49 protein-coding genes and 3 tRNA genes (1 of these 52 only partly in view) are annotated in these 50,171 nt (G+C 46.5%); 14 read left to right on the forward strand and 38 right to left on the reverse strand.

All coding sequences use genetic code 11. From position 1 onward, the window contains the following. The 5 genes from D8Y20_RS03995 to D8Y20_RS04015 all read right to left on the reverse strand — a co-directional run. Nucleotides 1–244 carry the 5' portion of a hypothetical protein gene (locus D8Y20_RS03995; protein ID WP_201265521.1) on the reverse strand. It extends 152 nt beyond the left edge of the window, so 244 of the gene's 396 nt are visible here — the first part of the coding sequence; it begins with the start codon at nucleotides 242–244; its stop codon lies beyond the left edge, outside the window. A 75-nt stretch (nucleotides 245–319) separates the two neighbouring features. Further along, the gene (locus D8Y20_RS04000; RefSeq protein WP_121541752.1) at nucleotides 320–3,052 is read right to left on the reverse strand and encodes a PAS domain S-box protein; all 2,733 of its coding nucleotides are present in this window, start codon (nucleotides 3,050–3,052) and stop codon (nucleotides 320–322) included. Beyond that, nucleotides 3,049–4,296 carry an urea ABC transporter substrate-binding protein gene (locus tag D8Y20_RS04005; RefSeq protein ID WP_161957575.1) on the reverse strand — a complete coding sequence of 416 codons (1,248 nt, stop codon included), beginning with the start codon at nucleotides 4,294–4,296 and terminating at the stop codon, nucleotides 3,049–3,051. Before D8Y20_RS04005 ends, D8Y20_RS04000 begins: the two co-directional genes overlap by 4 nt. Before the next feature lie 146 nt (nucleotides 4,297–4,442). After that, nucleotides 4,443–4,949 carry a DUF523 domain-containing protein gene (locus tag D8Y20_RS04010; RefSeq protein ID WP_121541754.1) on the reverse strand — a complete coding sequence of 169 codons (507 nt, stop codon included), beginning with the start codon at nucleotides 4,947–4,949 and terminating at the stop codon, nucleotides 4,443–4,445. Then, nucleotides 4,942–5,829, reverse strand: a complete 888-nt coding sequence (locus D8Y20_RS04015) for a carbohydrate kinase family protein (protein WP_121541755.1) — start codon at nucleotides 5,827–5,829, stop codon at nucleotides 4,942–4,944. The genes D8Y20_RS04010 and D8Y20_RS04015 overlap by 8 nt, the downstream gene beginning before the upstream one ends. Before the next feature lie 247 nt (nucleotides 5,830–6,076). Here D8Y20_RS04015 and apbC point away from each other — a divergent pair, with 247 nt between their 5' ends. Then, nucleotides 6,077–7,150 (forward strand): iron-sulfur cluster carrier protein ApbC, encoded by a 1,074-nt coding sequence (apbC, locus tag D8Y20_RS04020; RefSeq protein WP_121541756.1) that lies wholly within the window; start codon nucleotides 6,077–6,079, stop codon nucleotides 7,148–7,150. Nucleotides 7,151–7,166: 16 nt separating this feature from the next. After that, nucleotides 7,167–7,358, forward strand: coding sequence for a hypothetical protein (locus tag D8Y20_RS04025; RefSeq protein ID WP_121541757.1), 192 nt, complete (start codon nucleotides 7,167–7,169; stop codon nucleotides 7,356–7,358). 140 nt (nucleotides 7,359–7,498) lie between these two features. Here the strand turns inward: D8Y20_RS04025 and D8Y20_RS04030 are convergent, their stop codons facing one another. Both D8Y20_RS04030 and D8Y20_RS04035 read right to left on the reverse strand, forming a co-directional pair. Beyond that, nucleotides 7,499–7,801 (reverse strand): type II toxin-antitoxin system RelE/ParE family toxin, encoded by a 303-nt coding sequence (locus D8Y20_RS04030; RefSeq protein WP_121541758.1) that lies wholly within the window; start codon nucleotides 7,799–7,801, stop codon nucleotides 7,499–7,501. Beyond that, complete coding sequence (locus tag D8Y20_RS04035) at nucleotides 7,788–8,072, reverse strand: type II toxin-antitoxin system Phd/YefM family antitoxin (protein ID WP_121541759.1); 285 nt, start codon at nucleotides 8,070–8,072, stop codon at nucleotides 7,788–7,790. The genes D8Y20_RS04030 and D8Y20_RS04035 overlap by 14 nt, the downstream gene beginning before the upstream one ends. A 732-nt stretch (nucleotides 8,073–8,804) precedes the next feature. On the opposite strand from D8Y20_RS04035, the gene D8Y20_RS04040 reads away from it, so the two are divergent. The 4 genes from D8Y20_RS04040 to pgaD are packed head-to-tail and all read left to right on the forward strand — an operon-like array spanning nucleotide 8,805 to nucleotide 15,947. Beyond that, nucleotides 8,805–11,798 (forward strand): hypothetical protein, encoded by a 2,994-nt coding sequence (locus D8Y20_RS04040; protein WP_121541760.1) that lies wholly within the window; start codon nucleotides 8,805–8,807, stop codon nucleotides 11,796–11,798. Then, nucleotides 11,798–13,747 (forward strand): poly-beta-1,6-N-acetyl-D-glucosamine N-deacetylase PgaB, encoded by a 1,950-nt coding sequence (pgaB, locus tag D8Y20_RS04045; RefSeq protein ID WP_121541761.1) that lies wholly within the window; start codon nucleotides 11,798–11,800, stop codon nucleotides 13,745–13,747. Before D8Y20_RS04040 ends, pgaB begins: the two co-directional genes overlap by 1 nt. Before the next feature lie 3 nt (nucleotides 13,748–13,750). Further along, nucleotides 13,751–15,007: a poly-beta-1,6-N-acetyl-D-glucosamine synthase gene (pgaC, locus tag D8Y20_RS04050; protein ID WP_121541762.1), complete on the forward strand. Its 1,257-nt coding sequence runs from the start codon at nucleotides 13,751–13,753 to the stop codon at nucleotides 15,005–15,007. Between the two features lie 13 nt (nucleotides 15,008–15,020). Beyond that, nucleotides 15,021–15,947: a poly-beta-1,6-N-acetyl-D-glucosamine biosynthesis protein PgaD gene (gene pgaD / locus D8Y20_RS04055; protein WP_121541763.1), complete on the forward strand. Its 927-nt coding sequence runs from the start codon at nucleotides 15,021–15,023 to the stop codon at nucleotides 15,945–15,947. A 78-nt stretch (nucleotides 15,948–16,025) separates the two neighbouring features. On the opposite strand, the gene glmS is transcribed toward pgaD, so the two are convergent. From glmS to D8Y20_RS04185, 26 genes are all read right to left on the reverse strand, one after another. Then, nucleotides 16,026–17,852 carry a glutamine--fructose-6-phosphate transaminase (isomerizing) gene (gene glmS / locus D8Y20_RS04060; RefSeq protein WP_121541764.1) on the reverse strand — a complete coding sequence of 609 codons (1,827 nt, stop codon included), beginning with the start codon at nucleotides 17,850–17,852 and terminating at the stop codon, nucleotides 16,026–16,028. Next, the gene (glmU, locus tag D8Y20_RS04065) at nucleotides 17,852–19,249 is read right to left on the reverse strand and encodes a bifunctional UDP-N-acetylglucosamine diphosphorylase/glucosamine-1-phosphate N-acetyltransferase GlmU (RefSeq protein ID WP_121541765.1); all 1,398 of its coding nucleotides are present in this window, start codon (nucleotides 19,247–19,249) and stop codon (nucleotides 17,852–17,854) included. Before glmU ends, glmS begins: the two co-directional genes overlap by 1 nt. 123 nt (nucleotides 19,250–19,372) lie before the next feature. Then, nucleotides 19,373–19,783, reverse strand: a complete 411-nt coding sequence (locus D8Y20_RS04070; RefSeq protein WP_121541766.1) for a F0F1 ATP synthase subunit epsilon — start codon at nucleotides 19,781–19,783, stop codon at nucleotides 19,373–19,375. Then, nucleotides 19,783–21,174 carry a F0F1 ATP synthase subunit beta gene (atpD, locus tag D8Y20_RS04075; protein WP_121541767.1) on the reverse strand — a complete coding sequence of 464 codons (1,392 nt, stop codon included), beginning with the start codon at nucleotides 21,172–21,174 and terminating at the stop codon, nucleotides 19,783–19,785. The genes D8Y20_RS04070 and atpD overlap by 1 nt, the downstream gene beginning before the upstream one ends. 29 nt (nucleotides 21,175–21,203) lie before the next feature. Beyond that, a complete protein-coding gene (gene atpG / locus D8Y20_RS04080) occupies nucleotides 21,204–22,061 on the reverse strand; it encodes a F0F1 ATP synthase subunit gamma (RefSeq protein WP_121541768.1) in 858 nt (285 codons plus the stop codon). Between the two features lie 13 nt (nucleotides 22,062–22,074). Beyond that, nucleotides 22,075–23,616, reverse strand: a complete 1,542-nt coding sequence (gene atpA / locus D8Y20_RS04085) for a F0F1 ATP synthase subunit alpha (RefSeq protein ID WP_121541769.1) — start codon at nucleotides 23,614–23,616, stop codon at nucleotides 22,075–22,077. Nucleotides 23,617–23,647: 31 nt separating this feature from the next. Further along, nucleotides 23,648–24,172: a F0F1 ATP synthase subunit delta gene (locus D8Y20_RS04090; protein ID WP_121541770.1), complete on the reverse strand. Its 525-nt coding sequence runs from the start codon at nucleotides 24,170–24,172 to the stop codon at nucleotides 23,648–23,650. Beyond that, nucleotides 24,169–24,651, reverse strand: coding sequence for a F0F1 ATP synthase subunit B (locus tag D8Y20_RS04095; protein ID WP_121541771.1), 483 nt, complete (start codon nucleotides 24,649–24,651; stop codon nucleotides 24,169–24,171). Before D8Y20_RS04095 ends, D8Y20_RS04090 begins: the two co-directional genes overlap by 4 nt. Nucleotides 24,652–24,697: 46 nt before the next feature. After that, nucleotides 24,698–24,952 carry a F0F1 ATP synthase subunit C gene (atpE, locus tag D8Y20_RS04100; RefSeq protein WP_121541772.1) on the reverse strand — a complete coding sequence of 85 codons (255 nt, stop codon included), beginning with the start codon at nucleotides 24,950–24,952 and terminating at the stop codon, nucleotides 24,698–24,700. A 50-nt stretch (nucleotides 24,953–25,002) separates the two neighbouring features. After that, complete coding sequence (gene atpB, locus D8Y20_RS04105) at nucleotides 25,003–25,827, reverse strand: F0F1 ATP synthase subunit A (protein ID WP_121541773.1); 825 nt, start codon at nucleotides 25,825–25,827, stop codon at nucleotides 25,003–25,005. Between the two features lie 60 nt (nucleotides 25,828–25,887). After that, complete coding sequence (locus D8Y20_RS04110; protein WP_121541801.1) at nucleotides 25,888–26,220, reverse strand: ATP synthase subunit I; 333 nt, start codon at nucleotides 26,218–26,220, stop codon at nucleotides 25,888–25,890. Nucleotides 26,221–26,426: 206 nt separating this feature from the next. Further along, nucleotides 26,427–27,890: an NADH-quinone oxidoreductase subunit N gene (locus tag D8Y20_RS04115; RefSeq protein ID WP_121541774.1), complete on the reverse strand. Its 1,464-nt coding sequence runs from the start codon at nucleotides 27,888–27,890 to the stop codon at nucleotides 26,427–26,429. A 12-nt stretch (nucleotides 27,891–27,902) separates the two neighbouring features. Continuing rightward, a complete protein-coding gene (locus D8Y20_RS04120; protein ID WP_121541775.1) occupies nucleotides 27,903–29,471 on the reverse strand; it encodes an NADH-quinone oxidoreductase subunit M in 1,569 nt (522 codons plus the stop codon). Nucleotides 29,472–29,486: 15 nt separating this feature from the next. Further along, nucleotides 29,487–31,481 (reverse strand): NADH-quinone oxidoreductase subunit L, encoded by a 1,995-nt coding sequence (gene nuoL / locus D8Y20_RS04125; protein WP_121541776.1) that lies wholly within the window; start codon nucleotides 31,479–31,481, stop codon nucleotides 29,487–29,489. 11 nt (nucleotides 31,482–31,492) lie between these two features. After that, the gene (gene nuoK / locus D8Y20_RS04130; protein ID WP_121541777.1) at nucleotides 31,493–31,798 is read right to left on the reverse strand and encodes an NADH-quinone oxidoreductase subunit NuoK; all 306 of its coding nucleotides are present in this window, start codon (nucleotides 31,796–31,798) and stop codon (nucleotides 31,493–31,495) included. Beyond that, entirely contained in the window at nucleotides 31,798–32,382 is a 585-nt protein-coding gene (locus tag D8Y20_RS04135) for an NADH-quinone oxidoreductase subunit J (protein WP_121541778.1), read from the reverse strand. Before D8Y20_RS04135 ends, nuoK begins: the two co-directional genes overlap by 1 nt. A 50-nt stretch (nucleotides 32,383–32,432) precedes the next feature. Further along, nucleotides 32,433–32,915, reverse strand: a complete 483-nt coding sequence (gene nuoI / locus D8Y20_RS04140; protein ID WP_121541779.1) for an NADH-quinone oxidoreductase subunit NuoI — start codon at nucleotides 32,913–32,915, stop codon at nucleotides 32,433–32,435. A gap of 4 nt (nucleotides 32,916–32,919) precedes the next feature. Then, a complete protein-coding gene (gene nuoH / locus D8Y20_RS04145; RefSeq protein ID WP_121541780.1) occupies nucleotides 32,920–33,981 on the reverse strand; it encodes an NADH-quinone oxidoreductase subunit NuoH in 1,062 nt (353 codons plus the stop codon). Nucleotides 33,982–34,048: 67 nt separating this feature from the next. After that, nucleotides 34,049–36,406, reverse strand: a complete 2,358-nt coding sequence (gene nuoG, locus D8Y20_RS04150; protein WP_121541781.1) for an NADH-quinone oxidoreductase subunit NuoG — start codon at nucleotides 36,404–36,406, stop codon at nucleotides 34,049–34,051. Beyond that, nucleotides 36,406–37,683 carry an NADH-quinone oxidoreductase subunit NuoF gene (gene nuoF / locus D8Y20_RS04155; protein ID WP_121541782.1) on the reverse strand — a complete coding sequence of 426 codons (1,278 nt, stop codon included), beginning with the start codon at nucleotides 37,681–37,683 and terminating at the stop codon, nucleotides 36,406–36,408. The genes nuoG and nuoF overlap by 1 nt, the downstream gene beginning before the upstream one ends. 145 nt (nucleotides 37,684–37,828) lie before the next feature. Beyond that, nucleotides 37,829–38,341, reverse strand: a complete 513-nt coding sequence (gene nuoE, locus D8Y20_RS04160; RefSeq protein WP_121541783.1) for an NAD(P)H-dependent oxidoreductase subunit E — start codon at nucleotides 38,339–38,341, stop codon at nucleotides 37,829–37,831. Then, a complete protein-coding gene (locus D8Y20_RS04165; protein WP_121541784.1) occupies nucleotides 38,338–39,516 on the reverse strand; it encodes an NADH-quinone oxidoreductase subunit D in 1,179 nt (392 codons plus the stop codon). Before D8Y20_RS04165 ends, nuoE begins: the two co-directional genes overlap by 4 nt. Continuing rightward, a complete protein-coding gene (locus D8Y20_RS04170) occupies nucleotides 39,509–40,123 on the reverse strand; it encodes an NADH-quinone oxidoreductase subunit C (protein WP_121541785.1) in 615 nt (204 codons plus the stop codon). Before D8Y20_RS04170 ends, D8Y20_RS04165 begins: the two co-directional genes overlap by 8 nt. 6 nt (nucleotides 40,124–40,129) lie before the next feature. After that, complete coding sequence (locus D8Y20_RS04175) at nucleotides 40,130–40,606, reverse strand: NADH-quinone oxidoreductase subunit B family protein (RefSeq protein ID WP_121541786.1); 477 nt, start codon at nucleotides 40,604–40,606, stop codon at nucleotides 40,130–40,132. Next, the gene (gene ndhC / locus D8Y20_RS04180) at nucleotides 40,597–40,968 is read right to left on the reverse strand and encodes an NADH-quinone oxidoreductase subunit A (RefSeq protein WP_121541787.1); all 372 of its coding nucleotides are present in this window, start codon (nucleotides 40,966–40,968) and stop codon (nucleotides 40,597–40,599) included. The genes D8Y20_RS04175 and ndhC overlap by 10 nt, the downstream gene beginning before the upstream one ends. Before the next feature lie 241 nt (nucleotides 40,969–41,209). Continuing rightward, nucleotides 41,210–41,584 (reverse strand): Rieske 2Fe-2S domain-containing protein, encoded by a 375-nt coding sequence (locus tag D8Y20_RS04185; protein ID WP_121541788.1) that lies wholly within the window; start codon nucleotides 41,582–41,584, stop codon nucleotides 41,210–41,212. Between the two features lie 399 nt (nucleotides 41,585–41,983). Between D8Y20_RS04185 and D8Y20_RS04190 the strand changes: the two genes are divergently transcribed. Together D8Y20_RS04190 and D8Y20_RS04195 are read left to right on the forward strand one after the other, a co-directional pair. Continuing rightward, entirely contained in the window at nucleotides 41,984–42,331 is a 348-nt protein-coding gene (locus D8Y20_RS04190; protein ID WP_236075239.1) for a DUF190 domain-containing protein, read from the forward strand. Further along, complete coding sequence (locus D8Y20_RS04195; protein WP_236075240.1) at nucleotides 42,318–43,007, forward strand: Crp/Fnr family transcriptional regulator; 690 nt, start codon at nucleotides 42,318–42,320, stop codon at nucleotides 43,005–43,007. Before D8Y20_RS04190 ends, D8Y20_RS04195 begins: the two co-directional genes overlap by 14 nt. Before the next feature lie 18 nt (nucleotides 43,008–43,025). On the opposite strand, the gene D8Y20_RS04200 is transcribed toward D8Y20_RS04195, so the two are convergent. Beyond that, nucleotides 43,026–43,871, reverse strand: a complete 846-nt coding sequence (locus D8Y20_RS04200; RefSeq protein WP_121541789.1) for a radical SAM protein — start codon at nucleotides 43,869–43,871, stop codon at nucleotides 43,026–43,028. Next, entirely contained in the window at nucleotides 43,871–44,158 is a 288-nt protein-coding gene (locus D8Y20_RS04205) for a hypothetical protein (protein ID WP_147434014.1), read from the reverse strand. The genes D8Y20_RS04200 and D8Y20_RS04205 overlap by 1 nt, the downstream gene beginning before the upstream one ends. Nucleotides 44,159–44,629: 471 nt before the next feature. Between D8Y20_RS04205 and D8Y20_RS04210 the strand changes: the two genes are divergently transcribed. From D8Y20_RS04210 to D8Y20_RS04220, 3 genes are read left to right on the forward strand one after another with little or no spacing between them, the layout of a single operon-like run. Then, nucleotides 44,630–45,109 carry an ATP-dependent zinc protease gene (locus tag D8Y20_RS04210; protein WP_121541791.1) on the forward strand — a complete coding sequence of 160 codons (480 nt, stop codon included), beginning with the start codon at nucleotides 44,630–44,632 and terminating at the stop codon, nucleotides 45,107–45,109. After that, nucleotides 45,081–45,986 carry a 30S ribosomal protein S6--L-glutamate ligase gene (gene rimK / locus D8Y20_RS04215; RefSeq protein ID WP_121541792.1) on the forward strand — a complete coding sequence of 302 codons (906 nt, stop codon included), beginning with the start codon at nucleotides 45,081–45,083 and terminating at the stop codon, nucleotides 45,984–45,986. The genes D8Y20_RS04210 and rimK overlap by 29 nt, the downstream gene beginning before the upstream one ends. Next, nucleotides 45,983–47,035: a succinylglutamate desuccinylase/aspartoacylase family protein gene (locus tag D8Y20_RS04220; protein WP_121541793.1), complete on the forward strand. Its 1,053-nt coding sequence runs from the start codon at nucleotides 45,983–45,985 to the stop codon at nucleotides 47,033–47,035. Before rimK ends, D8Y20_RS04220 begins: the two co-directional genes overlap by 4 nt. A gap of 174 nt (nucleotides 47,036–47,209) precedes the next feature. Here the strand turns inward: D8Y20_RS04220 and D8Y20_RS04225 are convergent. The 3 genes from D8Y20_RS04225 to D8Y20_RS04235 all read right to left on the reverse strand — a co-directional run bounded on the left by D8Y20_RS04225 (nucleotide 47,210) and on the right by D8Y20_RS04235 (nucleotide 47,528). Next, a tRNA-Gly gene (locus D8Y20_RS04225) sits at nucleotides 47,210–47,285 on the reverse strand. Between the two features lie 45 nt (nucleotides 47,286–47,330). Then, nucleotides 47,331–47,405: transfer RNA gene (locus D8Y20_RS04230), tRNA-Cys, on the reverse strand. A gap of 47 nt (nucleotides 47,406–47,452) precedes the next feature. Further along, a tRNA-Gly gene (locus D8Y20_RS04235) sits at nucleotides 47,453–47,528 on the reverse strand. A 134-nt stretch (nucleotides 47,529–47,662) separates the two neighbouring features. On the opposite strand from D8Y20_RS04235, the gene D8Y20_RS04240 reads away from it, so the two are divergent. The 3 genes from D8Y20_RS04240 to D8Y20_RS04250 are packed head-to-tail and all read left to right on the forward strand — an operon-like array spanning nucleotide 47,663 to nucleotide 49,933. Next, a complete protein-coding gene (locus D8Y20_RS04240; RefSeq protein WP_236075242.1) occupies nucleotides 47,663–49,030 on the forward strand; it encodes a PhoH family protein in 1,368 nt (455 codons plus the stop codon). A 35-nt stretch (nucleotides 49,031–49,065) separates the two neighbouring features. Continuing rightward, entirely contained in the window at nucleotides 49,066–49,506 is a 441-nt protein-coding gene (locus D8Y20_RS04245) for a YcgN family cysteine cluster protein (RefSeq protein ID WP_121541794.1), read from the forward strand. Beyond that, a complete protein-coding gene (locus D8Y20_RS04250; RefSeq protein ID WP_121541795.1) occupies nucleotides 49,490–49,933 on the forward strand; it encodes a YchJ family protein in 444 nt (147 codons plus the stop codon). The genes D8Y20_RS04245 and D8Y20_RS04250 overlap by 17 nt, the downstream gene beginning before the upstream one ends. Nucleotides 49,934–50,171 lie beyond the last annotated feature (238 nt).

Genomic DNA, 50,171 nt, shown 5'->3' on the forward strand with positions numbered 1-50,171 from the left:
CTTTGCGCGCAGATCGCTCCACTTTTGTCATCACCTCTTCAAAGGTTATCTGCCCATCACCATTGGCATCAAAATCCTGCGATGTATTGGCTCCAGCCCATGCAGATGAGGCACAAAACAGGCCTATGATCAAAAGAACTGATAAGAGTAAAGGATTGCTTGTTCGTCTTGGTGTATTCATCATCATCACCTCCATATTCAAGCGCATATGCTTATCAATGTCGGCATAGGTGAATAGCCACACGTTTCACCCCATCCGGTGCATAAATTCCAGCAAGCAAGATTCTGATCTTTGTTATATCACCTGTTATAACAACGATTAGCCAACAAGTATTTCAAATAGTTTCTGGCGCAAGTGACCAAGTTGATATGGCTTCTGAATAAATCCGGCCAGACCTTTACCAGCAAAGTGGCTGGTGGCTTCCTGCTCATTGTAACCGCTGGAGAGAATGACTTTGGCTTCAGGGTCAATCTTACGCATCTCCTGGAAAGCGGTTTTTCCATCCATGTTCGGCATAGTCATATCCAGCAATACGGCATCGATTTGTGCATACTCACGTGCAAATAGTTCCACGCCATCTACACCATCGACCGCTGTCATCACATCAAAGCCGATATCCTCAAGCATCAGACGGGCTGTTTGTCTCAGACTAGCTTCATCATCAACAACCAGAATCCGGCCATAACCTTGCCACGCTTCCGTTTTACTGTTTTCTGATGATTCATTCTCACGTTGAGCCATATCGATGGCCGGGAACAGCACCTTGAATGTCGTTCCTTTATCGACTTCAGAATAGACTTTAATAGCGCCCTTATGGCCGCGAACAATGCCCAGAATAGCACTCATGCCCAACCCTCGACCAGTAAACTTGGTGGTGAAGAAGGGGTCGTACAGCTTATTCAGAGTGTCGCTGTCCATGCCGCATCCATCATCGGAAATTTCCATGAACACATACTGGCCGCCCGGCAGGGATTCATTAACATAAGTGGTCTGCAGATAATTCTCATCAACATCGATGATGCCGGTGTGCATCACAATATTGCCACTATCCTCGCCAATGGCTTCGGATGCATTGATGACCAGATTCATGATGATCTGTTGCATTTGCGCCTTGTCCGCTTCAATGGCGGGTATTTGCGTATCCAGATCAGTACGCAGACTGACATTTTTGTTGATTGAAATATTAAGCAGTCCGAGAATTTCATCAATCAGACTACTGAGATTAATCGGCACCACCACAAATTTACCCTTGCCCGAATAGGCCAGCATCTGTTTGCACAGATCAGCGGCACGTTCACTGGCATCTTCGATATGTTTCAGATTGATGGCGACAGGATTGTCATCAGGCATGCGGCGGCGGGCAATGCCTGCGTTGCCGAGAATCGCGGTCAGTAAATTATTGAAATCATGCGCGATACCTCCAGCCAGTACACCGAGTGATTCAAGCCGCTGGGTGTGTTCGAGTTGCTGTTGCTGTTGACGCTCTTGGGTAACATCACGCTGAACAGATACAAAGCCGGCAATGTTACCCTCCTCATTTTTGATAGGAGAAATTGCCTGCTCCACTTCATACAATTCGCCCGCCTTGTTCCGATTGATAAAATCGGCTTGCCAGTTGCCACCCGCCAAAATGGTGTTCCACATCTGTTCATAGAACTGCTTCGACATTTCACCGCTTTTTACCATATTGGCTCTGCGTCCGACCGCTTCTTTGGCTGTGTAACCGGAAATCTTCTCAAAGGCCGGGTTGACATACTGGATAATGGCATCCCGGTTAGTGATGAGTACTACTTCATGGGTCTGTTCAACAGCAGCCTGCAACCGCGATAATTCAGCGGTACGCGCTTTCACTTTATCCTCCAGTTCGCGCTGGTAACTGAGAATCTCATCTGACATATTATTAAATGAGGCGGAGAGCAGATTGATTTCGGCAATAGGGGTATCTGTGGGGGTATCGATATAGAAACGACGACCTTTAGCAATACTGGTAGCGGCCTGCGTCAGACGTGATAGTGGTTGAATGATATGATTTGCTCGCCAGGCAACAAAGCCGATCATCAGTAACAAAATCACAATCACGGAAAGGATCAGTTTGTCCCTGATCAATGCCAACCCTTCCAGGGCTTCATCCTGATCGATTTTCGCAACCAGTCCCCAGTTAAGGCTGGGTAGGTAGACCCAGGCTGCGATCACTTCGATGCCGCGCAGATCAGATAATATACCCTGACCGATAATGCCTTGCGTAGCTTCCCTGATGGGGCGGGCCAGGGCGCTGGTTCTTGGAATCGAATGTTTGAAGGCGGCATCGGGCTCATGACGCGTGGGCGCAGTAATAACCACACTGTCGCCGATATCGGTGCCAAGAATGATTTCTCCGCTGCTACCTAAGCCATCCAGATTACCGGCAATGGAATAAAAGGTGTCTGTATTCAATTGGAAAGCAAGCGCGCCCAGTAGTTTGCCTTCGTGGAATACCGGCGCAGCAATAAATGCAGCGGGTTCATCGGATGGTTCATAATAGGTAAAGCTGGAGTGATCAGGAGAGAGCATCCTTAGTGCATCTCTATAGACATGAGCAAGGCCTGAATCATGGTAGGGTCCGGTGCGCAAATTGGTAGCAAAATCATTTTCATGCGTCACGCTGAAGACAATGTCACCTTCCACATTGATGAGAAAAATATCGTAATAATCCCAGCGCTGAAGCATGGAGATAAACCATTGCCTATACTTTTCATCTGTCTGTTCATAGGCCTGCGAATCTGGCCCTTGCTGAAATACCAGCCCCAACTGCCCAAGTGCTGCTACCGTTTCAATGGATTGACTGCTTTGAATCAGATTCTGAATCTGGTTGTCCATGTACGCTTCAATCTGGCTGGCTCTCTGGTTTGCAATCGTATGCTGCGTTTGCAGCGTTTGCTGCTGTTGCTGCTCTTTTAATAATTGATAAGCAATAGTTCCAGTCAACGCTGCAACGATAAGGATTGAAAGTACGCAGATCAAAATAACTTCTGTGCGAATAGAACGCCCTTGTACTTGCTTGAGAGCGTTCATTCCGGACGACTCGTTGCTGCATTATTGGCTGGCGCGGTTGAAGCTGCAGGGACAGGAGCCGACCACTGGCGATTCCAATCGCTGTACAGTCGATTGAGCATCCACTCGGCTTCATGCTTGCTGACAAAGAGAGGGTATGGGAATGGTTTCAGCGCATGCTCAGATGACCAGATAACATCAAACTGATGTTGGCGATTCACCTGTCCAATATACGCTGTTTTCCATAGATGGTTGCTGCCCTGATCCACCGAAACGATGCCTTCAGGAGCCGCCAAGCTCTGCTGTAGAATATTATTGTGGATGGCTTTCGGGTCACTGGTACGCGCCCCACGCACCGCATTGGCCCACATCTGCACACCGACCCAGGCAGCCTCCATCGGATCACTGACAGGTTGCTCGCCAAAGTGTTGATACAGTGCGCTGATAAAGGCTTTGTTCTGCGCTGATGGCAAACTCTGGAAATAGTTCCAAACGGCATAATGGCCAGCGATTTCATCAATGGGCATCAGCCTGATTCCGGATTCAGCCAGACTGAATGATACAACAGGCATCTCTTTGGCACTGATGCCAGCCTCTCTCAGGGCATGAAAAAAGGCCACGTTAGAGTCGCCGTTGATACTATTGAAAATAACATCGGGCTGTTTGTCTTGAATATCATTGATTATGTCAGAGACATCATTCGAGCCTAGCAAAATATATTGCTCACCGACAACTTCAGCATTGATCAGCGGTAGCTGCCTGTTGATCAGCCAGTTAGCTACTCGCGGAAATATATAATTTGAACCTATCAGATAAACGCGCGGCCCGAATTTTTTCACAGCCCAGCTCACAGCCGGAACAATCTGCTGATTGGGAGCTGCACCGGTGTAAATAATATGGTCGGATGATTCCAGCCCCTCATATTGCACCGGATAAAAGAGCAGATGATCGAGTTTTTCCACCACGAGTTTGACAGCTTTACGGCTAGCTGAAGTCCAGCAGCCGAATAGTACATCGACATGCTCTTCTGTAATCAGGCGTTCGGCTTCAGCGGCAAATACGTTTTCATCTGATTTTCCATCGGCGATGACAGCCTCAACCCGCCTGCCGAGGAGTCCGCCGTTAGCATTGATCTGTTCGATGGCCAGCAGGGTTGCGTTGATGACAGGTTTCTCACTGCGGGCCATGGTGCCGGTTTGAGAGTGCAGAATGCCGACACGGATGGGACCGGAAGCAGGCTGGGAAAAAGATGCGGCAGGGAGCATGACCAAGCTCAGAAAAACCGTGGTCAGAAACGCAAAAAGTCGATTCGTCAGCCTATAGTTCAAGTTAAATCCACTATCATGATAGTAGTATAGATGCATAGAGTGAAAACAAGCAAGTTCAATGCCTTAAAAGCTGAATAGTTACGTCATTCTCCAAAATGGTAGCGTGTTAACTGATCTAATCGTGTTTCGGCTTCCTCTGTCTGGAACTCGCTGAACACGGATATGCCATGCTGTGCCAGCAAACACGCCGTCACACCCTGCCCACTGATTTTTATGCCTGAAAAACTACCATCATTGAGTCTGTTTACGCCACAGGATGGGCTGCCTTCTTTCAGGATTGCAATACGGATATCGTGCTGCATACATAGAGCCAAAGCCATTTCAGCACCAGCCATAAAAGCTTCTGTAACATCGCTGCCATCTTTGCGGCGAATAGCCCCCTCACCTTTAATGACAGCTTTAGCGTCCCCTGCTTCGATTTCCGCAGGCGGTCTTGGAATAGGCAGGCCACCTGCCACTTCCGGACATAACGGGATCAAACGGCCCTGTTGTTCCCACGCTTGTAAAACGTCTGAATGAATTGAACTGTGTTTGCCATCATAACGGACGCGCTCTCCCAGCAGACAGGCACTGATAAGTATTTTATGCATGCACGGCCTCCAAAAAGTCATACATCGCACCATGGCATGGCAAACCACAGCGCGCTCCCAGCCTTGTACAGGTCAATGCCCCGGCAGCCGAAGCAAAACGAAGTAGCTCAGACCAGACCATATCACGCGCCAAAGCCAGAGCGAACGCACCGTGGAAGGCATCACCTGCACCTGTGGAATCGACTACATCGACGTTGAATGCATTCATCTCACCTGACTCCCCATTACTGCTCCAAATCAATCCTGCGTCGCCCTGAGTAATCACTACATGTTCGCAATGCTTGGACAAACGGTGCAAAGCAATAGTGAGATCATGCGTTTCACAGTAGTGTCGGGCAAACGTTTCAGATGCCACCAGGTAATCTACTTCTGTGGTTAATTCACGTGTACCCTGATGCAGGGAGCCCGCATCAAGCACAGTGATGATACCCTGCTCTTTTGCCCATCTACATAAAGACAGTGATAACAGTGGTTCATGACCATCAAACAGCATCACTTTTGGATATTGAGAAATACTTACTGCATCAGGCCCAAGAAAAGGAGTATCCCCTTTATAATTCACCACAGACCTGCGGCCATCCGGTTTGGCCAGAATTTGCGAAACGGGAGTGGCATCGGCCCCTCGCACCAGATTAGAAATATCCACCCCTTCGGCCCGAAACTCCCGCACATGCGCCTCACCAAACAGATCATTGCCCAAATAACCACAGAAACCCGCCACTCCACCTAAACGCGACACGCACACCGCCGCATTGGCAGCGGGGCCACCACCAGCCAACTGCATCGCATCAGCGAAACTCTTCTCATCCGGATCAGGGTGATGAGAGAGAGCCATCGAAATATCGTATGAAGCGTGTCCCACGCATAATACATCTAACATAAGCAGAGCGTATCAGTAATACCATGACATTGACAAATTCAAATTTATCCACTATTTACTTAACATCACACATGTTTGCCGCACCACAGTCTCCCCTGTCTTTGGTGCAGCGGTGGCCCGACACTTGTCGGGGCATTTTTTATACCCCTGTTCTTATAATCTTGACAGTTTTACTCGGGTTTATGACGATGCTGACCCAACACGGCATGCATCATTGCTTGGCATGATGCTGCATAAGGAGTTTCTCATGGTTTCCCAGGCTGATATTCTTAAAGCACTCTCTGTCATCATCGACCCCGATTTCAAAAAGGACATTGTCTCACTTGGTTTTGTGAAAGACATTGTTATCGGCAATGCGTCCGTTGCACTCACCATCGAATTAACCACCCCTGCCTGTCCGGTCAAAGAAGAGTTCAAACGTCAGGCCGATGCAGCACTGTTAGCACTGCCGGGTATTGACCAAGTCAATGTCACCATGAGCTCCAATGTTGTAGCAGCTAAGACTAAAGAGGGCATTCCCGGTGTAGCCAATATTATTGCCGTAGCATCCGGTAAAGGTGGTGTTGGTAAATCTACCACCACGGTAAATCTGGCTGTGGCGATGGCGCAAACCGGAGCTCGTGTAGGCCTACTTGATGCCGATATTTATGGCCCATCCATTCCGCGCATGATGGGCTTAAGTGGTAAAAAACCCCAAATTGACAGAGATACTGAAACCATTATTCCATTAGAAAATTATGGCGTAAAAACCATGTCGATTGGTTATCTGGTAGAAGACAATCAGGCCATGATCTGGCGCGGTGCGATGGTGGCTGGGGCACTGAAACAGCTATTGGGTGATGTCGAATGGGGCGAGCTGGATTATCTGTTTATTGATATGCCACCGGGTACGGGTGATGCGCAACTCACACTCACACAAACCGTGCCTGTCACCGGCGCTGTCATGGTTACCACACCACAGGACATCGCCCTCATTGATTGCAGCAAGGGCATCAACATGTTCGAGAAAGTGCATGTGCCCAATCTTGGTATTGTGGAAAACATGAGTCAGTTCATCTGCCCGCACTGTGGTGAATCCACAGCCATCTTTGCAGAGGGTGGTGCTGAACGCTTAAGTCAGCAACACGCCACCGAAGTGCTTGCGCATATCCCGCTTGATCTTCAGATACGCATCAATGCCGATGAAGGCACTCCTATCGTCGCAGCCATGCCTGATAGTGATCAGGCCAAAGCCTATCAAACGCTGGCTGGTGAAGTGGCTAGAAAAATTAGTATTCTGAATCGTCGCCAGGTGAATATCCCTATTATCATGCAGAGCTAGCTGTTAGATTCAAACGATGGCCACCGATCATAAAATCATTATTGATATGGATATTCTTATGGGAAATCCAGAAAGTCTGGAAAGGTTCCATGAGTGCGCCAATCTGATGATTATCGCGTCCACCCCAGAGCAAGTGCAACTGGGTTATAATATGCTCGAAATCGTTGATGATTGTATGTCCCAACTGAACAAGGTAGCAGACACCTGATAAGCCCTGATCCACCGCTATCTATCTGATTCGGAATATGGTGACGCTTCGCTCTCGGCTTTGGCACATGCAACGCTTAGCTGTGGGGATTCCTTAAATCCATAGGCGTCAAAAACATTACCAAAAAATGCGCCATGCTATCATGAGCTGAGTTGCTGAGTAACATCCATTGATTCATGCAATATTCGTGCAACCTCTAACAGGGAACCGTTCAGACGGTAAAAGACTATATGATGGCCTTCGGGAAAGCTGAACAATCCATACTCAATATCCTCCCTGGATCTGCCCAACTGCACATGCCCCGCAAGCCAGTTAATTCGCTGCTCCAACTGAGCCAGATATTTATCAGCCTGCGCTTCGCCCCATGTTTTAGCTGTATAATTTTCAATATTTACCAAATCTGCCACAGCAAGATCGGATAGCTTAACCTTACACGCCGGCATTTCTATGTGCCCGACCGCGCACCTTGATTCCCTCAAACAGATCCTTCAATTCGGTCTGATCAAACAACGTGGATGCGCCCGTATCGAGCTGATCCAGCCCTGCATGGACTTCAGCATGCAATCGTTCCATCTTGATTTTTCTGTACTCTTCAACCGACATCATCACAGCCACAGCTCGCCCGTGCTTTTCAATGGCAACAGGTTCTCGTTGTGCCGTATCCATCAAAACACCAAATCGGTTTTTTGCTTCCCGTGCCGCAATTGATTTCATAGCACCTCCAAAAAAGGACATAATAGCTATTTTAGCCATTTATGCCAATAATAACCATCAAACCGTTACTGCCAAGGAACCTGGAGCAGAACAGATGACTGCAATACCGAAACATTGCACCGTTAGGTACCGATATTCCAAACGGGTACACTCCATGCTTGAATCTGACCCGGCATCTCCTTGGAAAATATCAAAAGATGAAAGCCTAGCACCTATTTTCCTATTTTGCCTATTCCTCTGAAAGCCTGGCACCTATTCCTCTAATCCAGCGTCTCATTGGCCAGTTACATGAATGATTTGCAGACCTTCTTACAGCCCAAACAGTCATAATCTGAGAAGTGATTATCCAGTAAAGTATTAATATCACGCAAACTTTTCGGCCACCAACATGGTCTGACTCTCCTTTTGTTCTGGTTTCCATCTCATCCATCAGTATTAGCCCTCCCTATGCTAAATTAACCTGTGTGATTATTCAGACCCATTTTATATTGGAATAGGCTAACATGAGGAATACTGCCTCTTGACATAAGTGATAATTTACTGTTACATATCACTATAAAGTCATAATAATTATATGTTTTTAAAGGTAGTGTAGTTGAATATACACAGGGGATATGCTATAAAGTTCATGTACCATAGTTGAATTTGCTTGAAAAACTACGCTCTTCTACTATATGATGGATTACTAAATAGCATTGTTATAATTAGCACGTTCTCTAAGGGAGGGGCCTAGTGAACAAAGAAATAAATAATTTGGCACATCTGTATTTGACCTACAGGAATATATTTTTTTCTCCGCCAAGTATGGCATTAACACCGATTGTGGTGATGACCTGTGTCACTCTGCTGTTTCTACACCCAACACCCACTTTAGCTCAGGATATAGCAACGAATCAAAACACTGGCAACCAAGCACTGGTTAGCTCTCCAGCCCAACAAGATCATGCGCATGCGCTGAAGCTGGCCCGTAGCGGAGAGCTCAATAAAGCTGCAGATATTCTCTCACCCTATGCAAAAAAACCGATGGCAAATGTGCTAATGACCGGCGATTATCTGGTTTTTCTCTCCTGGGCAGGAAAAAATCAACTGGCTACCAGATCTTTTGAAGCACTGCCGGCTGCTTTTCCGAAAAATGCTTACCTGCTAAGAAACATGGCTAGTGCCTACTATGGTCAGCGCAGTTACGCTCAGGCCGCTTTATTGTATGCGTCTACGCTTCAGCAAAAACCCACAGATAAAGAGGCCCAGATAGGTCATGTACGTAGCCTTTATTATGCTGGCAAGGTAAAGGAATCCGACAACAGGCTGAATGCTTATCTAAAGACTAGCCCCGACTCCTTGCCACTACTATCTATCAGGCCACAAGTACTCATTGCCCATGGCGCATATGCTAAAGCCTGGGCTGCCCAAGCTGATCTACTACGAAAAAATCAGGTCTCATCAACGGCACAGCATAGCACATGGGAGGCACTGGTCACTTCAGTTCCGACTGACAAGCGTAAAGCCATGCTCGCAGCATTAAAACACAGTGCAGCTTCCAAAAAAGAGACAGATACTGAAAACTATATATTGGCCTTGGCACTACATCGGGAATTCAACGAACTTATTACCAGCTATGAGTCTGCCGGCATCAAAAGCGAACGTTTCTCAACATATACAGCATATTGGATCGGCTGGGCATACTTCAAAACCGACAAATTAAAACAGTCCGAAGTGATCTATCGAAATGCACTTAAGATAGAGCCAAAAGACCTCTATCTCACCACAGGACTTGCATATGTACTGGGCAAAGAAAAACAGCCCAAGCTGGCATTCAATCTATTCAAACAACTGCCGGCAGAACAAGCCAGCATGGCAGAAGTGCGTTTTGCCAAAGCCTATATTTATGAGCAACAGAGCGACTATTGGGCCGCCATCAAAGAGTATGATGGCATTCTTGCCATCCACCCTGAGTACAGAATTGCCAGGAAACTTAAACTGATGGCCATGTCCGCGCTGGGTGCAAGTAGCCAGGCATTGAGCCAGGCCGGTGATAACAGTGAATTACAGGCCTATATTCAGGGTAACATGGTGATCGACCGCATGCAGTGGGGAGAGTTCAAGCAGTCACTGGCTCAACTTGAGCCCCTACTACAAAGAAGAAACCCAACAGGCTCAAGATTTGATCACATCGTCGTACTGGTTGAAGACTTGCAAATGAAAGAAGCCATCGCCGAATACGATCAGCTAAAGGCTGAAGGGGTTACCCCGCCCTCCTGGGTTATGAATAGCGTAGGTAGTGCCTACATCTATCTTGAGGAGTGGGAAAAGTCCCTGGCTGTTTATAATCAACAATTGAAAACAGATCCAAACATGTTCAATGCACGCGTAGGTAAATTTTATTCCCTCTCAGAACTTAGAAGATGGGATGAAGCAGAAGAACTTCTGATTAAGCTTGAGGAAGATGTCATTCCTGTAAAACTCCGCAGCCGCTATACACAAGGTCAACAGATGGAAGTTGTGGTCGCTCACGGCTGGTTCCTGCTCGATCAAAACATGATGCGTGAAGCCGATGCCTATTTCACCGAGTTTTACAGCAAAGCACCCGCTAATACTGGAATCCGTTCCGGACTAGCGCATACACACTACTTCCGTGGCTGGCCTCGCAAGGCCCTTCGAGAATTCCAGACTATCACATCGTTGGAGTCCCGGGATCTCAATCCTGGCCCCAGAGTTGGCCATGCCCTTGTGCTCAACGCGTTGGCACACAAGGAAGAGGCCCGTGAGATGATCAACAAACATCGGGCACAGAAACCGAAAGACAAACACGGTATTCGTGCTGCCAGAGAACTGGCAATAGATGACATGCGGGAACTGGACGTAGGTATCGTCTTCAACCACTCCAACGATGGCTTTAACGACCTCTACACCTTTGCAAACTACATTCACCCAGTCACCCTCTACACCAATATCCTAGCCATGGTAAATTACCGAAGAAGCTCTCAGAGTGGTTTAAAATCAACATTTCATCGCGTAGGAGTTGGTTTTGATCACACATTCAACAGCGACTGGTACATGCGGGAGATGCTCTCCCTGGATGTGAAGGCAGGGCATGAATATGGGACTCGAACCAATATAAGGTACACCCCGACCGACCATTGGATTGTTGAAGCCATGTTCGACTCTTTCACCACAGATGTGCCACTGCGTGCCCGTGTGGCAGCCATCACCTCCAAACAGGCTGCTCTAAACCTCACCTACAGAGAAAGTGAATGGCGCGAATATGGCATCGGAGGCAGTTACGATTTCTATTCCGATGGTAATCGTCGCACAGCCGTAACAGCCCGTTTCGAGCAAGGACTGTATGCAAAGAAAGACTGGCGTCTGCGCCTGATCGTAGATGGATCTTTAGGTGATAACTCCAAGAATAATGCCCTCTATTTCAACCCGGCTCGTGACTGGAGTGCGGCAGGTACACTGATGATTGAGCAGACTGTCTGGCACGCCTACGAAAGCATGAAAGGCTATTATGACCGCGGCTTTATTCACCGCCTCTACCTGACTGCCGGTGCATACGGACAAACCGGATTTAGCGGTTCTTTTCTGGGTTCGGCTCGTTATGAGCAGGAAATCGACTTCAGCGATACACACCACTTGCTATGGGGCATTTCTGCAGGGCGCCACTCCTACGATGGCACTGGTGTCATGAATTATTCAATTGATGCATTGTATAGGTGGTATTTCTGATGTGTAATCTTCACAAACTACTATTAATAGCACTTCTAGCCCTGGCTCCTGCACTGGCAACGGCAACGGCCGCAACAACTAAAGTAGTTCCGACTCCATTCAAGGATGGGCAATTTCTTGTTCTCGCCTATCATTCCATAGCTCTCAGAGCCATTCCAGGTGATAAATATACTATTACCCAGGGGCAATTTGCAGAACAGGTGGACTATCTGAATACACACGGCTATCACCCGGTATCTGTTCAAGACATTCTGGATGCCCAAGCCGGCAAAAAGAAGCTACCAAACAAAGCTGTACTGCTGACCTTCGATGATGCTTATTTATCATACTATGATTTTGTTGTCCCCTTCCTGAAACAGTATGGATTTCCATCAATGCTGGCAGTAGTCGGAGACTTCATCGAAAACCCTCCATCCAAAGGCCTGCCGGAAAAGCTGATGAATTGGAAACAGATCAAAGAAGTTGCAAAGAGCCCTCTCGTTGAAGTGGCCTCACATACGTATAACATGCATAAAGGCATCCAATACAACAGCATTGGCAATACAGGACCGGCAGTCAATGTACGCTTGTATTCCCCCCAAGATAAGCACTATGAAACCGAACAAGAATACCGGCAACGATTGCAAGAGGACTTTTCACATCAGAACAAAATCTTTGAAAGTCATGTTGGTTTCAAGCCACGAATCATTGTTTGGCCATTTGGAAACCATACAGGCATCTCCTGGGATATTGCTAAAAATAAAGGTTTTCGTATGGGGTTCACACTCGTATGGGGTCTCGGGAATATAACAAACCTTGCGGAAACCCCACGCCTGATGGTTGAAAGCGTTCCAATTAAAGATTTTATCGACAACGTCCTGTATCCAAACCACAAACCGACCATTGTTCGCGCAGTGCAAGTCGACCTTGATCTTATTTATGATAAATCCATTGAACAAATGGATAAGAACCTGGGTAAACTGATTGATCGCTTATACGCCATGAAGGTTAACACTGTTTATTTGCAGGCATTTGCGGATCCTGATGGAGACGGCTCTGTCGATAGTGTTTACTTTCACAATCGCCAACTACCTGTCAGGAGCGATTTCTTCAGCCATGCAGCTCATCAAATAAGAATTCGAGGCATAGAGGTCTATGCATGGATACCCAGCCTCAGTTTTATTTTTCCAGATAAAGCATTTAACAAAATGTACCGCATTCAGGAAAAGTCGAATGGGAAAAATCGCCCCAGCCAGTCATGGTACAAGCGATTAACCCCGTTCAGTAAAGATGTTCAGGAAAAAGTCGGCATGTTATATGAGGATTTGGCTGCTTACTCGCAGATTGACGGTATCTTATTCCAGGATGATGCTTATCTGACCGACCATGAAGATTTTCACCCGGATGCTATTCAAGCATATCAAGCTGCACTCGGAAAATCGTTCCCTCTTAAGAGTGATGCTGAAGACAGTGCGGCAGCGCTCAAATGGGGGAAATACAAAACACAGGCATTGATTGATTATACCAAAGGACTAATGCGAATAGTGAAACATATCCGACCGGAAATAAAATTCGCCCGTAATATCTATGCCAATATGCTGATCAACCCCCAGGCAGAAGCATGGTTCGCCCAGAATTATAAGGAATTCCTTAACAACTATGATGAAGTGGTCGTGATGGCCTATCCACGCATGGAGAAAGCCCACAAACCGGCACAATGGCTCACCAAAATGGTTGAAAATGTAAAAGCACACAATGGCTTGGAAAAAACCATATTTAAATTACAAGCCTATGACTGGAAGAAAAAAAGATGGGTGGGCAATGAGGCTCTGCTTGAAGAAATGCGTGATGTACTTGTCGCAGGAGGCGTTCATCTCGCCTATTACCCCGACAATGCATTAGAAAACAAACCGGACATTTCCACCATAAAGTTGGAAATGTCCAGACAGACCGACCCGTTTGCGAGGTGATTTATGGTTAATATTCTACAGTTTCTAAGTGATTTTATTTTTCTCTTTCCTCTTTTCATGAGTTTTATATGGATTATCGGAGCACTGATCTTTTACTGGAAAGAAGAAAGGAATATCACAACCGTGCCTGAACTGGATCATTTCCCCATGTTTTCCATTCTGGTTCCAGCACACAATGAAAAAGAGCAAATCGTCAATACACTCGAGCAGTTAATGGATCTGGATTATCCGAACTATGAGGTTATTGCCATTGATGATTGCAGCACCGATGGCACAGACCTTCTGATGAATGAACTCACGGAAAAGCACGAACGCATTCGCGCCGTCTATCTTCGCAGCAATAAGGGCAAGGCTGCGGCAATGAATGCAGGTAGTGCAGCCACAAAAGGTGAATATATCCTCACACTGGATTCGGATACCCTGCTTGATTCAAAAGCACTGAAATGGATCGCCTGGCATTTCAACAAGTTCCCTCGTGTCGGAGCTGTCACAGGTAACCCCCGTGTGCTCAACAGAACCACACTGCTGGCAAAAATCCAGACTGGTGAATACTCCACTATTGTTGGTCTAATTAAACGCGCCCAGCGCATTTTGGGTAAAGTCCTTACCGTATCCGGTGTAATCGCGGCATTTAGAAAACAGGCATTGGAAGATGTCAACTTCTGGGATACACATACCATCACAGATGATATCGATATTACCTGGAAGCTGGAACGCCATTTCTGGGATGTTCGCTATGAACCCCGTGCGCTGGTATGGATATTGGTGCCTGAATCTATTGAGGGACTGTGGAGACAGCGATTGCGCTGGGCACAGGGCGGCATTGAAGTACTCGTCAAAAACATAGACATCTGGAGCGACTGGAGGCAACGCCGCTTATGGCCTGTCTATATTGAATATGTAATAAGCACACTCTGGGCTTACTGCTTCTGGTTAGTTATCGCATTGTGGATGATTCAGGGTGCCATCAATGTATATGAACCGATTATATTCCTTGCTCCGGCGCCACCCTTATGGGCCGGATCCCTCCTGGCTATGGTCTGCCTGATGATGTTCACCGTAAGCCTGGCCATGGAGAGCCGCTATGATAAAACATTACTGAAAAATCTGGTCTGGATCATCTGGTATCCCTTCATCTACTGGCTTATAAGCGCCACAACTATCGTTGTCGCTGTGCCCAAAGTCTTATTGAGAAAGAAGGGGTATAAGGGCCATGGTACATGGCAGAGCCCTGACCGTGGCCTACACCTAGAAGAATGATAGGGAGATAACGATGGCTAAAATCCACATCATCACCAAACCGGAACTTAAATCGGATACCCGTTCACTCACCGAACTTGGCATCACTGGCATCGTGTGGGGACTCTGGCTTTACCTGTTCCTGCCAATAGCAAACGTACTGCTATGGGTAGTAGGTATCTCCACCTTCCAACAGGAGTTCATCACAGAAGGCGGTATTTTTGTCTTTATCGAACTGATTCAACAAATGGGCTGGGTCATTCTGGCTGCATTTATTATTATGCGACTGTGGGGAGTATATAATTACTATCACTTCGGACGCCATGATAAACGCACCCATGAAATGCCTGATTCAACAGAAAAACTCTGCCATTTTTATCAACTGAAACCTGATGAACTTGTTGCAATTGAAAATCGCAAAGAGACCATCTGGCCCACTCATAGAACCCCCGAAAACGTTAAAGAATGGCTAAGGAAAAAAGCCGCCCACCTCTCCCCTGAACAGATTCATGAAGATGATGGGAACATTTTTATGCAGTTCCATGAAGTGCATGATGAACACAAAGAGCTCTCTATTACCAGTGCAACGACTATATCAATTTTATCGGTTTTCACGCTGGCAGTCCTGCTACTTTATGCTGCAGGTGGCCTTGGCCTTTCTGAAAAATCAGATTCCACCACCACTGTTTCATCCACCATGCAACAATCACCTGCAGATAGTGCAAATCCAAGCCTGCAAACAGAAGCGTTGATGCCCCAAGCTTCCGCACCGGTTCCATCAACCCCGATAGAAGCAGCAAGCCCGCAAGTTTCCACGACTACGGCACAGTTAGAATCTAAAGCTGCCACTATAGAGGCTCAGACTCCCGGCTCAGCTCCCGCTTCACCTACCGAACCAGCTACGGGCAACACGCCCGCTACAGATAGCAGTACATCCGTTCAACTCCCGACAGCGCCATAGCTCAACAAGAGCGCCCTTTGCTTTATCATTTATTGCTATAATAGAGCAATAATAACTCTACATAATCAGATCAAATTACTATTCTACTGTAACCGACTTGGCGAGATTGCGTGGTTGATCGACATCCGTACCTTTGATCAGCGCAACATGGTAGGCCAACAGCTGCAATGGAATGCTATACACGATAGGAGCAGTACCAGGATAAATATCTGAAAGTGTCAGGCTCTGATAACGATCAAGTCCAATATCGACTTTCTGGTCACTGAACAGGAACAGTTCGCCACCTCGTGCGCGCACTTCCTGTAAATTGGACAGCACCTTCTCAAGCAACGGATCATCAGGCAGCGCACAAACCACTGGCATCGATTCATCCACAAGCGCCAGAGGACCGTGTTTCAATTCACCGGCTGGATATGCCTCTGCATGGATATAGGAGATCTCCTTAAGCTTTAACGCTCCTTCCATAGCAACCGGATAAAACGGCCCTCGACCGAGAAACAGTGCATTATGTTTATCAGAGAAATCAGCAGCCATAATCTGAATTTCATCGGCCAGCTGCAACACCACTTCCACCTGGCGCGGCAAAGCGTGCAGTTCATCTACCAACTCTTTTTCCTGCTCGGCAGTCAGCCCTGTGCGTCGCGCCAGAGCGATCATCAGCAGACGCAAAGCCACCAATTGCGTGGTAAAGGCTTTGGTGGAAGCCACACCAATTTCTGTACCGGCACGGGTCATCAATGACACGTCCGACTCTCTGACCAATGAACTTTCAGCCACATTACAGACACACAAACTACCAATATAACCCTGTGATCGACTGCCTTTCAAAGCGGCCAGTGTATCAGCCGTTTCACCTGATTGAGATATAGTGATCAATAGAGAACCATCAGGCACAACAGCCTTGCGATAGCGGTATTCAGAAGCCACTTCTACACTGCAGGAAATACCCGCTTCCTCGAACCAGTATTTCGCAACAAGGCCTGCGTGATAGCTGGTGCCACAGGCAATAATTTGAACATGTTTAGTCTTATCCAGCAGCGCTGTGGTTTCATGACCAAAACTAGCTTCCAGCAGACGCCCATGATGAATACGGCCTTCAAGTGTTTCAGAAATAACACTCGGCTGTTCATAGATCTCCTTAAGCATGTAATGCGCATAAGGCCCTTTATCAACACTCGTATTGGAAAGAGCAGACTCTTTGACCGGACGCTCAACCACATCCCCATTCGCATTATAAATAGTCACACCATCACGGCGCACTTCAGCAACATCACCCTCTTCAAGAAAAATGAATCGCCGTGTCACCGAAAGCAGCGCAGCCACATCTGAGGCAATAAAGTTTTCACCCTTACCAATGCCGATAACCAGCGGGCTACCCTCACGCGTCACAACAATCCTGTCTGCGTCCTCGGGACTGGATGCCGCTAGCGCATATGCACCATCCAGTTCAGCGGCCACCTCAACAACGGCGGCTAATAATGACAGTCCTGATTCAAGTTTATGCGCCATCAGATGTGCAATCACTTCGGTATCGGTTTCAGACGTAAAACTATACCCCAGAGCAATCAGACGATCCCGCAATACATTGTGGTTCTCAATAATGCCATTATGAACCACGGCCACCCTGACCCCGCTCATATGCGGATGTGCATTGCGTGTCGCAGGAGCGCCATGGGTTGCCCAGCGTGTATGTGCGATACCCAGATTTCCGGTGACGTGCGACTGCTCTACCAATGCTTTGAGCTCCGCCACTTTACCCAGTGCTCTGAACCGTTTCAGTTCACCCTTATTATTTCTGATCGCAACACCTGCCGAATCATATCCACGGTATTCAAGCCGCTGCAACCCTTCAAGCAGCAGAGGGAGTATATTATTCTCAGAAATAGCTCCAACGATACCGCACATTAGCGTTTATCTTTTTGTGGGCGTTTCCAGTCAGAGAAATACTGCGTAGCAGTGCGTTCTGAAAGGGTAAGGCCTCCAGCATCAACATTGCGGGTAATGGTACTGCCAGCTCCGATGGTCGCATCGTCACCCACAGAAACCGGAGCCACCAGCTGGGTATCAGAGCCAACAAAGACATTGTCGCCAATGACAGTTTCGAACTTGTTAGCACCATCATAATTACAGGTAATCGTGCCTGCACCAATATTACAATTTGAGCCAATCGTACTATCACCAATATAACTCAGATGATTGACCTTGCTACCTTCACCGATAACGGCTTGTTTAATTTCTACAAAGTTACCTATATGTACATGTTCATCCAAAGCAGCCCCTGGACGCAAGCGTGCATATGGACCAACCACAGTATCAGAACCGACACCTGCACCATGAATATGGCTGAATGCATATACATTCACACGATCATCCAGACGTGCATCTACGAGCACAGCGTTTGGACCAACTTTGCATTCATCTCCAATTTGCGTCGCGCCAATCAGGTAACAACCCGCTTGAATGGTAGTATCCAAACCAATACTCACACTTGCTTCAATCCGTACTGTGTCAGGTTTTTCAATCGTAACACCACGACGTTGCCAATCCTGAATAATACGTTTTTGCATCAAATCTTCGACATGCGCAAGATCAACACGATCATTTACTCCGACCATTTCATCGGAATCATCCATAGCAACCGCAGCAACACTTTGCCCGGCGTTTAGCGCCAAAGGTACAATATCAGGTAAATAATATTCTTCCTGCGCATTACTATTGTCGATGGCATGCAGCAGATCAAACAACACATCATGACGTACACAATAGATACCGCTGCTCACTTCACCAATTAATCGCTGATCGTCCGTAGCATCTTTCTGCTCAACAATACTGGTAACATTACCCTTCTCATCACGGACAATGCGCCCATATCCAAAAGAGTTAAGGGGTTTAGCAGTAAGTACCGTGACATCGGTAGCTGATGCTCTGTGTTCGTCCACTAAGCGCGCAAGTGTCTCCGCCGACAACATCGGTGTATCACCACAGACGATTAACACATCACGCACATCACGGATGACCTTTTCACACTGTTGAACCGCATGGCCAGTCCCCAACTGCTTATCTTGAATAACCCAATCCAGGTTAACTGGCTGACCGACATGCTCGCGTACTTTTTCAGAAGCATGGCCAGTGACAACAGCAATAGATTTGGGCCGTAAGGCCTCTACAGTGTGAAGCACATGATCAATCATGGCTCTACCAAGCACTTTGTGCAGCACCTTTGGTAGATTGGAACGCATACGCTTACCTTTACCGGCAGCTAGTACGCACACCTGCAAATCAGGGTAATGAAATTGAGTCATTGGTTCTCCCTTTATAACTTATAAATGATTTGTAGCGATTATAGTGGAAAGTATCAAGTTTGCAGTTTTTTTATTAAAAAAAAGGGTCGCACAATGGCGACCCTTTGAATAGATAAGAAAAGCTTATCTCTTTTTCTTTTTAATCCAAGCCAGCCGTGCAGTTGTCATGGCCAATTCAGCTTCAGCTTTAGCGTAATCAACATCACCTTGATGTGTCTCAACAGCGTCTTTGGCAATACGTTCTGCTTCTATTGCTGCTGCTTCATCAATATCACCAGCACGTTCGGCGGCATCAGACAGCACCGTAATCATATCAGGTTGAACTTCAATAAAGCCACCTGAAACAAATACTTCATCCACCTGTCCATCTACAGTGATTCTCAGCTCACCAGTAGTTAAGGCTGCTAATAACGGGCTATGCTTTGGGAAGATACCAAGTTCACCAGCAGCTCCGGGAGCAACCAGAAACTCAGCATCACCGCGATACACTTCGCGTTCAGCCGTAGCTACCAATACTTGCATAGTGGAAGCCATTAGCCTTTCGCTGCCATTTTCTCAGCTTTAGCAACAGCTTCAGAGATGTCACCAACCATGTAGAACGCTTGTTCAGGCATGTGATCATATTCGCCAGCCAGAAGACCTTTGAAGCCTTTGATGGTCTCTTCTTTCTTGGCGTAAACACCTGGAGAACCAGTAAATACTTCAGCAACATGGAACGGCTGAGACAAGAAACGCTGCATCTTACGTGCACGTTGTACAATCAGCTTATCTTCATCTGAAAGCTCATCCATACCCAGGATTGCAATGATATCCTGCAATTCTTTGTAGCGCTGTAGTGTCTGCTGAACACCCTGTGCAACTTCATAATGTTCAATACCAATAATTTTTGGATCAAGCTGACGAGAAGTAGAGTCAAGTGGATCAACCGCAGGGTAGATACCTAGCTCAGCAATCTGACGGCTCAATACAATAGTAGAATCCAGATGCGCAAACGTGGTTGCAGGAGCCGGATCGGTCAAGTCATCCGCAGGTACGTAAACAGCCTGTACAGATGTGATTGAACCAGTCTTAGTAGAAGCAATACGCTCCTGCAAGCGACCCATTTCTTCAGCCAGGTTAGGCTGGTAACCCACAGCGGATGGCATACGACCCAACAGTGCAGATACTTCAACACCAGCTAGAGAGTAACGGTAGATGTTATCAATGAAGATCAGAACGTCACGACCTTCATCACGGAAATACTCAGCCATAGTCAAACCGGTCAATGCAACACGCAGACGGTTACCTGGAGGTTCATTCATCTGACCATAAACAAGTGCAACTTTGTCCAGTACGTTAGACTCTTTCATTTCATAATAGAAATCGTTGCCTTCACGTGTACGTTCACCAACACCAGCAAACACAGACAAACCACCATGTGCTTTAGCGATGTTATTGATGAATTCCATCATGTTTACAGTTTTACCAACACCAGCACCACCGAACAGGCCTACTTTACCACCCTTGGCGATTGGAGCGATCAGATCGATCACCTTGATACCTGTTTCCAGAATATCAGAGGCTGGAGATAATTCATCAAAACTTGGTGCTGTGCGATGGATACTCCAGCGTGTTTCAGAAGCAACCTCTTCGCCTTCAAAGTCGATGCCTTCGCCCAGCACGTTCATGATACGGCCTAGCGTTGCTTCACCAACAGGAACCTGAATAGGAGCGCCTGTGTCAGACACTTCCATGCCGCGAATCAATCCATCAGTACTGCCCATTGCAATAGCACGTACTGTGTTATTACCAACATGCTGTTGAACTTCGAGCGTCAACTTTGGATCAGTCATTTTCAATGCATTGTAGATGCCTGGCAACTCACCTGCATTGAAACGAATGTCCACAACCGGACCGATCACTTGAATAATGTTACCTGTACTCATGTTATGACCTCACTTAATCTTTAAACTTATTAACCAGCCGCAGCTGCACCGGCACAAATTTCAGCCAGCTCCTGCGTAATGGCGGCCTGACGGGCCTTGTTATATGTGATGCTAAGATCTTTAACGATATCCTTAGCATTATCAGTAGCAGCTTTCATCGCAACCATACGAGCCGATTGTTCACATGCTTTGTTTTCCAACATTGCCTGATAAATCAACGATTCAACATAACGACGTAGAATGCCTTCAAGCACAATCTTCGCTTCAGGTTCGTACAGATAATCCCAGTAACCTGATTCATCTTTTTCTTCAGGAACAGGACAAGGAATCAACTGCATAGTAGTTGGTTTCTGAGTCATGGTATTTACAAATTCAGAATAGACCAGATGCAGTTCGTCGATGCCACCATCTTTGAATTTTTCAATGGCCAGTGTAATAACACCTAAAATATCAGCCAATTCCGGAGAATCAGGAATATTTTCTGCTACGCCTTCAACTTCTGCACCAATGCGGCGCATGAATGAACCCGCACGACGTCCAATGGTAAATACTTCAACATCGGCAGTCTGTTCTTTCATTAAACCCAGAGCAGCTTTCAGAGCGTTGGTATTCAATCCACCACACAATCCCTTATCGGTTGTGATTACAATGACGCCAACTTTCTTCACCACATCGCGTTCAACCAAAAAAGAGTGTTGAAATTCAGGGTGTGCACCCATCAAATTTCCAACCACACGTTTGATGCCTTCAGCGTAGGCGCGCGCTTCAACCACACGAGCCTGTGCTTTACGCATCTTAGATGCGGCAACCATTTCCATCGCCTTGGTAATTTTACCAGTGTTCTGGATAGCCTTGATTTGAGTGCGTATTTCCTTAGCAGATGCCATGACTAGATCCTAATCAGTACGTGCCAGTCGATTTAAAGTCTGCAATCGCATTCTGCAAACCCTCTTCGACTTTCTCGTTCAATGCCGGAGCAGCGTTCAAGCCGTCCATCAATGAAGCGTGTGATGATTTCAGATATGCAAGGTATGCCTTCTCAAATGCAACAATCTTCTTGGAATCGACATCATCCAGATCACCATTATTCAGTGCATAAAGAACTGCAGTCATTTCAGCAACAGACTGTGGAGCATTTTCATCCTGCTTCAACACTTCAACGCCACGTTTACCACGTTCAATCTGTTGACGAGTAGCAGCATCCAAATCTGATGCAAACTGTGCAAATGCAGCCAATTCACGATACTGAGCCAGATCAAGACGTAAGCCACCACCGACTTTCTTCATCGCTTTAGTCTGAGCAGCACCACCAACACGGGATACAGATAAACCAGCATTAATGGCCGGACGCTGACCTGCATTGAACATTGCAGTTTCAAGGAAAATCTGACCATCAGTAATAGAAATTACGTTGGTAGGTACGAATGCAGATACATCGCCTTCCTGTGTTTCAATGATTGGCAATGCAGTCAATGAACCAGTTTTACCTGTCACTTCACCGTTGGTGAATTTTTCTACATATGTTTCATCAACACGAGATGCACGTTCAAGCAAACGGGAGTGTAAATAGAACACGTCACCAGGATATGCTTCACGGCCCGGAGGACGACGCAAAATCAATGAAACCTGACGATAAGCCCAAGCCTGTTTAGTCAGATCATCATATACAATCAGTGCATCTTCACCACGATCACGGAAGTACTCACCCATCGTGCAACCAGCATATGGCGCAAGATATTGCAGTGCCGCAGATTCAGACGCTGATGCAGAAACGATAATTGTATTATCCAATGCGCCATGTTCACTCAGTGTACGTACTACAGTTGCAACGGTAGAAGCCTTCTGACCCACTGCCACATACACACAGGTAACACCTGTATCTTTCTGGCTGATGATGGAGTCGATTGCAATTGCTGTTTTACCAGTCTGTCTGTCACCAATGATCAACTCACGCTGACCACGACCAACAGGGACCATTGCATCAATAGATTTGATACCAGTCTGTAAAGGCTGATCAACTGATTTACGTTCAATTACACCAGGTGCGATTTTCTCAACAGCATCAGTTTGTGTAGTTTTAATCGGGCCCTTGCCATCAATAGGCTGTCCCAATGCATTCACTACACGACCTTTAAGTTCAGGGCCAACCGGCACTTCAAAAATCTTACCAGTACATTTGACTTCATCACCTTCAGACAAGGTAGTGAATTCACCGAAGATCACAGCACCGACGCTGTCTTCTTCAAGGTTAAGCACCATAGCCATGATGCCGCCGGGCATCTCAAGCATTTCACCAGCCATTGCGCCGGAAAGACCGTGAATCAAGGCAACGCCATCACCAACGGATACAATACGACCAACGTTGGCATCAGCTGCACTGACTTCAAAGCCTTTGATCTTGTCTTTAATAATTGAACTAATTTCTGTGGTATCGAGCTTCATGTCTGTTTTCCTCTAATACTCAGTCTGTTACTTAAGAAGCAAGAACGCGGTGTAAACCGGCCAACTTCGAACGCAACGAATAATCTATTTTACGGTCACCAATCCGGACAACCATGCCACCAAGGATAGCTTTATCCTGAGTTACGCTTACACGCACTTTTTTGCCTGTTGTATCTTCTAAAGCTTTGGTCAACTTATCTGCTATAGCTTTATTAAGCTTAGCAGCAACAGTGACTTCCGCATCAATTTCACTTTCAGCCAAACGAATCATCTCTTCAACGAGAGCTGAAATCTCAGGCAACAGAGAAAGCTTTTCACGCTCGGCCAGCACTGCCAGTAAGCGTTCAACTTCCGGTGCTATCTTTTCACCAACAGCGGTAACGACAACGTCCTGTTTCAGTGAAGCAGGGTATTCTGGTGAAGCGACCACTTCAGACACTTCATCCAGAGCAACTATAGTAGCTGCCTTAGCAAGGTCTTCCCGCAAATTGACACCTTCGCCAATCAATTCAAACAGGGCGACCGCGTAACGACGGGATATTTGTGTGGTACTCATGCGTTACCAAAACCCTTATTGACAATACCTTCTATCAACTTGGTATGGCGTGATGCATCAAGCTCTGCCTCTACAACCTGTTCAGCAGCAAGCATGGCAATATCAGCAACTTCGGCGCGCAGTGTCTGTCTGGCACGATTAAGTTCAGCGCCTACTTCTTCACGAGCAGAGTCAATAATTGCTTCAGCTTCAGTACGTGCTCTGGTGACTGATTCTTCACCTAGTTCTGCAGCACGCTTTTCAGCAGCAGCGATAATCTCTACAGCTTTTGCACGCGCCTCATTCAATTGCTCAGCAATTTCAGCTTGTGCTTTTGCAAAGGCTTCTTTACCAGCATCTGCAGCAGCCAAACCTTCAGCAATTTTGTTAGAACGCGCTTCCATCAATTCGGCCATTGGACCGTACAGGTACTTCCTCATCAGGAAAACCAATGTCAGGAAAACAACAATCTGACCAATAAATGTCAGGTCTAAACTCATATGACCTCCTCTTTAATCATTAATTCTTTCAGCAGTTCTTTTACAATCAGCCCAAGAACGGGTTAGCGAACAAGAACCACAGAGCGAATGCCATGATGATGAAAGGGAAAGACTCCATCAGACCAGCGAAGATAAACATGTTGAACATCAACTGAGGGCGCATTTCTGGCTGACGAGAAATACCTTCTAGTGCTTTTGAACAGATGAGGCCCCAACCGATTGCAGAACCCAGTCCTGCGGCAGCGAGAATAACACCAACCGAAATTGCAGTTGCAGCTGTAATAATAATATTTGCGTCCATTTTATGTACTCCTTTCCTTTATATTTTAATATAGTGCTTTGAAAAACTTATCAGTGTTCTACTGGTTGATGTGCTATGGATAGATACACCACCGTCAGAATCATGAAGATGAATGCCTGCAAGAGACCAATGAACAGATGGAACGCAGTCCAGGCAAGACCAACAAAGAAACCTGCCGCCATACCCACTGCACCACCACCCAATAGCAGGAATGCAATCAACAGGAAGATAACCTCACCGGCAAACATGTTACCGAACAGACGGAAGGAAAGACTCAACGGCTTAGCCACTTCCTCAACCACTTTCAAAATCAAGTTGATCGGCATAACAAACGGCTTAAGATAGATCGGAACTAAACTTGTAAAAGGCTCCATCACCAACTCTTTCATAAAATGAACCGGCTTGAGCTTGAACTCATAATAAAGCACCAACACAAATACCGAGACAGCCATTGCTGCTGGTAAATTAAGATCATTAGTAGGTACAGGACGGAAGTGCTCTACACCAAACAGGTGGGCCACATTACCAAGCAAGAAGGCTGGCAAAATATCGATCGTATTCACAAGTGCGATAAAAACAAATACAGTAAACGCAAGTGGTGCAATCAATGGATTATGTACAGGAAAGTTATCTTTAACTGTCTGATCAATAAACCCAACCACAGATTCCATGAAGTTCTGCGCGCCAGTCGGCACACCCTCAACCAAACGATTTTTCAACCACAAAGCAAAGATAAACAGCCCTGCAGCCACAATAATTGAAACCAACATTGTATCGAGATGGATTTGCATAAATGGATTGGACTCATCAATTTTCAGCGTCCAATATTGAAGATGTCCAGCAATGCCGCCTTCACCATGACTTGTTTCAGCCAAACCGGTCTCCCTTAAACTCTTTTTCAACGACCAGACTACCTCTGATCGAATTCATCTTTCTCAAATCGATTCTTTTCGCAAATCAATCAAGGCAATCATATAAACCAACACTTGCGCCACAAACATTCCAGCCGCAATCACCATGAGATGCAAGGCAATCAAATGACCCAATAACAAGCCTGCTATCAGAATCACGAAGCGCATTGCAGCTCCGGCATATATGGAACGCTGAATCGCTTCCACACTCAATTCACTAGCCTGATTCAGCCTGCGAGCCAGTAGCCACGCATTCATAATCATCAGCAACACACCATAAACAAAAGCAGCTGCAAATGCGGCATAACCTAACACTAGCAAAACCAAACAACCGAGGATTCCCGCCATAACCTGCATGCGAATAATTCGCGACAGTGCAGTTAAATTTTCCAGAGCTTTAACTCCCCAGTAAACTGATAAGATGCTGTACAACGAATGCTGTAAGCCCCCTACCCCTCAATTTTCGAAGCGGATTTTAGCGTCACCCCAGCCTCGTGACAAGTATATATTTTCTATTCACCATCTTTGCCAATCTTTTCTTGCATACAAATATTAAAACTTCTTTAAATTAATCCTACGACAGCCGCCTTACATGCATCCATCAAAGGATCCGGATATAGACCCAGCGCAACAATCGCAACGGCTGTAATAGCAACAGTGGCCTGCATTACACGACTCTCTGTAAATTCAAATGTCACACGTGCTTCGTCAAAGTAGATGTATTTAACCACGCGAATATAATAAAAGGCACCAACAGCTGAAAACAGCAGTGCGTACAGCACTAAATAAACATGACCTGCTTCGATCGCTGCAATAAATACTGCATATTTTGCCCAGAAACCGGCCAGGAATGGAATACCGCCCAATGAAAAGAGGAACAATCCCATAGCAAGTGCATAACCGGGGCGTACTTTTGAGAGGCCTGCAAAATCATCCAGCAGTTCTCCTTGAATACCTTCTCGGCGCATCAATATAATAATGGCGAATATACCAAGCGTCATCACCATATAGATGGACAGATAAACCAGGATACCAGCATAACCATCAGCGTTACCAGCAATCACACCCAGAACTACAAAGCCAACATGACCAACTGTTGAATAGGCCAGCATACGTTTGATATTGCGTTGCGCAATCGCAGCCAGATTACCTATAGCCATAGTCAATATCGCCATACCAGTCAGGATTGTCATATATTCAGTCTGCATCGCTGGAAGAGCATCAACCGCAACACGAACAATCACAACAAATCCAGCCACTTTAGGGGCAACAGACATAAACGCAGTGATTGGCGTTGGCGCACCTTCATAAGCATCCGGTGTCCACATGTGGAATGGCGCCATGGACACTTTAAAGGCAAGACCAGCCAGTAAAAACACCAAACCGAGTAACACAGCCGGATCAGAAGCATTGCCTGTCGCATGGAGTGCTGCACCAACGTCAGAATAATCGAAACTGCCACTTACTCCATACAGGAAGGTGATACCGTACAACAACATACCAGATGACAATGCACCAAGAATGAAATATTTCAGTGCCGCTTCGTTTGAGCGCAAGACTTCACGCTGGTAACCCACCAGCACATAAGTACATAGAGCCATAAGCTCCATACCAAGATAGAGAATAATGAAGTTGGTTGCTGAAATCATCAGCATCATGCCCAACATAGCAAACAACATCAGCACATAATATTCACCGACATGATTTTCATCCTTCATATAATCAATGGAGATGAGTATCGAGATTGCTGTTGCTGCAAAAAGGAGCAACTTGGAGAATGCAGCAAACGGATCAAACACGAAGAAACCGTAAAATGCTTCGATACTACCGACCGGATACAATTGAATGGTTGCAATAGCCGCGACAACAATCGTTATCACTGCCATATATGCAGTCCAAATTTTATTCTCTTTCGAGATAAACAGATCCACCAGCAGCAAGGTCATCGCCAGCACAGCTACAATCATTTCAGGCAGCAGCGTGATCAGATGATCAGGGAACGGGAAAGGGAATGTCACATTAGCCATGATTTACTTCCTTCAATGATGCGCTGCTTCGGCAGCAGGCATAGCCTGAAGCAGAGCCGCAGCGGCATCTAACTTAGATGTTGATACCTGATCAATCAGATGTGAAACGGATACGTGTAAGAGATCCAATACAGGAAGCGGATAAAATCCAATCCAGAGTGTCAGAATCATTAACGGTACAAAGTAGCCAAATTCACGGAAACTCATATCCTTCATGGTTTTAACACTGTCTTTCACCAGATCACCCATCACCACACGTTTATACATCCACAGCGTATAACAGGCCGATAAAATGACGCTGGTTGCAGCAGCCACTGCTATCCACATGGCGGAAACACCAAGATGAGCCGGAGCCGCCTCAAACGTACCAATCAACACCATGATTTCACCAACAAAGGCCGACGCGCCAGGCAGAGCAATGTTGGCCATACAGAAGAACAACATCACTGCGGCGAATACCGGCATCACATTGACAACACCACCATAATCCCCGATCTCTCGTGTATGCAATCTATCATACATCACCCCGACACAGAGGAAGAGTGCAGCGGCAACAAAACCGTGTGAGATCATACCAATCACCGCACCTTCAAGCGCGGCCTGGGTGAACATGAACGTACCCAGTGTTACAAACCCCATATGAGCGATCGATGAATACGCAATCAAGCGCTTCATATCTGTCTGCATCATTGCCACCAATGAGATGTAAACTATGGCGACAAGCGACAAGCCAACCATCAACGGAACAAAATATTGCGATGCATCAGGCAACATCGGCAGTGAGAAACGCAAGAAACCATACGCACCCATCTTCAACAGGATACCAGCCAGTATCACTGAACCCGCAGTCGGTGCTTCTGTATGTGCATCAGGCAACCATGTATGTACTGGCCACATCGGCACCTTCACTGCAAACGCAATAAAGAACGCAATCCAAATCCAGAACTGCCATGTGAAGTCAAACGGATAATCCATGAAAGCCAATAGACTGAATGTGTGACCAGCCTTGAAATACATCGCCAGCACAGCAATCAACATCAACAAAGAACCAGCCAGCGTGTACAGGAAGAACTTGATTGTAGCATAGACACGGTTCTTACCGCCCCAGATACCAATAATAAGATACATTGGAATCAGCATCGCTTCCCAGAAGAAATAGAACAGAATGGCATCAAGCGCACTAAATACACCAATCAGCGTTGTTTCCAACACAAGAAATGCAATCATATACTCTTTTACACGGCTCTGAATACATGACCAGGCAGAGATGATACAAATAACAGTTAACAGACTGGTTAGTACAATGAACGGCATGGAAATGCCATCAACACCCAGTTGATAGTTAACATTAAAAGCAGGTATCCAATGGTGGAACTCCTCAAACTGCATATGCGAAGTCGTCGAATCAAATTGCAGCACAAGAGGCAATGTCACTAAGAATGTCGCAACAGCAACAATCAAAGAGGCCCAGCGTACAGCGTTATCACCGCGTACAAATAACCAGATAATTAACGCACCCAAGGTTGGCAAAAAGATGCTCAGCGACAGGATCGGAAAGTCCAGAACGTTATGTAGCTCCATCGTCGTTCTCTCCCCTTAACCGTTTAGCAACAGATAGGTAAGGAATCCGAAGACACCTATAACCATCGCAAATGCATAATGAAATACCATACCAGTTTGCAACGCACGCATGCGCGCTGCACCGTCTTTAATCGAATCCACAATACCACGGTGAATGACACCCTTATCAATCATCGCAAGATCTCCGGATTTCCATAAGAAATTACCCAGACAACGAACCGGAGCAACGACATATTTATCGTAGAACTCATCCCAGTACCATTTATTCAGCAAGAATGTATAAACCGGCCCTGCTGCTTTAGCGAATTTGGCAGGCATGGCTGATTCACGGAAATACATCACATAAGCCAGACTAATGCCACCAACGGCCAACCAGAACGGCATACCCAACAGGAAGTGGAACATGCCATGTTCACCGTGCTCAGCCAACTCCATCAACGGGTTATGGGCATCCAATACAAACAGACTGGTACCGAAGAAGCCTTTAGCAATCTCAGGGTTAGCAATATCTAGGTACATCACACCCCACATACCCGAGAACACAGCGCCGAGAGCCAACACAATCAACGGAATCGTAATCACTTTTGGTGATTCGTGCAGATGCGCCTTGGTTTCCGGTTCTACACGATCTGAGTTATGGAAAGTCAGGAAGAACATGCGGAAGGTATAGAAGGCAGTCATAAACACACCGGTCAACAATGCGAAGCTCGCAAATGAACCCACCCAACCATATTCGGTAAACTCACGCATCATGGTTGCTTCGATAATGAGATCCTTGGAGAAGAAACCTGCAAATGGCGGAATTCCGGAAAGCGCCAGAGCAGCCAGTAACATTGTAATATAGGTAATCGGCATATATTTACGCAGCTGACCCATTTTACGAATATCTTGTTGCGCCAGAACAGCATGAATCACAGAACCGGCAGCCAAAAACAGCAGCGCTTTAAAATACGCATGCGTCATCAGATGAAAGATGCCGGCTGAATACGCAGATACACCACAGGCAACAAACATGTAACCCAATTGCGAACAGGTTGAATAAGCAATGACCCGTTTGATATCATTCTGTACAAGGCCAATCGTTGCACACATCCAAGCAGTGACCGCTCCTACCACCACTACCGTAGCCAGAGCCACTTCTGAAAACTCAAACATTGGAGAGAGGCGAGCCACCATGAATACACCGGCAGTTACCATGGTTGCAGCATGAATCAGTGCGGAGATAGGTGTTGGACCTTCCATGGAATCAGGCAACCAGACATGTAGAGGTACCTGGCCGGATTTACCCATTGCTCCAATAAACAGTGCCAGACAGATAAATGTAATGGCTGAAAACTCCCAGCCCATAAAGCTGAGTGAAGCATGTTGCGCAAACAGTTCAGGCACCTTGGCAAAGACTACTGAATATTCCACGCTGCCAAAGAAATACCACACACCTAACACACCGACGAGAAAGCCGAAATCACCAATACGATTCACAATAAAGGCCTTCAATGCTGCATAGTTGGCCGACTCACGCTTGTACCAGAAACCAATCAACAGATATGAGAACAGTCCCACTGCTTCCCAGCCGAAGAACAGCGTGAAAAAGTTATTACCCATAACCAGCACCAGCATGGAGAAGGTAAAGGCTGAAATATATGAAAAGAAACGTGAATACCCCGGATCTCCATGCATATAACCAATGGTATAAATATGCACACATGCTGAAACGATCGTCACTGTGATCATCATAATGACGGTCAAGCGGTCAATCATCATACCTACAGGTACGACAAAATCACCAGCCAGCATCCAGGTCCAGAAATTGCCTTCAAATGAGGCCCCGGCCAATACCTGCGTGAAGATATGAATCGATAACAGCGCTGATAAAATCACTGATCCTGATGTTATTATATGTGACAGTTTCTCTTTTAAAGCCCAACCGAACAGACCAACCAGTAATGCCGCCAATAGCGGTAAAGCAGGTATCGCGAGTAGTTCAGTAGTATTCAATGCCGTTACTTCCACTTTACTCCCCCTTAACCCTGCAACGTGTTGATGTCTTCAATTTCAATCGAACGACGTAGTCGATAGAAGCTCACCAGAATCGCCAAACCGATTGCCACTTCACATGCAGCTACAGTTAACACGAAAAATACAAAAATCTGCCCCGATATGTCGTTCAAGAAGTGTGAAAAAGCCACCAGATTAATATTCACAGCCAACAACATTAATTCGATACACATCAAAATTGCGATCACGTTTTTACGGTTTAGAAACAAGCCTATCACGCCGAGAGAGAACAACGCTGCGGCTACAATGAGATATTCAGATAATCCGACCATTACATACTCACCTTGCGCACACGATCTTCTCTGCGCACATTAACCTGCTTCGATATATTCTGATATTTCGCATCTTTACGACCACGAATCGTTAATACAATCGCGCCGACCAATGCTACCAACAAAATAATCGCAGCAATTTCAAATCCCAATAGATACTTCGTATAAAGAATCTGTCCGATTTCCTTGGTGTTATTCACATCCATCGCCAGATGCTCTGCAGTGGCTTTCGCACCCTCAGTAAACACCCCTGTCGTTGAAGCTGCGACAAATTCAATCATCAGGATAACAGCAATCATGCCACCCAACGGTAAATACTGAAGAAAGTTATCGCGCATCTTGGATACATTGACTTCCAACATCATGATGGCAAACATGAACAGTACCATCACTGCCCCGACATAAATCAATATCAGAATAATGCCCAGAAACTCAGCATCCAGCAGAAAGAACAGGCCGGCCGCATTAAAGAAACAAAAAATCAGGAACATGACTGCATGCATGGTATTGCGAGACAACACCACACCAAGGCCAGCAAATATCGACAACCCGGCAAACAGATTAAAAAATGCGGTTTCGAGCATTACGCCTCCCTAACGACTATAGAGCTTGTTGTTTTCATATCAGCCCCTGATCAACTGTAACGTGCATCGGCAGCAAGATTCGCAGCGATCTGTTTTTCATAACGATCTCCCACAGCCAATAACATTTTTTTATCATAATACAGTTCAGCACGCGTCTCAGTCGCATACTCAAATTCTTGCGTTTCCACAATAGCATCAACCGGACACGCTTCCTGACAGAATCCGCAATAGATACATTTACTGAAATCGATGTCATAACGTGTCGTACGTCGAGATCCATCATCACGCTCTTCAGATTCAATTGTAATGGCCAAGGCAGGACAAACCACTTCACACAACTTACAGGCAATACAACGCTCTTCGCCGGATTCATAACGACGTAGTGCATGCAGGCCACGAAAGCGCGGTGATAGCGGTGTTTTTTCTTCCGGATATTCAACCGTAATCTTCTTTTTGAACATGTATCGACCTGTCACAGACAGACCAATCAACAGCTCCCAAAGAAACCACGTTTTAAATGCACGCTTCAGCATATCGTTACCTCCACGCTAGCCAGAAATCGATAATGCCGTCCAGACCAGGTGTGTAAATAAACATACCAACGACAAAGATCCAACCCAATGTCCAAGGCAGGAATATTTTCCAACCCAGACGCATCATCTGGTCATAACGATAACGCGGGAATGTTGCACGGAACCAGATAAATACAAAGATCAGGAACGCAGTCTTACCCAACAACCAGACGGTGCCCGGAATAATATCCAGAGCCGGAATCGGTGCATACCAACCACCCAGAAACAGAATGGATGTCAGCAAGCTGATCATAATCATGGCACCATATTCAGCCAGGGAGAATGTTGCGAACCACATACCTGAATACTCAGTATAATAACCTGAAACCAGCTCTTCCGTTTCAGTCAGGTCGAATGGTGTACGGCCGGTTTCAGCACATCCGGAGATAAAGAACACGATCAACATCGGAAACAGTGGAATCATGTACCAGTGAAGAATACCGCCAGCCTGAGCATGTACGATGTCACTCAGGTTCAGAGAACCAGCCAGCATCATCACCGTTACCAGACCAAACCCCATAGATATTTCATATGAAATCATCTGACAAGTAGAACGAATCGAACCCATAATTGGATATTTGGAGTTGGATGCCCAACCAGCCATTAATACACCGTAAACAGATAAGGATGAAATCGCCATCACATAAAGCAGACCAACATTCAGGTTCGAAATCGCCATAATATGTGGTGTTTCCCACACACCAAACAACGATGTTTCACCAAACGGCACGACAGCAAAAGCCACCAGAGCTGGCATCAGAGACAATAAAGGCGCTCCAATAAACAACATTTTATTCGCTCGAGCCGGAATAATTGTCTCTTTCAACACCAGTTTCAGTCCATCTGCCAAAGGCTGCAATAGACCAGCAGGACCTACACGGTTACAGCCCTTACGTACCTGAATCCAGCCGATAATACGACGTTCGAAGTAGGTAATGTAAGCAACAGACAGTGCAATAGGTACTGCAATAGCAAGAATTTCCAGCGCCCAGATACCACCCTGAATCGCCATATCAAGACCACTCATACAGCACCTCCATGTGCTGTCCCTTGCAGGCGTGCTAAAGCACGTTCAACAACTATCATGTATAGTGTCATACAGCCCCTCCTGAAATCGAAGCTTCAGTCACATCAGACAGATCACCCGCGACACCACGTTTGGAAACAAACAATACTCCCGGACTGACATCTTCTCGAACAGCGATTTGATACAGCGATTCACCGAGGAAAGAGCTTACTTTGTTCTCACCCTCAGACAATCCATTAGCAATCAATGTGTCAGGATGCACAATCACATCACCCAAGGCATGAATCTTGCCAGCTTCTGTCAACGCTTCAGATGCTCTTACCCACGCACCTTCACGGTACATTGAATAACGACTCACAACGTCCAGGTTAAATTTACTTTTTTGGGCGCGCGGATAGGTAACCAAGCCTTTGTTGCGAGCCGGAGCAACCATAACAGCATCACGATCAGCACCAACGCAAACGTCTGCCAATATAGGAACACTTTGACACGCTAATGCTCGCAGCTCTTCCAAATTCACTGCAGGCACTTCACCACCCATGACCTGAATCATGCGCATCATCACTTTCCATAGCGGACGCTCCTGACCAAGTGACTTAATCGGATTTGTTGCAACGCGAACACGACCTTCCATATTCACAAACGTACCTTCAATTTCTGCATAGGAAGCTGCAGGCAATTGCACTGCCGCGTACTTACTAACCTGCCCTGACACCGCCGCAACCTGAATCAAAGGCACTTTCTCCAGAGCCGCCTTGGCAGCCGCTGGAAACAAGCCATCACCAAGCGGATCACTACCAACCAGAATCAATGCATCCAACTCACCCGCCGAAGCTGAAGCGAATAGATCACCAGCACTAACACGCACATCACCGTAAATTGTACTGAGCACCTGCGTATTCATGCCTTCCGGTATCAAATTGCGACCATCATTGTCTTTTTCAGCATGGCCACATGCACGCATCAACAGATCGAGACCATTGATCAAGGCCGCCGCATCATCATGCGAACGAATTTCTTCACCTACCAACAGAGCACAGCTATCCGCCATCAACGCGTCAGCCAGAATTTTACCGGCTTCATGGCGGTCAGCTACAGCAGCAATCCACGCATCAAAACCGGCAGCTGTTTTACCCAGAGCGCTGACCTGTTCCATAGCAAAAGCAATGACAGCCGGCCAGTCACGGGGGCGAATCAATGCATCATTGGTAACATCCATATTGGTGCGGTAATTCATCGCACCGATTCTTGAGACCGGCTTGCCAGCCAGACCGCGCTTACGCAAACGCTGCATCAACAATGGCAGGCGCTGCCTAAGGTCAGAACCCAGCACTACTACCTGATCGCTATCAGCAATCTGAGCAGTAGTCATAGAGAAACCTTCTTCGAAGGCAAATGGACGCATATCACGACGGTGTAGATCATACGCAACGTGTGCATCAGGAAATAGCGCATCACGCATCAGACGAATAGATGCCTGACCTTCCACACTCCAATCAGGAGAAAACAGAATGCCAACACGTTTACCTTTCAATAATTCAGATGTTTTTGTAAACGCATCATCCCAGTCAACACTAACCAACGCACCATTTTCACGTACTTTTGGTGCCAGGATGCGATGTTCAGAGCGGAAAGCATCATAAACATAACGGCCGCGGTCACAAATCCATGGCTCAGGACTATTTTCAACCGGTTGAATACGCATCACTTCATCATCACGTGATTCAATTTGAATATCGCAGCCATTTGGACACTGCGTACATGTACTCTGATGACGGGTCATTTCCCATGGACGCGATACATCATGGGAAGGCTTATCCAGCAAGGCTCCAACCGGACAAATATCCGGCAGGTTGCCAGACAATTCAGATTCCAAAGCCTCTTCAACAATACCTGCAATGGTCATATGATCAGAACGATTCAACACACCGATATCGCCAGTGCCGGCCACTTCATCGGCAAAACGAACACAGCGCGTGCAATGAATGCAGCGTGTCATGCAAGTATTTACAAACGGACCCAACTCATAATTCACTACAGCTCGTTTAGGTTCACTATAACGACCTTTCGATGCGCCATGCTCTACCGTATAATCCTGTAATTTACAGCTGCCGCCCTGATCACAGACCGGGCAGTCCAATGGATGATGAATAAGCAGATACTCCATCATCATCTCACGGTCTTTTTCAAGGCCGGGTGTCTGAGTAACCACCTTCATACCTTCGCCAACTGGTGTACAGCATGATGCAGCAGGCTTAGGCCAGCCTTCCACTTCCACCAGACACATACGGCAATTGGCCGCTACGGAGAGTTCAGGGTGATAACAGAAATAAGGTACATCAACACCGTTTTCACGGCATGCCTCTAAAATACTAGTTCCCGCCGCGACTTCGACTTCCTGATCGTTGATAAATAAAGAGGTCATTACGCATTCTCTCCCAAACAAGCTTGTACATCTTCAGGAAAATGTTTAAGTAATGACAACACCGGCGCCGCTGCACCTTCAGCCAACGCACAAATAGTGCGTCCTGCCATATGCGTTGCAGCATCACCCAATACGATTACATCTTCTTGCGTTCCCTGACCATTTTCAACACGTGTAATCACACGTTCCAGCCAACCAGTACCTTCACGACATGGTGTGCACTGACCACATGATTCATGCGCATAGAAATGCGTCAAACGACGTGTAAACGCCACCAAGTCAGCCGTTTCATCCATCACAATAATGGCTCCTGACCCCAGAAACGAACCCGCTTTCATCAAATCATCATAGGTAAGCGGAGTATCATAATGTTCGCCCAGTAACCATGGTGTAGAAGAGCCACCCGGAATAATAACTTTTGGCACTGTTCCATGCTGAAGACCACCACAATAGTCTTCAATCAATGTTTTCAGTGATGTGCCCATCGGTACTTCATAATTGCCCGGCTTATTCACATGACCTGACACTGAGAAAATCTTGCAACCCGCATTGTTGGGAATACCAATAGCCGCATGCCAGGCACCGCCAAGTTCCAGAATCGCAGGTACTGTCGCCAGTGTTTCCACATTATTCACAACGGTTGGACAGCCATAAAAGCCTTCAATAGCAGGGAACGGTGGTTTAAAGCGCGGGCGACCCGGCTTGCCTTCCAATGATTCAATCAAGGCTGTCTCTTCACCACATACATAAGCGCCAGCGCCACGATGCACAGTAAGATTCATACTATAATCACTGCCAAGGATATTTTCGCCCAGTAGATTGGCCGCATAAGCTTCTTTAATGGCTGCATTCATGACATTCACTTCATGCACAAATTCACCACGCACATAGATATAAGCATCTTTCACATCGAGCGCAAAACCAGCCATGATCATGCCTTCAATCAGCAGATGTGGATCAAAGCGCATAATATCCCGGTCTTTGAATGTACCAGGTTCACCTTCATCTGCATTGCATAACAGATATGTTGGCTTACCGGTGTTTCGCGGCACAAATGACCATTTCAGACCAGTTGGGAAACCTGCCCCGCCACGTCCACGCAATCCGGATGTTTTCATTTCATCAATAATTTTACTTGGACTGAACTCTTTGAGTACAGTAGATAGAAATGTATATGCACCGTGTTTCTGTGCCACGGCCAGCGTATTCATATCCGGCACATTGATGTTATCGAAACAAATCTGTTTCACCTGTTTAGGATCAGAGGAAATGGTCATGCCGCACCTCCATGTGCGTCACACTGCGTGCATGCTAAAGCGCGTGTGATTTTGCTATCCTGCAAAATCATCATGCCAGACAGCTCATGTGCGTCACACTGCGTGCGCGCTAAAGCGCGTGTGGTTTTGCTATCCTGCAAAAGCATCATGCCGCACCTCCATCACGAACTCTTGTAATCAATGCATCCATATCAGCAGCCGTAACTTTTTCGTGATATGTGTTATTCACCTGCACAACAGGTGCCCCAGCACATGCTCCCGCACACTCCACTTCCGCAATGGTAAACAAACCATCTGCAGTGGTTTCACCCTGTTTAATACCCAAGGTTTCGCACATATGTGCAACCAGTTCATCAGCACCATTAAGCATACAGCCTGCATTGGTACAGACTTCCAAAAGATATTTACCGGTAGGCTGCTCTTTAAACATCGTATAAAAAGTCACCACTTCACGCACTTTCATCAAACGAAGGCCCAGCACTTCAGCAATCATCTTTTGTGCATCCATGGAAATATAACCAAAATCTTCCTGCGCCATATATAATACAGGCATCAAGGCCGACTGCGCTCCGGGATAACGCTTCACCAGCTCCGCAATTTCGCTCAGGCGCTCATCACTGAAGCGGACTTCTTGAGAACTAACCGCATCCGTACTCATCGGTCAACCTCCCCAAATACAATATCCTGCGTACCAAGAATTGCCACAACATCAGCAACCATGTGGCCACGAATCATATAATCCAGCGCTTCAATATGGGCAAAACCAGGCGCTCGCACCTTCATACGGTACGGCTTATTGGACCCATCAGAAACTATATACACCGCAAACTCGCCCTTTGGATGTTCCACCGCTTGATACACTTCACCTTTCGGGACATGAAAACCTTCCTGAAAATATTTGAAGTGATGAATCAACGCTTCCATATCCGCCTTCATATCAGCGCGACGCGGGTTGGTCAGCTTCAGGTCATCAACCTTTACAGGTCCGGGATTCTTTTCCAGCCACTCAATGCACTGGCGAATAATGCGATTTGACTCGCGCATCTCTTCCACACGCACCAGATAACGGTCATAACAGTCACCTGTGACCCCGACAGGAATATCAAAGTCCATTTTGTCGTACACATCATACGGCTGTTTTTTGCGCAGATCCCACTCAATACCGGAACCGCGAATCATCGGACCGGTAAAACCCCAATCCAGCGCAGCTTTTTCGTCCACAATGGCAATATCCACATTGCGCTGTTTCCAGATACGATTTTCAGTTAACAGCGTTTCATACTCATCGACATAGGTTGGAAAGCGTTCGGTAAAACCCTTGATTTTATCCAACAATCCATCCGGTAGATCTTTTGATACGCCACCTGGACGGAAATAGGCAGCATGCATACGCGCACCACTGACTTCCTCGTAATAATCAAAAATATCTTCACGCTCTCGGAAACAATACAAGAAAACGGTCATAGCACCAATATCCAGCGCCACCGCGCCCAACCACATAGTATGGTTAAGAATTCGTGTTAATTCAGCATACATCACACGAATATACTGCGCCCGTTCAGGCGCTTCGATGCCCAATAACTTCTCAACACCCAAGGCATAAGCATGCTCATTAGCCATCATCGAGACATAATCAAAGCGGTCAAAATATGGAACATTTTGCAGATAAGTTTTGTATTCAAATAGTTTTTCGGTACCGCGATGCAGTAGTCCGATATGCGGGTCAGCCTTTTCAACCACCTCACCGTCCAGCTCAAGCACCAAACGCAACACACCATGTGCAGCAGGATGCTGGGGACCAAAATTCAGCGTATAATTCTTAATTTCAGCCACGGTCAACTCCCGGCCATGTACGATCTACCAACACGCGCTCTTGCACTTCATTGGGTCGATACACGCAGCGCCACTGCGCTTCATCAAAGAACATTTCAACACGACCTGTAACAGGAAAATCTTTACGCAACGGATGCCCTTCAAAGCCATAATCGGTAAGCAAACGACGCAAATCAGGATGATGGTTAAAGATAATACCATACATATCGAATGCTTCACGCTCGAACCAGTTGGCTGTGGACCATACTTCAGTCACTGAATCAACCAATTCGCGCTCATTCACACCCACTTTCAAACGCAGACGTTCATTTTTTGATACTGAAAGCAGATGATAGACAACTTCAAAACGTGGTGCATCTGCCGGCCAGCCCGGCATCTCAGAGAGATCGACACCGCAAATATCCATCACTTGTTCAAATGCATGTTCATTTTTCAAATAATGACACGCCTCTGCAATCGCATCCCGATGCAGCAGCACCACCTGACAGTCCAGCCCTTCACTTGCATCCAGCACCAGATCACCAAACTTATCTCGCAAACCCGCAACCACAGAAGAAACTTCCGCCGATGCACTTGTACCAATGTCGTCCTGCAATTTCTCTGTCATCATTACCTACCGAGCAATCGTATTGGTGCGCTTGATTTTTTCCTGCAACTGAATAAAGCCATAAAGCAATGCTTCTGCGGTCGGAGGACAACCCGGCACATATATATCTACTGGTACAATACGGTCACAGCCACGCGTCACCGAATATGAATAATGGTAATAACCACCGCCATTGGCGCATGAACCCATCGAGATCACCCAGCGAGGCTCAGACATCTGATCATAGACCTTGCGCAGTGCCGGAGCCATCTTGTTACACAACGTACCAGCTACCACCATCACATCAGCCTGACGTGGAGATGGGCGGAACACGACACCGAAACGATCCAGATCATAACGCGAAGCACCGGCATGCATCATCTCAACCGCACAACATGCCAAACCAAAGGTCATCGGCCATAATGAACCAGCACGCGCACCGTTGATCAGCTTATCTGCTGTAGTGGTAATAAAACCTTTTTCAAGAACGCCTTCTATTCCCATTGCAAGGCCCCCTTCTTCCAAGCGTAAACATATCCAACCAACAGGATCACAAGAAACATCACCATTTCAACGAAGCCAAACAGGCCGATCTGATCCAGCACGACAGCCCATGGAAACAGAAACGCGCTTTCAAGGTCGAAAATAACAAACAATATTGCTAATAAATAGAACCGAACATCAATTTGCAGCCTGGCATCTTCAAACGCTTCAAAACCACATTCGTAGGCAGAAAGTTTCTCTGCATTCGGCTTCTGCTCTGCAATAAGAAAGGTTAGCGCAAGAGGAGCAGCACCCATTGCAAGTGCAATGAGTATAAAAATAAAGATTGGTGCATATTGATTGGCGAGATACTCCGCGCCCATGAATCCCCTCCCTGAAGCCCAAAACTACCCTTTTTTCGTGCGGGTGCTTGCTACCACCGACATCCATATCGGTCAAGTTTCTCAACACTCTACAGCGTTAAAAAGCCGCACTAAAAATATGGTATTCAAGACTCCCTTATGCCCGCATCCTAAGCATTTTTGTTGAAAAAAACCAAGCTTTACAATTGATAACTTTCTTAAAAGCCAACATCGCGGCAGCAGACCACCTATCACGACTTCATTACAAATGAACACGCAATGGAACCGCCACCCCTTCTTCCAACACCTGAATAGATAAAGAGTACAAACCCCGAGGACAGGGTCCAGCCAGACACTCACCCGACAAAGGCTGAAATAGCGCGTGATGTGTATGACAAACCAAAGACTCACCATCATCACTAAAAAACTGCCCTGGAACCCAGTCCAGCGGAGAGCCTGCATGCGGGCAATGATTGCGCCAGGCTCGCAACTCACCTTGAAAACAGAGCAAAAAACCTTGCTCTACCAGCTCCACTTCTGCCCCATCAGATAGAGACATTGTCGCCTGCAGATCAAAACAGACCGCATCTCCCTCTGCTGGCCGCTCCACCACCTGCCAATTTCCATCATCATTCATGCCCTCACTCCAGCAGTGATCGCCATACAATTCAAGCACGCCGATAGAAGCCAGGGCAGAACAATCGCATTAAAAAAGCTTCCCTCTTATTTTTCACCACACAGGCACAAAAACACAGAGGAAATTCAAAGGCAACATAGGGCTTCACGATACCGTTTCGCAAAGTAAACGCGGTCAAAACTTCATCATGCGCCTTCTCACACAAGCCTTCCTCTGTACCTTTGTGCCCCTGTGGTGAATGCTTTTTTCTATTCACTGCCTGACCTACTTGAAACAAAAGAATATTTTCATACGATTACCCTGAAGCGTCCAAAAGTCCGACACTTGTCAGCTGATCAATCTGCATACATACTACTTGCACTATCTTGAATCACACCACGCAAAGGAGCCATCATACCCATGACAGAAGCAAGCTGTCTGCGCATTTATCTGCATGAATCCAGTAAAATTGATGGCCAACCAGCCATGGAAAGCATTCTTAAACTCTGCCACGACGCCGGACTCAGAGGCGTCTCCGTATTGCGCGGCATAGAAGGCATAGGACAAAACGGCATACACTCCACCTCATTTTTAGCGCTATCCAATGATCTACCACTTATGATTGAAGCCATCGACACAACCGAGCGTGTAGAAAAAGCACTAACACAGATGCAAGCGCACCTTGGCGGCTGCACTGTAGCCACATGGCCTGTTTCAATCAGACTTGGCTGCATCGACACCAATGGAGCAACGCATGGCAATGATTGATACGCTCAGAAAAGTTCCACTTTTTACAGAGCTTGATGACGACGAACTGGGAGCGGTAGCCGCACTTGCATCCAGTATTGAGGTTCCAAAAAAGAGCATCGTAGTACAAGAATTCGAACCCGGAAACTCACTGTATATTATATTATCCGGTGAAGTAAAAGTCTCCACCTACTCCATGGATGGCCGCGAAGTTGTTTTAGCCCTGCTCGGTAAAGCTTCTTTTTTTGGCGAAATGTCTCTGCTTGATGAAGAGCCACGCTCAGCCAATGTCACTACCATGGGAGATTGTAAATTCGCCAATATTCGCAGGAGTGATCTGGTCCCTCTACTGCTCGATCAACCTAGAATTTCATTAAAACTACTCACAGAAACAGCAGCTCGACTACGCAAAACCAGTGGCATGCTCAAACGCGTCAGCAGCATGGATGTGCCGCATCGCCTTTACACCTATCTGGTCGATCACTGCCACCGGTTTAGCCAGCAAGATACGGATGGCTGGTGCGACACCGTATTGCCCACCCATCAGCTATTGGCAGATCAACTTTCAACCAGCCGTGAAACCATTTCACGCGCTATCAGCCAACTTAAAAGGGATGACATCCTCAGACAAGGCGAAGGTCGTGGCAGAATGCGAATTAATGTAGAAGTACTCGAAGATTTGCTAGCTGACTTTTAAACTACACAAAGGATCAGATCATACAGATAGTTTCACTTCAAGGCCGGCTTGTCGGATTCTGTCAGCCATCGCCTGCATCCATTCATGATCAAGCGTGGAGAGATACATAGCTTCTTCCTGCAAAGAAGGGCGCGCCAGACCATACAGTAACACCCCGCAAATCGGCACGCCATCACGCAGTAGTGTTTTCAGAAAATCGATATATGCGACCACCTCGGATTCACAAGGCACCTCTCCCTGCCAGTTAAACATACAGGTCTGAATCCACACAGGGCAAACCGCCGCCACCGAATCAAGCTGCCGCCGCAAACGATCCACGCCCAGAGCAATACCATTAATACGCTGGATACCGGCATCGGTAACACTATCCACCTTCACCCACGCTTCACCTTGATGCTGCGCCATCAAAGCTAAGCCACCCTGAACATGCGCTTTGTGGACATAAGAAGCGTTGGTGATCAATCGCAATGGCACATCAAGTCCAAACGCATTCATTACTTCAACAATGATTTGCACCACAACATCAAACTGCTTGCAACTGGTGGGCTCCCCGTTTCCGGAAATAGCCACATCGCATAGCGTCCGACACTCTTCCGGCACGCGATCTCGCATAAAATCACCCAAAATAATGTCAGACAGCAAGCGTTTCAACTCAGCGCGCAAGAGAGATAAATCAATATCAGGGGCGACTCCACGCTGCAAGTCAGGCACCTGACAATAGGCACAATGCCAGTTACAGGCATTGTTCGGATTAAGGTTGATACCAACAGAGACACCGCCAGCGCGCCGGGAAATTACCGGGTACACATACAGCATTCCAACAGCATCACGATCATGATTTTTACTGTTCAGACGATTATTCATCAAGCATATAAATTAAGCAACTGTCCATTAAGTTCCGGCAATGCCGGCCCCGAAGCACCACGACGTGAATAGGTGGCTGGCGACTCTTGGGCTGGCTGCGCATCACCCCGATAGTGAATCTGGGTGTTATTTCGCAAGGATTTATTGCGCGCCGTTGATGTGACTTCAACGACTCTCTCCGCCTCAATAATCGGACGCACAGGCCGCTCACCCTGCATTAGCGGCGGCACAGGCATCGCTACAGGGTTGCTATCAACACGCAACATCAATCCAAGGGTAACAGACATAAGTCAAAGATTATAAATGCACGGCGCACATTGTTCAACTTTGGTCACAAAATCGAACCCGGCACCGCTACAGAGAAACAGCAGCAGCACTGATCAACGCCCAATAGAATGTGTTGCCTTCGGAGCACCAGTAATTTTCACACCCACGCCTTCGCTCAAAAAACAATCACCCGAACTAGAGTCCAGAAGAATAAAAGCGGAACAGTTTAAACAGAACACTGCAAACGGCAGCTTCCGGCCAAAAGGGACATGCAATGTTCAGGTTGTTGTAATAAAAACTGTGTTACTTGGAAGGTAAAACATGCCTAGTAAAGTGGTGCTTGTTCAGCCCTAGAATGAACTAACAACTTTAAGCCCATACTTAGAAATAAATAATATTGCTAGATGTTTTATATAAGGATTAGAGTCCTAACTTCTAAGAATCACAAACAGGCAATAATTACTAAGTCATAGGCTTACGGCAGGATATTTATGGGTAATAATTTAATTAAAGTCGGATGGCGCGAATGGGTAAGCTTACCTGATTTGGGTATCGCTACGATAAAAGCAAAATTAGACAGTGGTGCAAGAACATCATGCATCCATGCTTTTTACGTCGAAGACTTCAAAAAAGATGGAGCAGATTGGGTTCGATTTGGAGTTCACCCAAAACAAAATGACACCGCGAGTGAATTGGTGTGTGAAGCACAAGTGATTGACCGTCGGCAGGTTCGGGATTCTGGCGGCCATTGTGAGATGAGACCTGTTATTTTAACTACATTGAGCATTGGAAATACTACCTTTGATTGTGAATTCACACTTACCAACCGTGATTCTATGAAATTCCGTATGTTGTTAGGGCGCAAAGCGATGAATGGACGAATGATGATTGATACCTCAAAATCATACGAGCAAGGCAGAGCAAACCAAGAAAGAGGTAAAAATGAAAATTGCAATACTATCAAGAAATAAGAAACTATACTCCACTCGTCGCTTGGTTGAAGCCGCAGAGAGTCGCGGCCATGAAGTAATCGTACTAGATCACCTTCGCTGCTATATGAATATTACTTCCATGAGACCTTCAATAAGGTACAAAGGTGAAAAACAAGAAGGTTTTGATGCTGTGATTCCTCGAATTGGCGCATCGGTCACCTTTTATGGTACAGCCGTACTTCGCCAGTTTGAAATGATGGGCGTGTACCCACTTAATGAATCTGTCGCCATTTCACGTTCACGCGACAAATTACGTTCTGTACAATTGTTGGCGCGTAAAGGTATTGGTCTTCCTGTGACTGGTTTTGCACGCAGCCCTGATGATATTGATGACCTTCTTACTTCAGTAGGCGGCAACAAATTTGTTATTAAGTTGCTTGAAGGCACCCAAGGCATTGGTGTTGTTCTAGCTGAAAACCATAAAGCAGCTGAAAGCGTAATCGAGGCATTCCTCGGCTTAAAGGCAAACATACTGGTTCAAGAGTTTATTGAAGAAGCCGGAGGAGCTGATATCCGTTGCTTGGTGGTGGATGGAAAGGTTGTTGCTGCGATGAAGCGACAAGGTAAAGAGGGAGAGTTTCGCTCGAACCTACATCGCGGCGGATCAGCAAATATTGTAAAAATCACCCCTGAGGAGCGCTCAACTGCGGTAAGGGCAGCAAGAATTATGGGGTTAAATGTTGCGGGGGTAGATTTACTGCGCTCCAACCACGGCCCTGTGGTTATGGAAGTAAACTCATCCCCTGGATTAGAAGGCATTGAAACAGCCACGGGGAAGGATGTAGCCGGCATGATTATTCAATGCATCGAAAAGCATGCCCCCGCGGGTAAAACTAGAACGGTAGGCAAAGGTTGATGGATAATTTAGTTATTGGTGGAGAAGTAATTTCTCGTGGTGAAAACCGCATTATTGATTTACAGCTTCCTCCATTAACTACACATACCGCTTTATCAATGCCTATCCATGTAATCCGCGGCAGGAAGCCTGGACCAAGACTATTGGTTTGCGCTGCGATTCACGGTGATGAAATTAATGGTATTGAAATCATTCGCCGCATACTGGGTCGCAAGTCATGGTCTGGCATGCAAGGTGATTTAATTGCGATTCCGATTGTGAACATGTATGGGTTTATTCATCAAACACGGTATTTACCTGACAGAAGAGATTTAAATCGCTGCTTCCCTGGAACGGAAAAAGGGTCGATGGCTGGACGTTTGGCTCATATTTTTTTAAATGAAGTTGTTGCTAAATGTACGCATGGGATTGACTTACACACTGCAGCTATTCACAGGGATAACTTACCCCAGGTTAGAGCATGTTTAGATGACCCGGAAACCACACGTATCGCCCATGCTTTTCCAGTGCCTGTATTGCTGGATGCCTCACTGCGCCCTGGCACCATTCGCGAAGCAGCAGGACAAAAGGATATACCTTGGTTGGTATATGAGGCTGGAGAAGCTTTAAGGTTTGATGAAGTTGCTATTCGTGCTGGTAAACGCGGTATTCTTCAGGTGATGCGTGAGTTAGGCATGCTTAAGAAACGCAAGCCTAAAAAAGTGTATGAGCCACAAGTTGCAAGTAAATCGTATTGGGTAAGAGCTTCAAAAAGTGGTATTTTCAGAAGTTTATTACCCATGGGGGCGCATGTAGCCAAGGGTGATTTGCTGGGCGTTATTGATGACCCATATGGCGGCAATGAAGATCATATGTATGCACCTACTTCAGGTATTATTATTGGAAAAACGAACTTGCCGCTGGTATATGAAGGAGATGCGATAACGCACATCGCAAGATTTAAATCTTTGGATGATGCCGCTGATTCAGTTGAGATATTTCATAGTGAGTTTGATGCTGATGATAATATCGCCTTTGAAGAAAAGATTGATGATTCTCCCATATTGTAAAATGCATACTGATATCGAACGTATCATATAAGCAGAATTCAAAAGCCGTGTTGCTGTAATATATTCATATAATTCTAAAATATAAGCGCCTGCTTTTGACCGAAATCAGCTACTCAAAGCCAACAACGTACAATCCATGCAAAAAAGAAAAAGGGCCGCTAGGGCCCTTTAATTTGGAGCGGGTAACCGGGCTCGAACCGGTGACCTCGACCTTGGCAAGGTCGCGCTCTACCAACTGAGCTATACCCGCGAATCATGACGCCGAACGTCAAATGTAAACAAACTATGCAATGGTTGGAGGCAGGGGCGAGAATCGAACTCGCGAATAAAGGATTTGCAGTCCTCCGCCGTACCACTGAGCCACCCTGCCGTACTTAACCATATGCAAAAAAAAGGGGCCACTAGGACCCCTTAATCTGGAGCGGGTAACCGGGCTCGAACCGGTGACCTCGACCTTGGCAAGGTCGCGCTCTACCAACTGAGCTATACCCGCGAATCGGGGCGAATCATGGCGTGCAGTTTTTTTCTGTCAAGCCTTAAAATATATTTTTTTAGATGCTAAACATATGGCTTATGGCATTATATGCAGTGAGCCAATAAAGACATCTCCAAAGGGGAAAAACCATCGTGAATAATGACATGCCACGTAAGATTTATATCCTTGATACCAACGTTCTCATCCATGACCCCAATGCTCTGCAGCGTTTTGATGAACACGATGTAGTGCTACCCATTGTGGTACTCGAAGAGATGGATCATGTAAAAAAAGGGCTTGATGAGCTGGCCCGCAATGTGCGCGAAGTATCCCGCCAGCTCGATGAATTAAGTCAGGAGTGTGGCGATCTCTCTAAGGGCTGCCCTCTACCCGGCGGCGGCCACCTGTTTTTTGAAATGAGCAATCATGCATTCGACCTGTTACCGGATTCTTTAAGCAAAGGCAGTGCTGACAATCGCATCATTGCCGTTGCCATGTCAGCCCAAAACGATAGCCCTGAACGGCAAGTTATTCTTGTGTCCAAAGATATCAACCTGCGCATCAAAGCACGTGCTTTGGGATTAAAGACGGAAGACTATCGTTCTGATCAGGTTGTAAGCGACCTCTCCGTACTACCGAGTGGCAAGGTGCGCCTTGACCTTGAAACATGGGAAATCATGGCTGAAAACCTTGAGGTATTGGAAAACAACCACGGTAATCATTTTGTGGTCACCTGGCCTGATGATATGGCCTTACCATTCAAAAACTCCTTCGTCATTTTACCCGGCGATCGTGAAATTGCCATGCGTTGCAATGAGATAAATATCGACGAGCGCCGTGTCCACCTGTTGGATATTTTATCGCATCGAACCGAAAGACACGCAGTGTGGGGAATTCAGGCCCGTAATCTTGAACAGAACATGGCCATGAATTTACTAATGGATGCAGACCTTGATCTGGTTTCCATGATGGGCTTGGCAGGCTCCGGTAAAACACTATTGGCTTTGGCTGCCGGCCTGCATCAAACACTGGATATGGGGCTGTATGAAAAGATATTGGTAACCCGTGCGACTGTACCCATGGGGCAGGATATCGGTTTTTTACCCGGCACCGAACGTGAAAAACTAGAGCCATGGATGGGAGCCATTACCGACAACCTTTCCATTCTGCTGGGCGATGAAGCACAAAATATTGCCGATATTCTGGGCCAAAACCGCATTGAAATTGCCGCCCTCTCTTATGCCCGTGGCCGCACTTTCACCAAAACATGGTTAATCGTTGATGAGGCCCAGAACCTGACCCCCCATCAGATGAAAACCATTGTCACCCGCATGGGTGAGGACTCAAAATTGATCATTCTTGGCAACAATGCTCAAATTGACACACCTTATTTAACCGCCCACACCAACGGCCTGACACAAGCAGTATCTGCTTTTGCTGACTGGGAATTCGCCGGCCACATCGCCTTAAAAGCCAGTGAACGATCCCGACTAGCTGCCAAAGCTGTTGAAGTACTATAACGCATGCACGTCAAAACATTTTAAGCGAGCTCTTCATGTTCTGGAAAGAAAAAACACTGTCGGATATGTCCGATGACGAATGGGAATCACTCTGTGATGGCTGCGGTCACTGCTGCGTATGGAAATTTGAAGACGAAGATTCAAGTGAAATTCTCTATACCGATATTCGCTGCAAACTCTTCAATGATAACACATGCCAATGCACCGATTATAAACAACGCAGCGCACTGGTGCCTGAATGTATGAATATTCGCACATTCAACGATCAGCAATTCAACTGGCTCCCTACCACCTGTGCTTATCGATTACTGCATGAAGGCAAGCCTCTTTTTCCATGGCATCACCTGATATGCCACGATAAAGACGCCGTGCATCAAGCAGAAATATCGTTACAAAACAAAACCGTATGTGGTGAGCAGTTCACGGAAGAAGATATCATTCACCACATCATTGACCCCGATGAAAACAGTCAATGAACGCGCGCCCTGCCCTTGTGGCAGCGGCAACAGCTTTACCAAATGCTGTAAAGCCATTATTGATAACGACAGTGCAAGCAGCCCGGAAACACTCATGCGCTCACGCTATTCAGCTTATGTATTAGGCTGTTGGGACTACTTGCACACAAGCTGGCACCCGGACACCCGCCCATCGTCGGTATCTCCAACCTCCACCGATTGGCTGGGGCTGAGCATTGTCAAAAGTAGCAGTGACTGCGTCGAATTTATTGCTGGTTTTAAAGAAGGTTCAAAAATTATGCTGCTGCATGAAAGCAGCCGCTTCCAACAAGTAGGTGGTCACTGGCGCTATCTGGATGGCAAGTGCGAAATCTCAGAAGCAGGACGAAACACACCCTGCCCCTGCAATAGCGGCCTGAAAACCAAACGCTGCTGTGGGAAAAGTTAAACAATACACAATACCGTATATTTTCTAATCTTCTGAACTTCTCCACTTACAAAAACAGATTCATCACGGAAGCTCGGAAATACTGATTTGGGCATACGAGGGAAAAGAAACTGTGGCGTGATGGATAGGCGAATAAAGAAAAGCTTAGCCACGAATTCCACGAATTAGAAATCTATGATCATTGCCTTACAAGGTGAATGCGCTGGCGCAGAGAAGGTACCCTGGGGTACAAGGTGAA

The sequence above is a fragment of the Mariprofundus sp. EBB-1 genome, assembly GCF_003665155.1.
Lineage (GTDB): Bacteria > Pseudomonadota > Zetaproteobacteria > Mariprofundales > Mariprofundaceae > Mariprofundus.

Coding starts and splice junctions, on each gene's coding strand:
- D8Y20_RS04000 (WP_121541752.1), bottom strand. CDS start 3,052: ATGAACGCTCTCAAGCAAGTACAAGGGCGTTCTATTCGCACAGAAGTT.
- D8Y20_RS04005 (WP_161957575.1), bottom strand. CDS start 4,296: ATGCTCCCTGCCGCATCTTTTTCCCAGCCTGCTTCCGGTCCCATCCGT.
- D8Y20_RS04010 (WP_121541754.1), bottom strand. CDS start 4,949: ATGCATAAAATACTTATCAGTGCCTGTCTGCTGGGAGAGCGCGTCCGT.
- D8Y20_RS04015 (WP_121541755.1), bottom strand. CDS start 5,829: ATGTTAGATGTATTATGCGTGGGACACGCTTCATACGATATTTCGATG.
- apbC (WP_121541756.1), top strand. CDS start 6,077: ATGGTTTCCCAGGCTGATATTCTTAAAGCACTCTCTGTCATCATCGAC.
- D8Y20_RS04025 (WP_121541757.1), top strand. CDS start 7,167: ATGGCCACCGATCATAAAATCATTATTGATATGGATATTCTTATGGGA.
- D8Y20_RS04030 (WP_121541758.1), bottom strand. CDS start 7,801: ATGCCGGCGTGTAAGGTTAAGCTATCCGATCTTGCTGTGGCAGATTTG.
- D8Y20_RS04035 (WP_121541759.1), bottom strand. CDS start 8,072: ATGAAATCAATTGCGGCACGGGAAGCAAAAAACCGATTTGGTGTTTTG.
- pgaB (WP_121541761.1), top strand. CDS start 11,798: ATGTGTAATCTTCACAAACTACTATTAATAGCACTTCTAGCCCTGGCT.
- pgaC (WP_121541762.1), top strand. CDS start 13,751: ATGGTTAATATTCTACAGTTTCTAAGTGATTTTATTTTTCTCTTTCCT.
- pgaD (WP_121541763.1), top strand. CDS start 15,021: ATGGCTAAAATCCACATCATCACCAAACCGGAACTTAAATCGGATACC.
- glmS (WP_121541764.1), bottom strand. CDS start 17,852: ATGTGCGGTATCGTTGGAGCTATTTCTGAGAATAATATACTCCCTCTG.
- glmU (WP_121541765.1), bottom strand. CDS start 19,249: ATGACTCAATTTCATTACCCTGATTTGCAGGTGTGCGTACTAGCTGCC.
- D8Y20_RS04070 (WP_121541766.1), bottom strand. CDS start 19,783: ATGGCTTCCACTATGCAAGTATTGGTAGCTACGGCTGAACGCGAAGTG.
- atpD (WP_121541767.1), bottom strand. CDS start 21,174: ATGAGTACAGGTAACATTATTCAAGTGATCGGTCCGGTTGTGGACATT.
- atpG (WP_121541768.1), bottom strand. CDS start 22,061: ATGGCATCTGCTAAGGAAATACGCACTCAAATCAAGGCTATCCAGAAC.
- atpA (WP_121541769.1), bottom strand. CDS start 23,616: ATGAAGCTCGATACCACAGAAATTAGTTCAATTATTAAAGACAAGATC.
- D8Y20_RS04090 (WP_121541770.1), bottom strand. CDS start 24,172: ATGAGTACCACACAAATATCCCGTCGTTACGCGGTCGCCCTGTTTGAA.
- D8Y20_RS04095 (WP_121541771.1), bottom strand. CDS start 24,651: ATGAGTTTAGACCTGACATTTATTGGTCAGATTGTTGTTTTCCTGACA.
- atpE (WP_121541772.1), bottom strand. CDS start 24,952: ATGGACGCAAATATTATTATTACAGCTGCAACTGCAATTTCGGTTGGT.
- D8Y20_RS04110 (WP_121541801.1), bottom strand. CDS start 26,220: ATGCAGGTTATGGCGGGAATCCTCGGTTGTTTGGTTTTGCTAGTGTTA.
- D8Y20_RS04115 (WP_121541774.1), bottom strand. CDS start 27,890: ATGGCTAATGTGACATTCCCTTTCCCGTTCCCTGATCATCTGATCACG.
- D8Y20_RS04120 (WP_121541775.1), bottom strand. CDS start 29,471: ATGGAGCTACATAACGTTCTGGACTTTCCGATCCTGTCGCTGAGCATC.
- nuoK (WP_121541777.1), bottom strand. CDS start 31,798: ATGGTCGGATTATCTGAATATCTCATTGTAGCCGCAGCGTTGTTCTCT.
- D8Y20_RS04135 (WP_121541778.1), bottom strand. CDS start 32,382: ATGCTCGAAACCGCATTTTTTAATCTGTTTGCCGGGTTGTCGATATTT.
- nuoI (WP_121541779.1), bottom strand. CDS start 32,915: ATGCTGAAGCGTGCATTTAAAACGTGGTTTCTTTGGGAGCTGTTGATT.
- nuoH (WP_121541780.1), bottom strand. CDS start 33,981: ATGAGTGGTCTTGATATGGCGATTCAGGGTGGTATCTGGGCGCTGGAA.
- nuoG (WP_121541781.1), bottom strand. CDS start 36,406: ATGACCTCTTTATTTATCAACGATCAGGAAGTCGAAGTCGCGGCGGGA.
- nuoF (WP_121541782.1), bottom strand. CDS start 37,683: ATGACCATTTCCTCTGATCCTAAACAGGTGAAACAGATTTGTTTCGAT.
- nuoE (WP_121541783.1), bottom strand. CDS start 38,341: ATGAGTACGGATGCGGTTAGTTCTCAAGAAGTCCGCTTCAGTGATGAG.
- D8Y20_RS04170 (WP_121541785.1), bottom strand. CDS start 40,123: ATGACAGAGAAATTGCAGGACGACATTGGTACAAGTGCATCGGCGGAA.
- D8Y20_RS04175 (WP_121541786.1), bottom strand. CDS start 40,606: ATGGGAATAGAAGGCGTTCTTGAAAAAGGTTTTATTACCACTACAGCA.
- ndhC (WP_121541787.1), bottom strand. CDS start 40,968: ATGGGCGCGGAGTATCTCGCCAATCAATATGCACCAATCTTTATTTTT.
- D8Y20_RS04185 (WP_121541788.1), bottom strand. CDS start 41,584: ATGAATGATGATGGAAATTGGCAGGTGGTGGAGCGGCCAGCAGAGGGA.
- D8Y20_RS04190 (WP_236075239.1), top strand. CDS start 41,984: ATGACAGAAGCAAGCTGTCTGCGCATTTATCTGCATGAATCCAGTAAA.
- D8Y20_RS04195 (WP_236075240.1), top strand. CDS start 42,318: ATGGCAATGATTGATACGCTCAGAAAAGTTCCACTTTTTACAGAGCTT.
- D8Y20_RS04200 (WP_121541789.1), bottom strand. CDS start 43,871: ATGAATAATCGTCTGAACAGTAAAAATCATGATCGTGATGCTGTTGGA.
- D8Y20_RS04205 (WP_147434014.1), bottom strand. CDS start 44,158: ATGTCTGTTACCCTTGGATTGATGTTGCGTGTTGATAGCAACCCTGTA.
- D8Y20_RS04210 (WP_121541791.1), top strand. CDS start 44,630: ATGGGTAATAATTTAATTAAAGTCGGATGGCGCGAATGGGTAAGCTTA.
- rimK (WP_121541792.1), top strand. CDS start 45,081: ATGAAAATTGCAATACTATCAAGAAATAAGAAACTATACTCCACTCGT.
- D8Y20_RS04245 (WP_121541794.1), top strand. CDS start 49,066: ATGTTCTGGAAAGAAAAAACACTGTCGGATATGTCCGATGACGAATGG.
- D8Y20_RS04250 (WP_121541795.1), top strand. CDS start 49,490: ATGAAAACAGTCAATGAACGCGCGCCCTGCCCTTGTGGCAGCGGCAAC.